The organism is Acidobacteriota bacterium (assembly GCA_016195325.1).
Taxonomy (GTDB): domain Bacteria; phylum Acidobacteriota; class Polarisedimenticolia; order JACPZX01; family JACPZX01; genus JACPZX01.
In genome coordinates, this window is sequence record JACPZX010000046.1 from 1 (window position 1) to 57,404 (window position 57,404).

At 69.7% G+C, this 57,404-nt stretch carries 51 protein-coding genes (1 of these 51 running past the window's edge); 33 read left to right on the forward strand and 18 right to left on the reverse strand.

Going from position 1 to position 57,404, the window contains the following annotated elements:
• Positions 1–1,407, reverse strand: a 1,407-nt coding sequence (locus tag HY049_09165) for a glycosyltransferase family 39 protein (GenBank protein MBI3449070.1), incomplete at its 3' end; no start/stop codon positions are given.
• A gap of 43 nt (positions 1,408–1,450) precedes the next feature.
• On the opposite strand from HY049_09165, the gene HY049_09170 reads away from it, so the two are divergent.
• The 13 genes from HY049_09170 (at position 1,451) to HY049_09230 (ending at position 20,308) form a co-directional block, all read left to right on the forward strand.
• The gene (locus HY049_09170; protein MBI3449071.1) at positions 1,451–3,214 is read left to right on the forward strand and encodes a GAF domain-containing protein; all 1,764 of its coding nucleotides are present in this window, start codon (positions 1,451–1,453) and stop codon (positions 3,212–3,214) included.
• Positions 3,211–5,175, forward strand: a complete 1,965-nt coding sequence (locus HY049_09175; GenBank protein MBI3449072.1) for a glycosyltransferase family 39 protein — start codon at positions 3,211–3,213, stop codon at positions 5,173–5,175. The genes HY049_09170 and HY049_09175 overlap by 4 nt, the downstream gene beginning before the upstream one ends.
• Before the next feature lie 111 nt (positions 5,176–5,286).
• Positions 5,287–5,697, forward strand: a complete 411-nt coding sequence (locus HY049_09180) for a CBS domain-containing protein (protein MBI3449073.1) — start codon at positions 5,287–5,289, stop codon at positions 5,695–5,697.
• Positions 5,698–5,758: 61 nt separating this feature from the next.
• Complete coding sequence (gene rlmD, locus HY049_09185; protein MBI3449074.1) at positions 5,759–7,201, forward strand: 23S rRNA (uracil(1939)-C(5))-methyltransferase RlmD; 1,443 nt, start codon at positions 5,759–5,761, stop codon at positions 7,199–7,201.
• The gene (locus tag HY049_09190; protein ID MBI3449075.1) at positions 7,191–7,394 is read left to right on the forward strand and encodes a hypothetical protein; all 204 of its coding nucleotides are present in this window, start codon (positions 7,191–7,193) and stop codon (positions 7,392–7,394) included. The genes rlmD and HY049_09190 overlap by 11 nt, the downstream gene beginning before the upstream one ends.
• Complete coding sequence (locus tag HY049_09195; GenBank protein ID MBI3449076.1) at positions 7,391–9,052, forward strand: tetratricopeptide repeat protein; 1,662 nt, start codon at positions 7,391–7,393, stop codon at positions 9,050–9,052. The genes HY049_09190 and HY049_09195 overlap by 4 nt, the downstream gene beginning before the upstream one ends.
• A gap of 60 nt (positions 9,053–9,112) precedes the next feature.
• On the forward strand, positions 9,113–11,434 hold the full coding sequence (locus tag HY049_09200) for a sulfatase-like hydrolase/transferase (GenBank protein ID MBI3449077.1): 2,322 nt from the start codon (positions 9,113–9,115) through the stop codon (positions 11,432–11,434).
• 227 nt (positions 11,435–11,661) lie between these two features.
• A complete protein-coding gene (locus HY049_09205; protein MBI3449078.1) occupies positions 11,662–12,756 on the forward strand; it encodes a DUF2088 domain-containing protein in 1,095 nt (364 codons plus the stop codon).
• A gap of 121 nt (positions 12,757–12,877) precedes the next feature.
• Entirely contained in the window at positions 12,878–14,797 is a 1,920-nt protein-coding gene (locus HY049_09210) for a response regulator (GenBank protein MBI3449079.1), read from the forward strand.
• Complete coding sequence (locus tag HY049_09215; GenBank protein ID MBI3449080.1) at positions 14,794–15,177, forward strand: response regulator; 384 nt, start codon at positions 14,794–14,796, stop codon at positions 15,175–15,177. Before HY049_09210 ends, HY049_09215 begins: the two co-directional genes overlap by 4 nt.
• Positions 15,174–17,156, forward strand: a complete 1,983-nt coding sequence (locus HY049_09220; GenBank protein MBI3449081.1) for a GAF domain-containing protein — start codon at positions 15,174–15,176, stop codon at positions 17,154–17,156. Before HY049_09215 ends, HY049_09220 begins: the two co-directional genes overlap by 4 nt.
• Positions 17,150–18,211, forward strand: a complete 1,062-nt coding sequence (locus tag HY049_09225; protein ID MBI3449082.1) for an efflux RND transporter periplasmic adaptor subunit — start codon at positions 17,150–17,152, stop codon at positions 18,209–18,211. The genes HY049_09220 and HY049_09225 overlap by 7 nt, the downstream gene beginning before the upstream one ends.
• Positions 18,212–18,229: 18 nt before the next feature.
• Positions 18,230–20,308 (forward strand): efflux RND transporter periplasmic adaptor subunit, encoded by a 2,079-nt coding sequence (locus tag HY049_09230; protein MBI3449083.1) that lies wholly within the window; start codon positions 18,230–18,232, stop codon positions 20,306–20,308.
• 597 nt (positions 20,309–20,905) lie between these two features.
• On the opposite strand, the gene HY049_09235 is transcribed toward HY049_09230, so the two are convergent.
• The 3 genes from HY049_09235 to HY049_09245 all read right to left on the reverse strand — a co-directional run bounded on the left by HY049_09235 (position 20,906) and on the right by HY049_09245 (position 23,768).
• A complete protein-coding gene (locus tag HY049_09235) occupies positions 20,906–22,294 on the reverse strand; it encodes a sigma-54-dependent Fis family transcriptional regulator (GenBank protein ID MBI3449084.1) in 1,389 nt (462 codons plus the stop codon).
• Positions 22,295–22,301: 7 nt separating this feature from the next.
• Complete coding sequence (locus tag HY049_09240) at positions 22,302–22,541, reverse strand: hypothetical protein (GenBank protein MBI3449085.1); 240 nt, start codon at positions 22,539–22,541, stop codon at positions 22,302–22,304.
• A gap of 411 nt (positions 22,542–22,952) precedes the next feature.
• Positions 22,953–23,768 (reverse strand): helix-turn-helix domain-containing protein, encoded by an 816-nt coding sequence (locus HY049_09245; protein ID MBI3449086.1) that lies wholly within the window; start codon positions 23,766–23,768, stop codon positions 22,953–22,955.
• A 323-nt stretch (positions 23,769–24,091) separates the two neighbouring features.
• On the opposite strand from HY049_09245, the gene HY049_09250 reads away from it, so the two are divergent.
• A complete protein-coding gene (locus HY049_09250; GenBank protein ID MBI3449087.1) occupies positions 24,092–24,313 on the forward strand; it encodes a hypothetical protein in 222 nt (73 codons plus the stop codon).
• Here HY049_09250 and HY049_09255 read toward each other — a convergent pair.
• Positions 24,306–25,067, reverse strand: coding sequence for a menaquinone biosynthesis protein (locus tag HY049_09255; protein MBI3449088.1), 762 nt, complete (start codon positions 25,065–25,067; stop codon positions 24,306–24,308). The two genes, HY049_09250 and HY049_09255, sit on opposite strands and share 8 nt — an antisense overlap.
• A gap of 97 nt (positions 25,068–25,164) precedes the next feature.
• On the opposite strand from HY049_09255, the gene HY049_09260 reads away from it, so the two are divergent.
• Genes HY049_09260 through HY049_09270 form a run of 3 tightly spaced genes read left to right on the forward strand, consistent with a single transcriptional unit; the run spans position 25,165 to position 27,574 of the window.
• Entirely contained in the window at positions 25,165–25,797 is a 633-nt protein-coding gene (locus HY049_09260; protein MBI3449089.1) for a thiamine phosphate synthase, read from the forward strand.
• Positions 25,794–26,579, forward strand: coding sequence for a bifunctional hydroxymethylpyrimidine kinase/phosphomethylpyrimidine kinase (gene thiD / locus HY049_09265; protein ID MBI3449090.1), 786 nt, complete (start codon positions 25,794–25,796; stop codon positions 26,577–26,579). The genes HY049_09260 and thiD overlap by 4 nt, the downstream gene beginning before the upstream one ends.
• A 17-nt stretch (positions 26,580–26,596) precedes the next feature.
• Positions 26,597–27,574: a proline dehydrogenase family protein gene (locus HY049_09270; protein ID MBI3449091.1), complete on the forward strand. Its 978-nt coding sequence runs from the start codon at positions 26,597–26,599 to the stop codon at positions 27,572–27,574.
• Positions 27,575–27,598: 24 nt separating this feature from the next.
• On the opposite strand, the gene HY049_09275 is transcribed toward HY049_09270, so the two are convergent.
• The 5 genes from HY049_09275 to HY049_09295 form a co-directional block, all read right to left on the reverse strand.
• Positions 27,599–29,086, reverse strand: coding sequence for a PDZ domain-containing protein (locus tag HY049_09275; GenBank protein ID MBI3449092.1), 1,488 nt, complete (start codon positions 29,084–29,086; stop codon positions 27,599–27,601).
• Positions 29,083–30,519 carry a trypsin-like peptidase domain-containing protein gene (locus HY049_09280; protein ID MBI3449093.1) on the reverse strand — a complete coding sequence of 479 codons (1,437 nt, stop codon included), beginning with the start codon at positions 30,517–30,519 and terminating at the stop codon, positions 29,083–29,085. Before HY049_09280 ends, HY049_09275 begins: the two co-directional genes overlap by 4 nt.
• Before the next feature lie 70 nt (positions 30,520–30,589).
• On the reverse strand, positions 30,590–31,363 hold the full coding sequence (locus HY049_09285; GenBank protein MBI3449094.1) for a 3-oxoacyl-ACP reductase FabG: 774 nt from the start codon (positions 31,361–31,363) through the stop codon (positions 30,590–30,592).
• Entirely contained in the window at positions 31,360–32,460 is a 1,101-nt protein-coding gene (rlmN, locus tag HY049_09290) for a 23S rRNA (adenine(2503)-C(2))-methyltransferase RlmN (protein ID MBI3449095.1), read from the reverse strand. The genes HY049_09285 and rlmN overlap by 4 nt, the downstream gene beginning before the upstream one ends.
• A 15-nt stretch (positions 32,461–32,475) precedes the next feature.
• Complete coding sequence (locus HY049_09295) at positions 32,476–33,792, reverse strand: amino acid permease (protein ID MBI3449096.1); 1,317 nt, start codon at positions 33,790–33,792, stop codon at positions 32,476–32,478.
• 30 nt (positions 33,793–33,822) lie between these two features.
• Here HY049_09295 and HY049_09300 point away from each other — a divergent pair, with 30 nt between their 5' ends.
• The 3 genes from HY049_09300 to HY049_09310 all read left to right on the forward strand — a co-directional run bounded on the left by HY049_09300 (position 33,823) and on the right by HY049_09310 (position 35,820).
• Positions 33,823–34,914, forward strand: a complete 1,092-nt coding sequence (locus HY049_09300) for a Rieske 2Fe-2S domain-containing protein (GenBank protein MBI3449097.1) — start codon at positions 33,823–33,825, stop codon at positions 34,912–34,914.
• An 86-nt stretch (positions 34,915–35,000) separates the two neighbouring features.
• A complete protein-coding gene (locus HY049_09305; GenBank protein ID MBI3449098.1) occupies positions 35,001–35,198 on the forward strand; it encodes a hypothetical protein in 198 nt (65 codons plus the stop codon).
• Between the two features lie 49 nt (positions 35,199–35,247).
• Positions 35,248–35,820, forward strand: coding sequence for a hypothetical protein (locus HY049_09310; GenBank protein MBI3449099.1), 573 nt, complete (start codon positions 35,248–35,250; stop codon positions 35,818–35,820).
• A 25-nt stretch (positions 35,821–35,845) separates the two neighbouring features.
• Here HY049_09310 and HY049_09315 read toward each other — a convergent pair whose 3' ends face one another.
• Genes HY049_09315 through HY049_09325 form a run of 3 tightly spaced genes read right to left on the reverse strand, consistent with a single transcriptional unit; the run spans position 35,846 to position 39,688 of the window.
• Complete coding sequence (locus HY049_09315) at positions 35,846–36,790, reverse strand: ABC transporter permease (protein MBI3449100.1); 945 nt, start codon at positions 36,788–36,790, stop codon at positions 35,846–35,848.
• Entirely contained in the window at positions 36,790–38,403 is a 1,614-nt protein-coding gene (locus tag HY049_09320) for an ABC transporter substrate-binding protein (GenBank protein MBI3449101.1), read from the reverse strand. The genes HY049_09315 and HY049_09320 overlap by 1 nt, the downstream gene beginning before the upstream one ends.
• Positions 38,404–38,452: 49 nt before the next feature.
• Entirely contained in the window at positions 38,453–39,688 is a 1,236-nt protein-coding gene (locus tag HY049_09325) for an ABC transporter permease (protein MBI3449102.1), read from the reverse strand.
• Positions 39,689–39,722: 34 nt separating this feature from the next.
• On the opposite strand from HY049_09325, the gene HY049_09330 reads away from it, so the two are divergent.
• The gene (locus tag HY049_09330) at positions 39,723–40,109 is read left to right on the forward strand and encodes a hypothetical protein (protein ID MBI3449103.1); all 387 of its coding nucleotides are present in this window, start codon (positions 39,723–39,725) and stop codon (positions 40,107–40,109) included.
• Here the strand turns inward: HY049_09330 and HY049_09335 are convergent.
• Together HY049_09335 and HY049_09340 are read right to left on the reverse strand one after the other, a co-directional pair.
• Positions 40,099–40,392 carry a hypothetical protein gene (locus tag HY049_09335; GenBank protein MBI3449104.1) on the reverse strand — a complete coding sequence of 98 codons (294 nt, stop codon included), beginning with the start codon at positions 40,390–40,392 and terminating at the stop codon, positions 40,099–40,101. The two genes, HY049_09330 and HY049_09335, sit on opposite strands and share 11 nt — an antisense overlap.
• A 37-nt stretch (positions 40,393–40,429) precedes the next feature.
• Complete coding sequence (locus HY049_09340) at positions 40,430–40,810, reverse strand: DUF167 domain-containing protein (protein ID MBI3449105.1); 381 nt, start codon at positions 40,808–40,810, stop codon at positions 40,430–40,432.
• Positions 40,811–40,972: 162 nt separating this feature from the next.
• Here HY049_09340 and HY049_09345 point away from each other — a divergent pair, with 162 nt between their 5' ends.
• The 4 genes from HY049_09345 to HY049_09360 are packed head-to-tail and all read left to right on the forward strand — an operon-like array spanning position 40,973 to position 44,172.
• Positions 40,973–41,416, forward strand: coding sequence for a PspC domain-containing protein (locus HY049_09345; GenBank protein ID MBI3449106.1), 444 nt, complete (start codon positions 40,973–40,975; stop codon positions 41,414–41,416).
• Between the two features lies 1 nt (position 41,417).
• Positions 41,418–42,446, forward strand: a complete 1,029-nt coding sequence (locus tag HY049_09350) for a hypothetical protein (protein MBI3449107.1) — start codon at positions 41,418–41,420, stop codon at positions 42,444–42,446.
• Positions 42,447–42,496: 50 nt separating this feature from the next.
• Positions 42,497–43,564, forward strand: a complete 1,068-nt coding sequence (locus HY049_09355; GenBank protein ID MBI3449108.1) for an SGNH/GDSL hydrolase family protein — start codon at positions 42,497–42,499, stop codon at positions 43,562–43,564.
• Positions 43,561–44,172 carry a hypothetical protein gene (locus HY049_09360; GenBank protein ID MBI3449109.1) on the forward strand — a complete coding sequence of 204 codons (612 nt, stop codon included), beginning with the start codon at positions 43,561–43,563 and terminating at the stop codon, positions 44,170–44,172. Before HY049_09355 ends, HY049_09360 begins: the two co-directional genes overlap by 4 nt.
• On the opposite strand, the gene HY049_09365 is transcribed toward HY049_09360, so the two are convergent.
• The 3 genes from HY049_09365 to HY049_09375 all read right to left on the reverse strand — a co-directional run bounded on the left by HY049_09365 (position 44,169) and on the right by HY049_09375 (position 48,122).
• On the reverse strand, positions 44,169–45,152 hold the full coding sequence (locus HY049_09365) for a sulfurtransferase (GenBank protein ID MBI3449110.1): 984 nt from the start codon (positions 45,150–45,152) through the stop codon (positions 44,169–44,171). The two genes, HY049_09360 and HY049_09365, sit on opposite strands and share 4 nt — an antisense overlap.
• An 18-nt stretch (positions 45,153–45,170) precedes the next feature.
• Complete coding sequence (locus HY049_09370) at positions 45,171–47,324, reverse strand: S8 family serine peptidase (protein MBI3449111.1); 2,154 nt, start codon at positions 47,322–47,324, stop codon at positions 45,171–45,173.
• 72 nt (positions 47,325–47,396) lie between these two features.
• Positions 47,397–48,122, reverse strand: coding sequence for an iron-containing redox enzyme family protein (locus tag HY049_09375; GenBank protein ID MBI3449112.1), 726 nt, complete (start codon positions 48,120–48,122; stop codon positions 47,397–47,399).
• A 177-nt stretch (positions 48,123–48,299) separates the two neighbouring features.
• Here HY049_09375 and HY049_09380 point away from each other — a divergent pair, with 177 nt between their 5' ends.
• From HY049_09380 to thiL, 8 genes are all read left to right on the forward strand, one after another.
• Entirely contained in the window at positions 48,300–48,806 is a 507-nt protein-coding gene (locus HY049_09380) for a CarD family transcriptional regulator (protein MBI3449113.1), read from the forward strand.
• A gap of 95 nt (positions 48,807–48,901) precedes the next feature.
• Positions 48,902–50,197, forward strand: a complete 1,296-nt coding sequence (locus tag HY049_09385) for an HlyC/CorC family transporter (protein ID MBI3449114.1) — start codon at positions 48,902–48,904, stop codon at positions 50,195–50,197.
• A gap of 172 nt (positions 50,198–50,369) precedes the next feature.
• The gene (locus HY049_09390) at positions 50,370–52,028 is read left to right on the forward strand and encodes a DUF814 domain-containing protein (protein ID MBI3449115.1); all 1,659 of its coding nucleotides are present in this window, start codon (positions 50,370–50,372) and stop codon (positions 52,026–52,028) included.
• 121 nt (positions 52,029–52,149) lie between these two features.
• A complete protein-coding gene (locus HY049_09395) occupies positions 52,150–53,286 on the forward strand; it encodes a flippase-like domain-containing protein (GenBank protein MBI3449116.1) in 1,137 nt (378 codons plus the stop codon).
• Positions 53,283–53,795 (forward strand): transcriptional repressor NrdR, encoded by a 513-nt coding sequence (nrdR, locus tag HY049_09400; protein MBI3449117.1) that lies wholly within the window; start codon positions 53,283–53,285, stop codon positions 53,793–53,795. The genes HY049_09395 and nrdR overlap by 4 nt, the downstream gene beginning before the upstream one ends.
• Positions 53,796–53,876: 81 nt before the next feature.
• Positions 53,877–54,338 (forward strand): Hsp20/alpha crystallin family protein, encoded by a 462-nt coding sequence (locus HY049_09405; GenBank protein MBI3449118.1) that lies wholly within the window; start codon positions 53,877–53,879, stop codon positions 54,336–54,338.
• A 4-nt stretch (positions 54,339–54,342) separates the two neighbouring features.
• Positions 54,343–56,814 (forward strand): endopeptidase La, encoded by a 2,472-nt coding sequence (gene lon, locus HY049_09410; protein MBI3449119.1) that lies wholly within the window; start codon positions 54,343–54,345, stop codon positions 56,812–56,814.
• Positions 56,815–56,893: 79 nt separating this feature from the next.
• Positions 56,894–57,404, forward strand: partial view of a thiamine-phosphate kinase gene (thiL, locus tag HY049_09415; GenBank protein ID MBI3449120.1) — the start only. It continues 545 nt past the right edge of the window; only the first 511 of its 1,056 coding nucleotides appear in the window; its start codon is at positions 56,894–56,896; the stop codon falls past the right edge of the window.

Here is a 57,404-nt window from a genome sequence, read left to right on the forward strand (position 1 = left end):
CGCGTCGTCCAGCCGTCCGGCGTTGGCGTACATCTCGCCGAGGATGGCGTCGTTCTGCGCCCAGAAGGCCGCGTTGTTCCCGGGGTCGCGGTTCACGAACAGGAAGGCGCCGGCGAGCGCCACCCCCGACACCGCCGCCGCGCGCCCCTCGCGCCGCCGCGCGAGATCGACGAGGGTGACGATCGCCTGGGCGGCGAAGACGGTGAGAAGCGGCACCGCCGGCATCCGGTACCGCGACTGGGTGAAAAAGATGACGGCGGAGAGGAGGAATGCCGCCACCACGGCGTAGAGTGGAAACATCTCTCGGAAGCGCCGGGCGGCGAGCGCCATCCCGACCAGCGCGAGCGGCGCCATGAGGCCGAACCCGGCGAGCGGAAGCGACAGCGTCGGCGAGAAGCGGCGGAAGTTCTCGTAGAAGAAGTTGTCCGGGCGCTCGAAGGCGTTCCAGAAGACCGAGAGCTTGTCCCACAGGAGGGGGATCGCCGCTCCAGGGTGCGAGGAGAGGTAGCGCGCTCCCTCGTCCCACCAGAACCGCGACGAATCGCTGCGCGTGACCGGGCGGCCGAGGCGCCGCGCCGCCTCGGCGCGGAAGTCCTCGTGCTCGAAGAAAGGGTCGGGGCGGACGAACGGCGGAGGGGAGTAGCGCCCGGAGGCCCCCTCGTGGTTCCCGGTGTAGAAGTTCTCGCCGCCGCCCGTCGTGATCAGGACCACCTCGCCGGTGGCGGCCAGGTTGTGAGCCGTCGCGGGGGCCACGGCGACCGCCCAGCCGGCCGCGAAGATCAGGGCGCGCGCCCCTCGTTCGTTCCACGGGACGATCCCCACGGGGAAGATCAGCCACGCCACGACGAGCGGCGCCGCGAGGTTCACGTTTTCGTGCACGAGCGCCGCGAGGCCCAGGACGAGCCCCGCGAACGCGATCCATCCCTTCCGCCGGCCTTCGGAGACGACGAGGGCCGAGGCGAGGAGGGCCGAGAGGAACATCGCGAGGGTGGTCTTGTTGATCTGCCCGTCGTAGAAGAGGGCCGGACCGTACGTCGCGAGGAGGAGCCCGGCGACGAGGCCCGCCGCGCGGCCGGAGAGGCGGCGCGCGAGGACGGTCACGAGCGCGCACGTGAGCGCGCCGAGGAAGGCCTGGGCGATCTTCGGGGCGAGAAGTCCCTCCCCGAATATCCGGTAGACGGCGCCGAGGAGGTACGGGTAGAGCGGGGACATCTCGAAGGGCTGCGCGCCGACCCACTCACCTCTCGCGATGCGGGCGCCCCACTCGTGGTAGTAGAGCGGGTCCAGTCTCAGAAAGGATCCGAGCCCGGCGATCTCGATGTCGCGCACGTAGGCGAGCCGGAGCCCGATCGCGAGGACGAAGACGGCGCCTGGGTCGATCCACGGGTGAGACCTGCGTTCGGACATGCGCGCGCGATCGTACCACGGGGCCCGGCGATATAATCTTCCCATGGCCTGCCTCGTCTTCTCCGACAACAACGGCCGACAGATCGTGCACGCGCTCGAGCGGGATGTCGTCTCCCTCGGACGCGCCTCGGACAACGACATCGTCTCGCACGATCTCCGCGTCTCGCGACACCACGCGAGCGTCGTCAGGATGGGGAGCGTCTTCTCGATCCGCGACGCCGGGTCGAGCCTCGGCGTCTTCGTCAACAACCGCCGCGTCGACGAGTGCGAGCTGCGGGACGGCGACCTGATCCGGCTCGGCGACTCCCTCTACTCATTCGTGGACGCCGCCCCCACTGCGATGCAGACGACGGTGGGCGACCATCCCGGACCGGCCGCTCTCCTGGGCAGCGCCCTGGTCGCCGAGGCGTGGGAGGCGGTCGAACGCCTCCGGAAGATCGGCGCGGGAGGCGCCGGGTTCGAGCAGGGGCTTCACGGCCTCGAGGCGGCTCTCGGCGACCTGCGCCTCGGCATCGCGCGCATCGAGCGGGCGCGGCGGATGATGCAGACGCTGTACGAGATCGGGCGGGTGGTGAACTCGTCGGTCGATCGCGGCAACCTGATCGATCTCATCCTCGATCTGGCTCTGAAGGTCATCGGCGCCGATCGCGGCTTCGTCATGCTCGCGGGGGCGCCGAGCGAGGGGTTGACGCTGCGCGCGCACCGCAACATGGGCGAGGAGATCTCGTCGGCCGGAGCGCGCACGATCTCCACCGGGATTGCCCGGCAGGTCGCGGCGTCGGGCGCCCCCGTCCTCACCTCGGACGCCCAGAGCGACGAGCGCTTTCGCGATCACAAGAGCGTCGTGAACTTCCGGATCCGGTCGGTGATCTGCGTGCCGCTCGTGGAGCGGGACGGCCGCGTGCTCGGCGTGATCTACGTCGACAGCCGCACGGCCGGCGCCGGGTTCGACGAGGAGGATCGGGATTTTCTCCTGGCGTTCGCCAACTACGCGGCGATCGCCCTCGAGAACGCCCGGCTCGTGAGCGAGGCGGGCGCCCGGGCGCGCATGGAGGAGGAGCTGCGCGCGATGCGCCGGCTCGACGAGATGAAGTCCGAGCTGATGTCCATCGTCGCGCACGACGTGCGGACGCCCCTCACCTCCATCCGGTCGTACGCGGAGATCCTCGCCGACGACTTCGACGAGATGCCGCCCGAGCAGCGGCGGACCTTTCTCGAGAGGATCGTGCGCGAGGCCGATCGCCTCGATCGCCTCACGAGCAACTACCTCGACCTCGCGAAGATCGAGGCGGGGAAGATGGACCTTCACGTGGCGGCGCTGGCCCCCGCCTCCCTCGTGCGGGAGACGTGCGAGGCCTTCGAGGGGCTGGCGGCCGAGCGGGGGCTGGCGCTCGTCGCCGAGACCTCCGGCGCCCCCCCGGACCTTGCCGGAGATCGCGATCGACTCCTGCAGGTGCTCAGCAACCTCGTGAGCAACGCGCTGAAGTTCACCGAGGCCGGAGGGCGGGTGACGGTGACCGCGGGCGCCGGCGAGCTTCCCGGATCCCGCGCCGCGGCCGTCTTCGAGGTGAGAGACACCGGTCGCGGGATCGCCCCCGCGGATCTCGAGCGCCTCTTCCGCAAGTTCTCGCAGATCGCGGAGGGGCCCGGCCGGCCCCGCGGAACGGGGCTCGGCCTCGTCATCGCGCGCGAGATCGTCGAGATGCACGGCGGGAGGATCGGCGTCGAGTCGTCGCCGGACGGCGGAAGCCTCTTCACGTTCGCTCTGCCGATCGCCGGCCCTGAAGGGGGCGGGGAGGCGCGTTGACCCGCGCGCGCCGCGCCGCCCTCCTCGCCGCCCTCGTCGTCGCCGCGCTCGTCCCCAGGCTCTACCACGTCCGCTCTCCGTTCATGACCTTCGCGGATCACAACACGGCGAACTTCTCGATCTTCGCGCGCAACTACCTCGAGCACGGCTATCTCGCGACGCGGTTCGGCCAGGTGCGGACCATCGGCCCGGCGGGACCTCACGATCTGACGTTCTTCGCCCATCATCCGCCGACGATCGCCCTTCTGACGTCACTGGCCTTCCGGGCGTTGGGCGTGACGGAGTGGGCGGCGCGGCTCATGCCGCTCGTGCTCTCGGCCCTCACGTGCCCCGTCCTCTTCGTTCTTTCGAGCCGGATGGCCGGCGCGGGCGCCGGGACCGTGGCCGCGCTCCTCTTCGCCTTCGCCCCGGGGGCGGTCTACTACGGGCAGATGCTCGATCACGAGGCCTTCGTCACCTTCTTCGGTCTCCTCGCGATCGCCGCGTGGCTCCGCCACGAGGGGACGGGCTCCATCGCCGCCTGGCGCGCCTGCCTCGGTCTCGTCGTCGTGACGACGCTCATCGACTGGCCCGGCGCCTACCTCGCGCCCGCCCTCGCGATCGCGTCGTGGATCGCCCCCGCGACGCGCGCGCGATCCCTCGGGATGGCCGCGGCTCTCGTCGCGTCCGCGGGGGGAGCGCTCGCGGCGGTCGGCCTGCACATCCTGGCGATCTCCGGCTCGTTCCAGGATCTCCTGGCGTCGCTCTCGCTCAGGGTCCTTTCGAGCCCGCAGCTCCCGTTCACGTGGGGCGAGTACCTCTACCGGATTCGCATCAATCTCGAGTACGCCCTCACGCCGCCGATCGCGTGGATGGCGGCGGCGGGGGTCGCGCTCCTTGCGGCGAGGCTCGTGTGGCGGCGGACGGTCGGGGAGGCCGGGGCGCTCGCAGCAGCCGTCGCGGTCTTCTGCGGCGCGCACCACGTCGTCTTCACCAACGCCTGTCACTACAACGAGCACCTCGTCTACTACCTGCTCCCCCTCGCGACGCTCGGCGCCGTGATGCTCCCCGCGTCGCTCGGCGAGATCGCCGCGGCGGTGTCTCCGGTCGCCGGAGCGGCGGTATCGGTTCTTGCGGCGGCGGCGCCGATGGCGCTCTTCCTCTCCCAGGCCCCCGCCCAGACGCGCTCGTACTTCAATGACGTCAGCGTCCCCGGCTGGCCGCTTCTCGGGCAGGCGCTCCACGACGCGGTGCCGGAGGGGGGCGTCCTCCTGACGCACGGCGAGATCGCCTCGCCGCAGATGCTCCACTACCTCGGGCGCGAGAGATACAACGGCGTCGCCGCCGGCGATCTTCCCGAGTCGGGTCGGCGAGGAGCTTGGTTCCTCGCGGACCGGAACGACGACCTCGGGGAGGGGCTGCGGGCGCGCCTCGCGCCGTTCCCCGCGGGGCCCATTCTGAACTTCGAGCTGCGCGACCTGACGTCCGGTGCGAAAGCACCCGACACCGGACCCCTGCGCCCGCCGGATGCCGAGTGGAGGCCGGTCGAGGTGCGCTTCGGCGACGCGATCGAGCTCACGATGATCGCGTTCGCCGCGCCCCCGCGGCCCGCGGCGCGCGTTCCCGCGCTCGCGGAGTACCTCGGCGTTCCCTGGACTCCGGCTCTGGCCGCCGGCCGCGTCGTGCATGCGTCGTTCGTCTGGGAGCGCCTCGACGCCCGCGCGGCGGCGCTCGCCCCGGAGTACGCCCTCGTCGAGCGCGTCTCAGGGGCGCGCGCGCCGCTCATGTGGCCGCTCGCCGCGCCCGCGTCGGACCTCGCGCCGCTCCCGACAGGTGCAATCGCGCGTCACGAGATCGACTGGTTCCTCGGGGAGTGGCTCCCGGCCGGCACCTACGATCTGGAGGTCGGTGTGCGCGACGGCAAGAAGAGCTTGGCGGCGAGCGGCACCACCGCCTTTGGCTCGGTCACGATCCACGATTGAGCCCTTCGGCCGCGGTCCGGTTGCCGCTCCGACGGGGCGTGCGATATCCTGCGCGGCGCGGCCGCCCGGGAGCGGTGCAGGGCGCGATCCGTCGCTGCCGGAGGAAGGTGAATGAAGGTCGCCGATCGGATGATCAAGCAGGTCGTCACACTCGGAGAGAACGCGACGCTCCGGGACGCCCTGCTCGCCTTCCAGAAGCACCACATCCGGCACGTGCCGATCGTCGAGGGGGGGAAGCTCGTCGGCATCATCACCGATCGCGACCTGAAGCGCGCGACCCCGTCGCCTTTTTCGGGCGCCGATCGCGAGACCTTCGAGCGGGTCGTCGACTCCACGCGCGTCGGGCAGATCATGACCCGCAATCCCTACACCGTCACCCCCTCGACCCCCCTTCGCGACGCCGTGAAGGTCCTCCACGATCGCAAGTTCGGTGCGCTGCCCGTCGTGGACGGCGAGACGCTCGTCGGGATCGTGACGGCGACCGACATGCTCAAAGACCTCTACGATCTCCTCCAGGACTGACCGTCACACATCCTCCGGCGCCGCGCCGCGCGATGCCGCCGCCCCGTGGAGTCCCGACCGCATGAAGACCGCCGGCGCCGCGCCCGTGAAGAAGGGGGACGAGCTGGTCCTCCGCATCGAGGATCTCGCCTACGGGGGGCCCGGCGTCGCGCGCCACGACGGGTACGTCGTGATGGTGAGGCGGGCCCTTCCCGGGGATCTCGTCCGGGCCGAGGTGACGAGGCTCCAGCGCTCGCACGCCGAGGCGAAGAGGATCGAGATCCTCGAGCCGTCGCCGCAGCGCGTCGAGGCGCGGTGCGATCACTTCGGCGTCTGCGGTGGGTGCCGCTGGCAGGATCTCGACTACGCCGCGCAGCTCGAGTGGAAGAAGAGGCAGGTCGTGGAGGCGGTGAAACGGATCGGAAAGCTCGAGGATCCGATCGTCGACGACACGCTTCCCTCGCCCGACGTCTTCTTCTATCGGAACAAGATGGAGTTCTCGTTCGGGCGCGACGCCTCGGGGAAGATGATCCTGGGGCTCCACCCGGCGGAATCGTACGAGGAGGTGTTCGACCTCTCCCGATGCCACCTCGAATCGCCCCTCTCCAACGAGCTGGTCGCCTTCGTCCGGGAGGCCTGCGGCGCCGCGGGGCTCGCCCCGTACGACGTGAAGACGCACCAGGGATTCCTGCGGTATCTCGCGATCCGCGAGGGGAAGTTCACGGGCGAGACGATGGTGAACCTCGTCACGTCCGAAGGTGAGGCGGACGCCGTGCGGGAGATCGCGCGGGCGACCGCGGCGAGGTTTCCCGCGGTCGTCTCGTTCATCCGGAGCGTCAACGCGCGCCGCGCGACGGTGGCGGTCGGGGATCGAGAGGAGGTCCTGCACGGGCGCGGTTACATCACGGAGCGGATCGCGGGGGCGACGTTCGAGATCACCGCATCGTCGTTCTTCCAGACCAACCCGAGGCAGGCGGAGCGCCTGTACGCCGCCGCGCTCGACGCCGCCGGGATCCTCCCCGAGGACCGCGTGCTCGATCTCTACTCGGGGACGGGCACGATCTCGATCCTCGCCTCGCGCGTCGCCGCGGAGGTGCGCGGCGTCGAGTCGCAGCCCGATTCCGTGCGCAACGCCGAGCGCAACGCCCTCCTCAACGGAGTGCGGAACTGCTTCTTCATCAAGGCGGAGGCGCGGAAGGCGCTGGCGGCGATGGGGTCCGACAAGCACCCCCCGACGATCGTCATCGTGAACCCGCCGAGGGCCGGGCTGAACCAGTCGGTGATTCACCACATGCTGCGCCTGAGGCCCCGGCGCCTCGTGTACGTCTCGTGCAACCCCGCCACGCTCGCGCGGGACCTCAACCAGATCTGCGATCGGGACTACTCGCTCATCCGCGTGAGACCCGTGGACATGTTCCCGCACACCTTCCACGTGGAGTGCGTCGTCCAGGTGGATCGCACGCCCGGGACGCGGCTCGGGCGGGCGGCGGCGAAAGACGAGGAAGGAGCCCAGGATGCCGAATAGCTCCGACACGTTCAAGACCGGCGAGATGGTCCTCAGGGCCGGCGAGTTCGAGTGCCTGATCTGCCGATCGATGGGGAAGAGGACGTCCGTGCCGCTCGAGAAGGACGCCATCGTCCCGTTCTGCCCGGGTTGCGAGACCAAGGACGCGACGTACGAGTTCACGGGAGCCCCGAAGGGATCGCGAAGGAAGTGATCCCGCGGCCGGGCGCGCTGAGATTCGCCCCGGTCGCGCTCCTGGCGGTGGCGATTCCCCTGGCCGCCTACGCCCCCGCCCTCGGCGGGGGGTTCATCTCCGACGACGTCGCCCTCGTCGCCGGGAACGCCGCCGTGCGATCGGTCGGCGCCGCCCTCGCGGCTTTCGGGCGCTCGTACTGGTTCGGCCTGAAGTCGGTGGAGCCCTACTACCGCCCACTCCCGATCGTCTCGTACGCGATCGAGCGCGCGATCTGGGGCGGCGGGGCGCCGGCGCACCACGCCACGAACGTCGCCCTCCACGCCGCGTGCGCTCTCCTCGTCGGGCTGCTCGTCGCGGGGCTCGCCCGCGCGCGGGGTCTCGGGGAGGGAGCGACGGCCGCCGCCGCGGCGATCGCCGCGGCTCTCGCGGCGGCCCATCCGATCCACTCGGAGCCGGCGGCGGCGATCTTCGGGCGCCCGGACCTTCTCGCGTCGCTCCTGGCGCTCGCGTTCCTCAATCTCGCGATCCGCGGTCACCTGGCGATGGCTCTCCCGTGCCTCGCCCTCGCGCTCTTCTCGAAGGAGTCGGCGGTCGGGCTGGCGCTTATCGCGCCGTTCGCGCTTCGGGAGGGCGAGCGCGCCTCAGGCAAGCCGGCGAGTTCCGGGAGGACCTTGCTCGCATTCCTGCTCCCGATGACGATTCTCTCCGGCTACCTCGTGATGCGTTACCGCGCGATCGGCCTCGGCCTCGATGCCGCGGCGGTCAGCCGGCTCGACAACCCACTGCTCGGCGCCCCGGGCGCCGCGCGGTGGCTCACTCCGATTGCGGTCGTCGCGCGGTACGCCAGCTTGTGGCTCTGGCCCGCTCGCCTGTGCGGCGATCACGGTTTCGATACCGTCCCTCTCGCCGCGTCGGTTCTCGACGGCCACGTCGTCGCGGGGGCGGCGATTCTGCTGGCGGGGGGCGCGGCGCTCGTCGCCTTCATCCGGACGCGCTCGCCTCTGTGGATTCCCCTCTCGGCCGCCGCGCTCGCCTTCGCGCCCGCGTCGAACCTCGTGGTGCTCGCCCCCGTGCTGATGGCCGAACGGGTCGTGTACCTCCCGTCGCTCCTCCTGATCGCGATTCTTGGCGCCCTCCTCGCCGAGGCGCTCTCGCGGATTCCCTCGCGCGCCGCGGCGGCCGGGGTCTGCGGCGCCGCGGCCCTCGTCATCGGCGCCGCCGGCGTGCGGACGCACGCGAGGGCGGCGGAGTTCGCGAGCGACCTCTCGTTCTACGGGAGCGATGTCGCGACGTGCCCGGCGTCGGCCAAGGCGCAGTTCAACTTCGGGAACGCCCTGGCCCGAAGCGGGCGTGAGGGAGAGGCCCTCGTCGCGTACGCGGAGGCGGCGAGGATCGCCCCATGGCTCGCCATCGCGCACAACAACCTCGGGATGTCGTATCTGCGGCTCGGGAGATTCAAGGAGGCCGAGCCGGCGTTCCGCGACGCGGTCGCGCAGGACCCGGGCCTCCTGAGCCCGCACGAGAGCCTCGCCGGGCTCCTCTACCAGGACGGCCGGCTCGAGGAATCGCGGGTCGAGGCGACGCGGGCTCTCGAGCTCGCGCCGAACCCGGCGGACGCCGGGCAGCTCCGGGACCTGATCCGGACGATCGAGGGGCGGTTGCGGGACGGGAGGTGATCGGTGGGCCGCCGGGTTCCTCTCGTCATCGCGGCGCTCCCAAGCTAGACTGGGCCGCCCATGGCGAAGAAGAAACCCGTGAAGAGCGCCGCACGCAGCGCACCGAAGATCCCTTCCGTCCTCAAGAGCCGGGCGGCCGTGCTCGGGCTCGGCTTCCTGGGGCTGGTCGCCGTCCTCGTCGCCTACCTCCTCTGGGGCGGGGGAGTGCGACCCTTCCGCGGGAACACCTCGGACTACAACGTTCTGCTCGTCACGCTCGACACGACGCGCGCCGATCATCTCGGCGCCTACGGCTACAAGCACATCCGGACGCCGATCCTCGACGGCCTCGCCGACGACGGGGCGCTCTTCGAGCACGCCTACACGGCGGCGGTCATGACCTTCCCGTCCCACTCGTCGATCCTGACGGGGCTCCTCCCCCCCGCCCACGGCGGGCGCAACAACGGCACCGCGCGGATCCGGGCCTCGGTCGAGACGCTCGCCGAAGTGGTGAAGGCCGGCGGATGGCACACCGGCGCGGTGGTCGGGGCGTTCATCCTCCACTCGATGTTCGGGCTCGACCAGGGGTTCGAGTCGTACGACGATTACCTCCCCGACGCGGGAGCGCACGACGCCCTCATTTCCCAGCGCGGCGCCCGCGAGGTCACGGACGCGGCGCTCAAGTACCTGGCGCAGGCGAAGTCCTCGAAGTGGTTCCTCTGGGTCCACTACTACGACGCGCACTCCCCGTACCATCCCCCTTCGCCCTACCGCGAGGAGTACGGGCGGAACGGGTACGACGGCGAGATCGCCTACGTGGACGCGCAGCTCGGACGCCTCCTCGCCGCCATCAAGGAGATGGGGGCGCGCGAGAGGACGATCGTCGTCGCGGTCGGAGATCACGGCGAGGGGCTGCGCGATCACGGGGAGCAGACGCACGGGGTCTTCGTCTACGACGAGACGGCGCGCGTCCCGCTCATCATCCAGGTTCCCGGGTTCCTTTCGGGCCCGAAGCGCGTCAGCTCGGTGGTGAGAACCGTCGACATCATGCCCACGATCCTGGACCTCCTGAGGCTGCCGCCACGGCCCGCCGCTGCGGGGACCTCGCTCTGGCCGCTGATGGACGGGCAGACCCCCGACCTGAAGCTCGCCGCCTTCACCGAGGCGGCGATCCCGTTTCTCATGTACGGGTGGAGCCCGGTCGCTTCCCTCCGCGAGGGGAAGTGGAAGTTCATCGAGGCTCCACGGCGGGAGCTGTACGACCTTCCGGCGGATTCCGCTGAGAAGAGCAACGTCGCGGGGTCGCACGCGGCGGAGGCGGCGGATCTCCGCGGGAAGCTCGAGCGGATCGTGGGTGACGCGGCGGCCCAGGCGAAGGAGGCGGAATCGGTGGGCCTCTCGCCCGAGGAGGAGGCGAAGCTCCGGAGCCTGGGGTACACCGGCGGGAGCGAGGGGTCGAAGGACGCCCTCTCGCAGGACCCGATGCTCCTCCTGTCGGGGGGCGCCCGGGGTCTGGCCGATCCCAAGGATCGCCTCCAGTTGCTCGACCGGATCAACCGCGCCTACACGGCGTACGGCACCGGCGACTTCCAGGTGGCCGTCGAGGTGGCGCGCTCGATCCTCGCGGAGGACCCGGCCAACGACTCGGTTCGGCGGACGATGGGCGACTCGTACCGCTCCCTCCGCATGTTCGACGAGGCGCTCGGCGAGTACCGAACGCTTCTCGCGAAGAATCCGGCCGACGTCGACGTCCTCCTGAGCGTCGGCTACATCCGGATGATGGCCGGGCAATACGACGAGGCGAAAAAAGCGCTCGACCGCGCCATCGCCGCGCACCCCGGCCACGCCTATGCCCTCGCCTCGCTCGGCAACCTCGCCTTCGTGCAGGGGAATTTCGACGAGGCGGCGAGCTACTACAAGAAGGTGCTCCTGCAGCGCCCGGATCACCTCCAGGCAATCCTGGCGATGGCCAAGATCTTCCAGCGCCGCGGCCAGGCGCACGAGGCCGAGGTCTTCTACGAGCACGCCCTCGACGTCGATCCCAACAGCATCGACTCGCTGCTCTCACTGGGCTGGCTCCAGTTCAGCGCGCAGCGCCCCGACGACGCGCTGAAGACGCTGGGCCGCGCGGCCGAGATCGACCCTTCGCTTCCCGAGGTCCATCTCGCGCGGGGGGACGTCTACTTCTCGCAGCGGAAGATCGCCGAAGCCGAGGCGGAGTACCGGGCGGGGATCGCGGCGGCGCCGCAGGCGCCGCAGGGATACCACGGGCTCGGCCTCGTGGCGGAGAGCCGCGGCGATCTCCGCGCGGCGCGCGGCTACTTCGAGCAGGCCCTGCGCGCGAACCCGTCCTTCGGCGCGGCGCGCGAGGGGCTCAAGCGCGTCTCCGGACGCGCGCCCTGACGCCCGCCGCGGACGATCGCACCCTCGTCGAGTGGCCCCTCAGGTACGGCCGGGGGGAGATCCGGCTTCTCGTTCCCGCCGAGAACGTCGCCGGGATCCACCGCCCCCGCCGGCCCCGATCGCACGCGGATCGCCCTGCGGAGGCGGACGCGTCGATCCTCTCTCTCGCGCTCGCGTGCGGCGGAAGGCCTGCCGAGGCTCTCGCCGGCCTCACCGTCGCGCTCCTCGTGAGCGACGCGACCCGCGAGGAGCCCAGGGCTCCGCTTGTGCGCGCGATCGCCCCCGCGCTGCGAGCCGCGCGGGAGTCGTGGCTCGTCGTCGCGACCGGCTCTCACGATCCCCGATCCCCGGCGACGGTCGCGCTCGCCTCCGAGCTCGAAGGGCTCCTCCGGGCGGAGGGGGTGCCGGTCGGGCGCGTCATTCTCCACGACGCGATCGCGGGCCCCTTCACCGACTTCGGCGTGACGTCGCGCGGCACGCCGGTGCGGCTCGACGCGCGGGCGATGGAGGCTGAAGGTTTCTTCGTCCTCAGCGACATGAAGCCGCACTACTTCGCGGGCTACTCGTGCCCCCCGAAGTTCGTCTTCCCCGGGCTCGCCGCGATGGAGGCGATCGAGGCGAATCACTCCTTCACTCTCGATCCCCGCTCGCGCGCCGGCCACCACCCGTGGCATCCGGAAGCGGCGCGCCGGACGAACCCGCTCGCCGAGGACTACGTCGAGGCGTTCGACGCCGCGCTCTCGGGCCGGCCGGCCTTCGCCCTCACGTTCGGCTCATCGGGGGACGAGATCTTCTGGGCCGAGGCGGGGGAGCTCGAGGACGCCGCGTCCCGCGGCATGGTCCGCGCCGACGCGATCTCCCACGTCGTCACCGAGCCCGCGCGGTTCGCCGTCATCTCGCCCGGCGGGTACCCGAACGACATCGACCTGTACATCGCGCAGCGCGCCCTCGAGCTGTGCGGCGATGCCGTCGAGGACGGTGGGGACATCCTCTTCCTGTGCGAGTGCTCGGGGGGCGTGGGTCCGGCGCACACGCTCCCGGCCTTCTGGGAGCCGCTCAGGGGAAACCTCACCGCCGCCGCCGCGCCTCCGCAGGGACCGTACCGTCTCTACTCGCACAAGGCCGTGAACTTCGCCCGACTCATCCTGCGTCTCTCGGCGCTGCACCTGCACGCGGCCCTCGCGCCCGAGGAGATCGGCGCGGCGCACATGGTGGCGGTCACCGATCCTCAGGCCGTCATCGGCGAGTGGCTGGCCATGGACCCGGACGCCAGGATCCTGCTCTTCGACGGCGCCAGCAAGCTCAGCGTCAGCCGCCCATGACATTCAGGAAGGATTAAGTCTTGCGGCCCGTTTCACGTCGGGGCTAACATGCCCTTTCCATCCCCACACGGGCGGGTCCATCGATCGCCGGTGCCCGCCGCCCGGTTCGTCGGAGAGACCGGTGAGAGAGACCACGCGACGATGGCTGTCACGGCTCGGCCTCGCGGGCAAGCTCGTCGCGCACGTGGGGTGGATCCTCGGCCTCGCCCTCGCGGTGACGATCGGGTCGACCTACTACCTCGCCCGGGGGACGGTGCGCGACCAGCTCCGGCTGACCGAGATCGCGCGGGTCGAGAGGTGGGCCGCGCGGAACGGCGCCGCAATCCAGGCCGGCGACCCGTGGAAGATCGGAGACTCGCTCGCCGACGTCGGGCGCGATCCGTACGTCGTCTACGCCGGCTTCTTCGATCGCTCGGGGAAGGCGATCGCGCACGTCGGCGACGAGCAGGCCAACACCCGGAGCCACCGGCTCGACATCCTGGTGCCGGTGCGCCGCGCGGCGGCGAGCCCCGGGGGCTCCCCCAAAGGTGACGAGCGGGCGCCGCTTCCGGGCACGCTGAGCGATCCGCGGGAGGCCGAGCGCGCGGTCCCGCTGTCCGAGCGATTCCGCCGTGCGCTCGAAGGGAGCGGGGAGGATCCGGCCGCGCTCCGGGGCTGGATCGAGATCACCCTTGCGACAGAGCCCCTCGACTCCCTGCTGTCGAAGATCGTCTGGCGTGTGTCGTTCGCGGCGGCCGCCTGCCTCGCCTTCGGCCTCTTCGCGACGTGGCTTCTCGTCCGGCAGGTGGTCGCCCCGATCCACGTCCTCAAGGAGCACGTGGAGTGGATCTCGGAGGGAAGGCTCGACGAGCCGTTTCATCTCGGGCCGAGGCCCCCGGACGAGTTGGGGGAGCTGTCGACCAGCTTCTCGATCATGGCCGGCATCCTGAGATCGCGCCGGGAGGAGCTGGACGCGCAGATCGTCGAGCGGAGCCGGGCCCTTCACCTCGCGCGCTCGGAGGCCGAGGCGGCGTTTCGCCCCGCGGCGATCGCGCACGATCTGAAGACGCCTCTCACCGGCATCAAGGCCCTCGCCGAGATCGTCGGCGAGGACGAGCTCGACCCGGCGGAGCGCCGGCGGTATCTCGAGTCGATCCGGACGGAGGTCGATCGCATGGCGCAGCGCATCGACGATCTCACGCGGCCCGCCGCCGACCCGATCCTCGAGCGCTCGGCGCCGGCCCAGGCGGGCGATCCGCTGATCGAGGAGGCGATGGCGGCGGCCGCGGCCGCCGAGGAAGCGGCCTTTTCCGGCGCCATGGCGCCTCAGGCTCCACGGCGTTTCATCATCGCCTCGGCCGACGAGCCTCTCCGGGAGATCCTGAGGGAGATCCTCGCCGGCGACGGGGCCGAGGTCCTCGAGGCCGCCGATGCGGTCTCGGCGCTGCGGCTCGCCCGCCAGGCGTCCCCCGACGGGCTCGTCCTCGATCTCCTGATGGAGGGCGGGGAGGCGCTCACGATGCTCGGGGACCTTCGAGAGGACAGCCGCACCGAGCGGATCCGCGTCCTCGCGCTCAGCGTCGTCCGCGACGGCGATCGATTTCAGACGGGGGCCTTCTCGTTCCAGCCCAAGCCCATCGATCGCGAGCGATTCCTCGGCGCGGTGAGGGCGGCGATCCCGGCCCGCGCGGGCGCCACGTCGCCGCGGGGAAAGGTCCTCGTCGTCGACGACGATCGCTACGTGGCCGAGGCGGTCGCGGGGCTCCTGAGCCGCGAGGGGCTGGACGTCTCCATTGCCGGCGGCGGCGAGGAGGCTCTTCTCGCGGCGCGGGAGGATCGGCCCGATCTCATCGTGCTCGACCTGAAGATGCCCGGTGTGGACGGCGTCCAGGTGATCCGGCGTCTCCGGGCGCATCCCGAGACGCGCGAGCGCCCGGTGATCCTGATGACGGCCCACGACATCCCGCGCCAGGATCAGACGGGCTGGCCGGGGATCCCGCTGACGCGCGAGTCGTTCGTCAGGGGCGTGCGGGCCGCGCTCCAGGAGGCGGGGGCGCGATGAAGAAGCGGGTCCTCGTCTGCGACGACGAGCCGGCGCCGATGCAGGCGCTCGTCTACGTCGTGAGGAAGGCCGGGTTCGAGCCCATCACGGCGCAGGACGGCGAGGAGGCCGCCCGCCTCGCGAAGTCGGAGATGCCGAGCCTCATCCTCCTCGACATCGACATGCCGCGCAAGGACGGCTACCAGGTGTGCGAGGAGATCAAGTCCGATCCCGCGACCCGCGGGATCCACGTCCTCATCCTCACCGCCTTCGCGCAGGAGTTCCAGAAGGAGAAGGCGCGGGCGAGCGGCGCCGACGAGATCATGACCAAGCCGTTCAGCCCGCGGAAGCTGCGCGAGAGAATCCTCGAGATCCTCGGCCCGCCGGAGGCCGCGAGTTGAGCCCGGGGGAGGACACCCAGAGACGGCTCGAGATGGTGACGGAGGAGCTTCTCAACCTGTACGAGGAGATCAACGTCCTCTACTCCGTCTCGGAGATCGCCGCCCGCTCCGCCGACATCGCGGGGGCGGGTGCCCGTATCCTCGAGGAGGCCGTCACGCTCCTCAAGGCGGACGTCGGCTTCATCGCCTACGCGAGCCCGGAGATGCGCGCCGAGGAGCCGGAGCCGACCGGCCTCCCGCGCGACGCCTGCCGCCAGCTGGCGGCGATCGTGGGGCTCCGGATCGACGCGGCGGCCGGCTCGATCGTGATCGCGCCCTTCGTGGAAGGGGCCTCGGTGCCGCGCGCGCCGGAGGCGATCGTCGCCGCATCCCTCGCCGTCGACAAGGAGTCGCTCGGCCTCCTCTGTCTCGGCCGTCGCGGGCGGGGTGCGTCGTTCACCTCGGGGGACGAGAAGATCCTGTCGGTGCTCGCAACGCAGACCGCCCTCGTCATCGCGCAGCGGAGAAACCTCGATCTCGCGAGGGCGGCGAAGAATCTGGCGGAGCGGGCGGACGCATTGCGCGGCATCGCCGAAGTGGGCCGCGAGATCGCCTCGACGCTCGACGCGTCGAGGATCCTCCGGGCGCTCGCGGATCTGCCGGCGCGCCTCCTGGGGTTCGATCGCTGCGGCGTGCTCGTGGACGAGCGCGGCGCGCTGCGCCTTCACGCGATCTCGGGGGCCACGCGCGTCGATCGCGAGGAACCCTCCGTCGCCTCCCTCGAGGCGCTCCTCGTGTGGGCCGCCGGCCGCCGCCGATCCCTCACGGCCATCGACCGGGGGGCGGAGGAGAGCCCGGAGCGCGGGGTCGTGGCCGAGGATCTCTCCTCGCCCGGAGATGCGTCGGTCGCAGGCCCGTTCGGCGAGCGCGCCGCCCGTCATTTCGAGCGCTCATCCTGCCGCGGGATCCTCGTCATCCCGCTGGCCGACGAGCAGGGGAGCCTCGGCGCCATCGGGTTCGAGACGGCCACACCGGAGATCCTGACCGAGGCCTCACGGGAGGCGGCGACGATCGTCGCGCTTCAGGCGACCGTGGCCCTGCGCAACGCGCGGCTCTACCGGGATCTCCCCTTCGTCTCGGTTCTCGAGCCGATGCGCCGGAGCCGCGCGCGGCTCAAGGCGCTCTCGGGACGGCGGCTCGCGGCGTGGGGCGCGGGCGTCGCCGCGGTGGTCCTCGTGGCGACACTCGTCTCGTGGGATCTGCGCATCCCCGGCAGCTTCGTCCTTCAGCCCGCCCGCAGGGTGGACGTCGTCGCGCACGTGCGCGGGGTCGTTCGCGACGTCTCCGATATCCCCGACGGCGCGCTCGTCCGGGCCGGCGAGAGTCTCGCCCGGCTCGACGACACCGACTGGACGTTGCGGCTCGGCGAGGCCGAGGGGAAGCTGCGGGCCGCGGAGTTCGCCCTCGTGCGAAGCGAGGCCGAGGGGCGCGCGGCGGACCTTGTCGTCTCCCGGCTCGAGCGGGCGAGGTGGGAGCGGGAGAGGGACCTCCTGCGATCGAAGATCGACCAGGCGGTGCTGCGGGCGCCGTTGGACGGCGTCCTGATGACGCCGCACCTGAGGGAGAGGGCGGGAGAGCTTCTGGACATCGGCTCGGTGCTCTGCACGCTCGCCCCCGTCGAGCCGATGCGCGCCGAGATCGCCGTGCCGGAGCGGGATGCGGACGTCCTCCTCGCCGAACCGCTCCCCCTCCCCGCGATCCTGAAGTTCGAGTCGTTCCCCGAGCGTGATGTGCCCGCCTCCGTGCGCGCGGTGCGCCACGCCGCCGAGGTCGTGGAGGGGCGGACCTCCATCATCGCGGAGGCCCAGGTGGACGGGGCGATGCCCGACCTGCGACCCGGAATGACGGGCCAGGTCCGGATCGCCGCCGGAAGGCGGAGCCTGGCCGCCCTCGCGCTGCGCGCTCCCTACCGTTATGTGAGGAGCCTTCTGTGGTGGTGACGCGCGCGGGGGCCCTGGCCGCCGCCGTCACCTGCGCGGCGGCCTGCGCGGCGTGCACGACCGGCGAGGCGTCGCGCGATGCCGCCGTTCAAGCGCCTCCGCCGGCGCGGCGGGCGGCGACGCGAGACGCGGATCCAGCCGCCGCGTCGGCCCCGGTCCGCAGGGATCTGCCGGCCGATGCGAAGCTGCGACAGGCGAGCCACCTCTTCGTCGAGAAAGACGTCGCGGTCCTCACGCGCCGGCCGGGCATCATCAGCGCGGTGCGGGCGCAGCGGGGCGAACGGGTGCGCGAGGGCCAGGTCCTCTGCGAGCTCGAGAGCCGTGAGCTGTCGCTCGCGAGGGACGTCGCGGCGCTCGACGCGGAGCAGGCGCGCGCCGAGTACGATCGCGCCGAGCGGTTGAAGCGGGAGAGCGCGCTCTCGACCGAGGCGTACGACAGCGCTCGGTTCAAGCTCGAAGTCGCCGAGAAGTCGGCGGCAATGGCCGCCCAGGCCCTCGACAAGTCCTTCGTGCGGGCGCCGTTCGACGGCATCGTCTCCGCGCGAACCGCCGTCGTGGGCCAGGTCTTGATCGCGGACGACGTGCGGGAGCTCTTCCGCGTCACGGCGCTCGCGCCGCTCCTGGCCCGCGTGTACGTGCCCCAGTGGGCCTACCCGTACCTCCGCCGCGGCGCGCGCGCGTGGGTGCGCTCCGAGATGGTCGAGGGGGCGGCCGTCGAGGCCCGCTTCCGGTGGATCAACGACGTCCTCGACCCCGCCTCGGGGTCGGCGGAGGTTCTCCTGGAAATCCCGCCGGGAGGAAGGCCCGACCTGCGCCCCGGCATGAGCGTCGTCGTCGACGTGGATCTCTCGCTCCCTCCCGGCCGCCTCACGATTCCCAGGGGCGCGCTCCGGGACGCGGCCGCGGACTCCGGCGACGCCGAGATCACGTGCCTTTCGGGCGCGGGGGAGTCGACCCGGCGCGTCCGACTGGGGTTCCGGGGGGACGATCGCGTGGAAGTCGTCCAGGGGCTCGAGGAGGGCGACGTCGTGACGCTCGCTCCCGGAAAGCGTTGATGGCGGCAGGAGGCCTCCGTGAACGCACCCGGTGAACGGCCTCGAAAGCGGCGCAATCTCCTCATCGTGCGGCGGCAGGTCGAGGACGAGATTTTCTACGTCGTCGCGGATCCCGACGCCGGCTCCTACCTGCGGCTGGGCGAGGACGAGCAGGTCATCCTCGAGCTTCTCGACGGCACGCGGGACAGTGAGCGGATCGCCGCCGAGTTCGAGCGGCGGACGGGGCTGGCCCTCGAGACCTCCGACCTCGAGGAGTTCGTCGATTCGCTGCGCCGGGAGGGGTTCGTCGAGGCGTCGAGCTTCTCGCCGGAGCAGCTCCTCGAAGAGTTCCGGCAGCGCGAGCGCGCGGCCGCCTCCAGTCGTCGGATGGTGAGCGGCAGCCTCGCCCTGCTGAAGCTCATGCCGTTCGATCCCGATCGTCTCCTCGGCGTGATGGCCCGGAGGCTTCGCTGGTTCTGGTCGAGGAGCTTCTGCGTCGTCTCGATCGCGCTGATCCTGGCCGCGGGGATCGGATCGATCGCGACGGGAGCCCACCTGGGCCCGGCGTTTTCCGGGATGCTGGCGAGCGCCGTCGCCGGGGGCGCCTCCGGGTTCTTCGGCCGGATGCTCGTCTTCGACCTGGTGAGCGGCGTCATGATCGCCATCCACGAGGCGGCGCACGGTCTCACGCTGAAGTACTTCGGCGGCCGGGTTCCCGAAATGGGGTTTGCGCTCGCCTACTTCCAGTTCCCCGGGGCCTACACCGACACGACCGCCTCGTATCTCCTGCCGTCGCGGTTTCAGCGCGTGATGGTCTCGCTCAGCGGCGGCTACACAGGGCTCATCCTCGCCGCTCTCGGATTCTTCGCCTGGTGGGGCGCCGTTCCCGGCTCGGTGACGAGCGAGCTCTCCCTGATCGTGATGATCGTGGGCGGGCCGATGACGCTCTTCTTCAACTGGAACCCCCTCGTGCCGTTCGACGGCTACTACATGGCCGTCGACATCCTGGAAGCGCCCAACCTCCTGCCGAGATCCTTCGCCTACCTCGGCGACCTGCTCCGGGAGAAGGTGTTCCGGATCGCCCCCGTGCACCCGCGCCCGGCGGTGCGGTTGCGTCGCGTGTACTTCATCTTCGGCTCGCTCGCGTGGCTCTATCAGGGCGCCTGGACGGTTGCGGTCCCCTGGGTCGTCTATCTCCTCACGTCTCGTCTCGCCGGGCCGGCCGTCGGCGCGGTCGTCGCCGGGGCGCTGACCCTGGGTGTTGCGCGCGCCCTGTCCGGCTCGGCGCGGAGGTTCATCCGCGGCGTCCGCGAGGAGAGCGGGGCGGGCGGGCGCACGGGGTGGCGGGCGCCGCTCGCCGTGGCGGCCTCGGCGGCACTGGTCGTCGCGGCGCTCCCGATCTTCCGCGTGCATGTCCACGGCACCGCCCGCCTGCAGCCCGTCGCGCGCCTCGGAGTCCGTGCGGAGGTGGCGGGCTTCGTCTCCGCCGTGCTCGTTCGCGAGGGTGAGCGCGTCGAGGCGGGCGAACCGCTGGCGCGACTCCAGAATTCCGATCTGCGCGCCCGGGTCGAGGGTCTGAGGCTCGACAGGGATCTCCTCCGCGTGGCGTGGGGGCGAGCGGAGGCCGAAGGGCGCACGGCGGAGGCGCTGGCCCGCCGCGATGCCTGGGCGCGAAGCGGCGCGGCGATCGAGACACTGGCCCGCCGCGAGAACGATCTTGTTCTCCGCGCCCCGGTGGCGGGGATCGTGCTCGCGGCCCGCCTCGGCGATCGCGAAGGGAGATTCCTGAGGGAAGGGGAGGAGTGGTGCGAGATCGCCGAGGGGGTCGCGCTCCGGGGAGTCGTCACGCTGCCGGAGGCCGAGCTCTCGGAGTTCGAGGAAGGCGCTTCCGTCGAGCTCTCGCACGAGGCGTTTCCGGGCAGCGTCTTCGCGGGATCGGTGGCCCGGATTCCCGGCGACGGGGCGGCCCGCGACGTCGAAATCCGTGTGCCGAACCTCGGCGGCGATCTCATCCCGGGGATGTCGGCGCGCGCCAGGATTCTCGGGGAGCGGACCAGCGTGCTTGGAAGCGGTCTGAGATTCGCAAGCCGTCTCTTGCGGGGGAAAATCTGGTGGTGAGGTGTGGGGCCGGCGCCTGTTCGGCGCCGGCCCCTACGGCGGGGTCGAGATCAGCCGGGGAGCTTGCCGGGCCCCTGGAGGGTCTTCGCGACGTACGGGGAGTTCTTCTTCTCGAGCTTCTGAGCCTTCGGCTTGGCGGTCTTCTTGTCGGCCATGACTGTTTCTCCTCTTTCCCTGGGACGGTTGACGTTCACTTTCTCACCGACGATCGGTCAGTCGAGTCGAGAATTGGTCTTGTTCATTTCATTCCGAGCCTGATTCGCGATTCGTGATGATACTACGCCCGAACTGTTGACCCTGGCAAGATGTTTCTTTGTCCAGCCTCTCTCATCCGTCTGCTTCGTCCTTCCCTTTCCACTTCGACTTGCACTTCTCTCGTAGAGCAACGCGTGTGCCAGGCTCTGTCGAATCGAGGTCCATCCGTGCGCGCGGGCGGAGCGAGCGCTGGAATCGCCCGCCGGACGGGAGGATGAAGCCGCTGGCGGGTCGCGGGGCGCGGCGGTGGCGGCCACGTTCCGCCGGCCGCCCGGCCTCGGCGGGGGAATTCGTCCACGTCGGGGGCAAGAAGATTTTCCTCGAGCGGGGGGAGGAGTCAGCTCAGAGGCTGTACTTCCGGCAGAGGTACTTCATCTGGTCCTTCTTGAGACCCAGCAGAGCGGCGGCCTCGGTCTTGACGCCGCCGGAGCGGCGGAGGGCCTCCTCGAGCAGCCCTCGCTCGAAGTTCTCCACCTGACTCTCCCAGAGGATTCCCTCGCCGACACTGGACGGGACGGCGGCGGAATTCGAATGGGTCCGGCGCACGATGTGCTCCGGAAGCTGCTCGGGGCCGATCTGCTCTCCATCGGCCAGCAGCGAGAGGCTTTCCATCAGGTGCTCGAGCTCGCGGACGTTTCCCGGCCAGGCGTACGCCTGGAGGGACGCGATCGCCGGCTCGGTCAGCCGGCGGGCCGGCGCGCCGTTGTCGCGGCAGAACCTGACGAGGAACTTCTCCGCGAGGAGCCCCACGTCGGATCCGCGCGCGCGGAGAGGGGGCAGATCGAGCCTCACGACGTTGATCCGGTAGTAGAGGTCCTGCCGGAACTTGCGGGCGGCCACGTCCTCCTCGAGATCCTGGTTGGTCGCCGCGACGAGACGGAAGTCGACGGTGATCGTCTCCTTTCCGCCGACGCGCTCGAACCGCCGTGACTCCAGCACACGGAGCAGCTTGGCCTGCACGGCGAGGGTGAGCGTCCCGATCTCGTCGAGGAACAGGGTGCCCCCGTGCGCCATCTCGAAGCGTCCCTCGCGACGGCGATCGGCGCCCGTGAACGCCCCCTTCTCGTGTCCGAACAGCTCGTCCTCGACGAGGTTTTCGGGCAGGGCGGAGCAGTTCAGGGCGATGAAGGCGCTCTTGCGCCGGGGGGAGTTGAAATGGACGGCGCGGGCGACGAGCTCCTTGCCCGTTCCACTCTCCCCCCGGATGATCACGGTCGCCGTGCTGTCGGCGACCTTCCGGATGGATGCCTTGAGGCACTCCATCGGCGGGCTCAGGCCGACGAGCGCCGAGAAATCGTAACGTCGTTCGAGCTCGGTCTGGAGGCGGGTGAGGTCGCGATCCATCCGGCGGCGATCGAGCGCGCGCCGCACGATGACCTGGAGCTCGCGGGAGTCGATCGGCTTGGTGAAGAAGTCGTAGGCCCCACGTTCGGCCGCGCGAAGGCACGTGTCGCGGTCCCCGTCCCCGCTCATGGCGAGCACGAGAGTCTCCGGGGCCTGGGCCCGGACCGCGTCGAGCGCGCGCAGGCCCTCGTCAATCGTCTCGGTGTCCGGCGGCAGGTGCATGTCGACGAGGACGACATCCACCTCGCGCGCTCCGAGGATCTCGAGGGCCGGGTCGCGGCCATCGGCCTCGAGCACCTCGTAGGTCGAGTCGAAGACGCGGATCAACTCCCGGCGAATGAAGGGGTCGTCCTCGATGATGAGGATGCAGTTCCGGCGTGGGGTCATTCCCGGTTCAGGCCCCGCTCCGGCCGGCTCGACGCAGCCGATCGATGATGTCGCCGAGAAGCCGCGTCGTGTCCAGGAGCATCTCCCGGGCGTCGTCCCGGGCCTTCGGGTCCTGGAGACGGTCGTGGAAGGAGTCGGTCAGGAGTGTCAGCCGGTATCGCACGTTGTTGAGATCGTGCGCCGCGGCGCGCAGCGCCCGATGAACGCCTTCCGGCGCGGGACCGGAATCCGGCTCGACGACAGCCATGCTCCTACCCCCGGAGAATGAGTCGGCGGGAATATCCCCGGAGATGCGGAGCATGTCAAGAAGGAGTTGACCTGAAGTCGGGAATACCGAATCAGGAGCGGGGCAGGGGCTGTTTGGCGACGAAGCGCGTGACGAGCCCGAGGAATCCCGCGATGAGCAGGGCGCCGAGGCCGACGCTCAGAACGAGTGAGGAAAGGATCAGCGTCACCATGAGAATCGTTTCCATCCGCCCGGCCTCCGCCAGATGTGTCCGTACTTGTTCGTCGGTTCCGTCGTAACAATCGTCAGCGCGGTCGGCAAGATGGACGTGTTTTCGTGCCATGTCAAGGGGTTAGACAGAAATAAGCCGCGACGGGCTCGAGGGAGCCCGTCGCGGCATGCCGTGGTGAATACCGGGGTGACGACCGAGGGTCAGCGGGCGGCGACTTTTCGTCCGCGCGCGCGCGCCGACTTCTTGTGCTTGCCTTCGAGCTTGGCGTACAGCTTCGTGAGGCTCTCCTCGAATTCCTTCCGGAGTTCCTTGTCGCGCAGGATGTCGTTGATGGCGAGGAGCGACGCATCGAGCTTGAAGATGTGACCGCGGATGGCCTCGAGGCTGTTCGCGCGCATGAAGACGGGGCGCCGTCCCTTGCCCTTCTCCGATCTTTCCGAGGCGTCCTCGACGTATTCCTTCCCCTGGTCATAGAGGGTCGACGTCTTCATCCGATCCACGCCCTGGTCGAGCAGGGCCTTGTAGACCGCGTAGTGGATCTCGAGTGCGGCGCTCAGCGCGCGGCGCGTTTCACGGGAGAAGTCCTTGATGCGCTGCGCAATTTCCTCGATGCTCAGCTTCTCGAAGTCCTCCTTCTCGGCTTTCTGGATCGCCTCGACGGTCGAGTTGATCGTCTCGAGGGCCGATCCGAGCGACTCGCGATCTTCCTCGCTGTAGTCGCGGAACTTGAACGCGAGCTCGTAGATCTCGCGCGGGACGCGCGGCATCTCGGGGGAACCGCTCTCCCAGTGACGGCCGGTGAGAATCCACTCGACCGTGGTGTTGCCGATCTTGGCGAGCTCCAGCAGCCTCTTCGGCTCGGGAAGGACGCCGCGCTCGTACATGTGGATGGCGGGTTGCGTCGCTCCGATGAGCTCCGCGAGCTGCCACTGCCGGAGCCCTGCTTCTTTTCGCAGGCGCTTGATGCGGGCGCCGATGTCGCGCTTTTCGTTGTCGTCGACGGGGGTTCTTTTCATTTGCTCCTCGGTGCGGGACGTGTGTGTCGTTCGAGAATGTCGTCGTGATGACTGACTCCGTGGACATCATAAGTTGGGGACATGCTGGATTTCAATAGAATTCTCCAAGAATCTTGCGAGCCCCCGGCCTCGCCCGGTGTGGCTTTTCGCGTTGGACGACCCGTCGCGTGGAAGTGATTCAATGCGTGAGCGTTGCAGGATTCCCGCGCGCCGCGACCGGGCGTTGATGGCCGGGAATCGGAGTGATACGATTGCGACCTTCCTTCGCGATGGTGGGACCGCCGCCATCGCGAAATCTCCACCCGCCACGGAAGGAGAGAGGCATGACGGCACCGAGGCCGATCCGCGCGCGATTTCGCCCGGATGAGATTCAGGATCTGCTCGGCTCGATGACCGATCGGAGCGATCTCGAGAGGCTCTTCGGTCGCAGCGTGGGGCTCGGCAGCCTCGTGAAACTGATGGGGCGCCACGTCAGCCGGGAGGAGGTGCACGCTCTCCTCCAGAGCCCCCGACTGGAAGACGATCTCAGGAAGCTCCTCAAATAGCCGCCCAATGGGCGCCGATCCAGCCCTCATCGCGGCACATCCCCAGGAATGCGTCGAGGCTCTTTGCCTCGTCGGGTCCGAGCCGGTAGTGGATGTTGCGCGTCAGGTAGCTGAGGATCTCAACGGCGCTGAGCGCGTGCCGGAACGCGGCCCGCGCCGCCGATTCCTCGAGCCCGGCGAGCCCGGCCGCGAGGCCCGCCTCGAGAACCGGCTCGGCGCGGCGCGCGCCGACTTCGTCGTTCGCGGCCCAGACCGCGAAGACGAACGGCATCCCCGTGAACGCATTCCACATCGCCGCCAGGTCGTGCACCTCGACGCGCGGGACCCTCGCCGCGAGCGCCGCATCCCCAATGAGCAGAGCCGCGTCGCACCGGCCGAGCATCACGTCGGGGTTCGCCTCCATCGGGTGACAGGCGGGCCGGACGCCGTGGACGCGTGCGAGGAGAAGGCGCAGAAGCGCCACGCTCGTGCGCGAGTTGGCGTCGACCGCGACGTCCGCCAGCCGATCGAGCGGCCGCTTCGACAGCAGCAGGACCGATCGCACCTCCGCTCTCGACGCGATGCCGAAATCATGCACGCGGCGGGAGCCGGGGAGTCTGGCCCACTCGATCGATGGCACGAGCGCCGCCGTCACCTCGCCCCGTGCGAGCCGCTCCGCGCAGCGGAACGGCGGATCGAGGAGGACGCGCGGCCGCTCCGCCTCGGGGAGCTTCCGGAACCCCTCGACGTACGGCAGGGCGTTGAGAAACGACACGCACGCGAGATCGACGCTCAGGCCGGGCTCCGTCGAAAAGCGTCCTCTTGGGATGGTATCCTGACGCCCGGGCGTCGCCGATCGGCCCGGAACCCAGGTGCTCAAACTCTACTACATTTCCGACAGGAGCCTGACCCCGGGGGCGTTGCCGCATGAGCCGATCCTCGCAGCCGTCCGCGCCGGGGTCGACATGGTGCAGATCCGGGAGAAGGACCTGAGCGCGAGAGCGAGGATCGAGATGGCCCGCGAGGTGATCGCGGCAGCGGCGCCTCGAGGGGTGGAGACGTACGTGAGCTCGCGGTTCGACATCGCCATGGCGGTCGGCGCGAGCGGCGCGCATCTCCCGGCCGACGGCCTCGCCGCGCGCGACGTGCGACGGAAAGGCGGGTCGCGGATCCGGATTGGAGTTTCGACGCACGGCGTGGAGGAGGCGATGGAGGCGGAGTGGCAGGGGGCCGACTTCATCACGTTCGGCCCGGTCTTCGACACTCCTTCGAAGAGACGGTACGGCGCGCCGGTGGGCCTCGCCGCGCTGGCCGGCGTGCTCGACGCGGTGCGGTTGCCCGTCTTCGCGCTGGGAGGCATCACCATCGACAACGTGGCGGAGGTCGCCGGACTGCCGGTCGCCGGCATCGGGATGATTTCCGGCATCGCGCTCGCGCCCGATCGGGCGGAGCGCATCGCCGGGATCCGGGCCGAGGTTCGGCGGGTCCGCGGAGGAGATGAATGAATCGCACCGTGATGAGCATCGCGGGCTGGGATCCTTCGGCCGGCGCGGGTGTGGCGGCCGATCTGAAGACGATCGCCGCCTTCGGGCACTACGGCGTGGGCGTGATCACGTCGGTGACCGCGCAGAACACGACCGGGATCCAGGCCATCTATGACCTGCCGATGGAGTTCATCGCGCAGCAGATCGAGTCACTTCACTCCGACATCGATATCCACGCGGTCAAGGTCGGCATGCTCGGGACCGCCCGCGCGGCCACCATCGTCGCGAGCCTGATCCACACGCTCCGGCTGGAGAACGTCGTGGTCGATCCGGTGCTTCGCTCCACGAGCGGGACGTCTCTCCTGGAGAAGAAGGCGATCTCGGTCCTCCGGGAGAAGATCTTTCCGCTCGCCGCGGTCGTGACGCCGAACATGGAGGAGGCCTCCGCGCTCACGGGCGCGCGGGCCACCGACGTGCGATCGATGAAGGAGGCGGCGCGCGCGCTCGTCAAGGCCGGGGCCCGGGCCGCGGTGGTCACGGGGGGGCATCTCGGGCCGCGCGCGATCGACATCCTTTACGACGGGCGGAAGTTCTCCCTCTACGACTCGACGATGATCCCCACGACGAACACGCACGGCGTCGGCTGCACCTTCGCGACCGCGGTCGCTTGCCTCCTCGCCCGCGGGACCGCGCTTCCCGAGGCCGTGGACGAGGCGAAGCGGTACGTCGCCAGGGCGGTCAACCATCCCTACAAGATTGGCAAGGGGGACGGCCCGCTCCACCACGTTCCCGCGATCGCCTGAGCCCGGAGAGTCGCCTCTTGACGACGCCGCCAGGCATCGAGACGGAACCCCGGGAGGCGCCGGCGCCGCCCGCTCCCCCTCGCCTCGACAAACGGTCGCTCCTGCAGCGCGCGAGGAGCCGGCTGGTCAAGCTGGCGCCGAAGCCCATCGTGCGGCGCCTCGCCGCCCCCTACATCGCGGGTGAGACGCGCGGCGAGGCCATGGCGCTCGTCCACCGGCTTCGCGCCGATCGAGGGCTCTGCAGCACGGTCGACGTCCTCGGCGAGGCGGTGACCCATGCGGGTGAGACGGCCGCCTTCCTCGACGAGTACGTCTCGGCCCTCGAGGATCTCGCGGGGTGCGAGTACGCGAACATCTCCGTCAAGCTCTCGGCGCTGGGACAGGGAATCGACGACGCCTTGTGCGCGAGGAATCTCGAAGTGCTCCTCCGGAAGGCGGCGTCGGTGAACCAGTTCGTCCGGTTCGACATGGAGGATCACACGACCGTCGATTCGACGCTGGGGTTCTACCGGAAGTTCGCGGGGCGCCACCCGCGGATCGGCATCGTCCTCCAGTCACGCCTGTTCCGCACGCCGGCCGACGTCGCCGCGCTGTCGCCCCTGAGGCCGAACGTGAGGCTGTGCATCGGCATTTACCGCGAGAGCGAGGCGATCGCGTTCCCGGACAAGGACTCGATGAAGTCGCGGCTGCTCGGGCTGCTGCGGACGATGTGGGAGAACGGCCAGTACGTCGGATTGGCGACGCACGACGAGCGGGTGATCCGGCGGGCCCTGGCGCTCGCGCGCGAGCTGGGGAAAGGCCCCGAGGCGTTCGAAGTGCAGATGCTCCTCGGCGTCCCGCGCGCGGGGCTTCAGGAGGAGCTGATGAAGATGGGCTTGAAGGTCCGGCTCTACGTGCCGTACGGGAGGCACTGGTACCAGTACTGCCTGAGGCGGCTCGAGCACAATCCCGAGATGGCCAGCCTCGTCGTGAAGAACCTGCTCCGGATTCGATGACGCCCGTCGCCGCAGCCCGCCGGATCAGTCCCGTCCGGCTCTCCCGAAATCGGTCTTCACCCGGATGAAGAGGGTGTCCGGCGGGCGCATCACGAAGAAGACCGCCTGCCCGTCGCGCCGGTGCTTCACGTCCGCGAGGGCCGCGCCCATCTCCTCCACGGTCTTCACGGTCACGCCGTTGACCGACACGATGACGTCGTCGGGCGTGAGCCCCGCGACGTCGGACCATCCCGACTCCTCCAGATCCGACACGACGACCCCGTCGACGTTGGGGTCGAGATTGAGCGCCTGCTGCACGTCGATCGTGATCTCGCGGACCGTGAGCCCGAAATCCTCGTCCTTGTACTCGGCGGCGCGGGAGGCCGTCTTCGGCGCCTCGCCGAGCATCAGGCTCACGTGCATCGGACGCCCGGCGCGCCAGAGATCGATGTCGGTGGCGTGCCCGACGCCCAGGATCTCGATGCGGCGGCGGAAGTCCGCGAGCTGGGCGTCGAGATTGATCTTCAACGGCTGCCCGTCGAGCGACGTCAGGATGTCGCCGGGGTTCAGGCCGGCCGCCTGCGCCGGTGAGCCTTCCACGACGGCGCCCACGATGATGCCGCCGGTGACGGGGAGCTTCCAGTAGTCGCGAAGGTCCTCGGAGAGCGCCTGCATCACGATGCCGATCCACGCGTGCTTCACGTCGCGGGCCAGGTCGAGCGGCGGGGGCGCGGCGAGCGACTTCGCGAAGGCTCCGTAGGGCATCACCATCGCGTAACCGGGGCGGCGGCTCTGGGCCTGGCCCATGTTCGCGATGATCGAGAGGAGGTTGCCGGGCGATCGATTCTGATCGAGATCTTCGACGAGAACGTCCTTGGCAATCAGGCCGATGGCGGTGCCGTCGGGCCGGACGACGAGGCCTCCGACCGAGAGGTCCTGGAGAATCGTGTCGACGCCGAAGAGCGGCGTCGTCGCCCTGGCCGCGGAGTTGACGACCGTCTGGAAGACCGAGGGGGTAAAGCCGTACTTGCGGCCGAGAACCCCCACGACGACCACCGGATCGCCGATGGACAGCGCCGCCCCCTCGCGGAAGCGCACCGGGCGCAGCTCCGGAAGCGCCGTGCTCTCGGCGCGAAGGTAGGCGAGGTTCAGCGTGCGATCGATTCCCACCGCCTCCGCCGCATACGTTCGATCGGCGTCGAGGTGGAGCTTGAACTCGCCGGGGACCAGCGTCTCCCGCGGCTCCCCGCCGGCCTCCGGGAAGATGTCCCCCGGAACGACGATGAGGCCGCGCGCGTCCACCACCAGCCCGCAGACGGCGCCGTTGGCCTTCGGCCCCTCGAGCCCCGTCTCGCTCTCCATCTGGCGGAGTGAATAGGTGATGCCGACGACGCGCCCCTTCGCATCGTTGTAGATCTCCCTGAGCGTCGCAGGCTCCGCGGCGGCTGCGAGCGTCGCGCTCGCGGCGACGGCGACGGCGACGGCGATCGCGAGGCGCGGACGCGGGGCCCCGTGCGTCCGGGCGCGCCTCATCGGCGGCCCCCACCGCCGGCGGGCTCGCCCGGCGCCGGCAGCCTGGATTCCTCTTTCTTGTAGACCGGCTTCAGGAGGTGGTAGTAGACGACGTGCCCGCGGCGGACCTCGGCGAGGATGCGCTCCGTCCGCGCGTCCCCGAGTGATCGGCACAGCGAGCGGAAGGCGTCGAGTCCGTCGACCTCCTTCGACTCGAGCGTCTTGAGGATGTCCCCGTGACGGAGCCCCGCGTCGTCCGCGAAGGAATCCTCGCGCACGCCGGAGACGAGCACGCCCTTCCGGTCGTCGAGCTTGAGCGCTCTCGCGGTCTCCTCGGTGATCTCCTGCGCCGTGAAGCCCCACTCCCGGCACTCGACCTGCTTCGCGTCGACCCTCGGGCGCTCGCGCGTCGAGACCTGGGTCCACCCGTGTTTTCCGTTCCGGAGGTAGACCACGTCGACGACCGAGCCGACGGGCGTGTCGGCGATCAGCTTCTCGACCCGGGGGATGTCCTCCTCGAACCGGGCGGAGACCCCGTGCTCTCCGAACGTGAGCACGACGTCCCCGGCCCGCAACCCTGCGTCGGAGGCGGGTGAGCCGCCGGCGACGCTCGCGACGACCGCCCCGCGCTCCGGGGGCACGTCGAGGTACCCCGCCAGGGGCTGGAGCTCCTGCCACGTGACGCCGATCCACGATCGGGAGATTCCCCCGTTCGCGATGAGCTGCCGGCTGACCTCCTTCGCGAGGTTGATCGGGATCGCGAAGCCGAGGCTCTCGCCGACGATCGTGATCGCGCGCGCGTTGATTCCGACGACCTCGCCGCGGAGGTTCACGAGCGGGCCCCCCGAGTTGCCGGGATTGATCGCCGCGTCGGTCTGAATCCAGGTGTTGTACTGGCCGGTGATCGCGCCGGAAGGGAGCTGATCCTCGGGGAAGTAGCGGTTCAGGCTCGAGACGACGCCGAGGGTCAGGGATCGCGCGAGCCCCAGCGGGCTTCCGAGCGCCATGACGATTTCGCCAACCTGAAGCCTGTCGGAATTGCCGAGCTCGGCGACCGGGAGGTCCTCCGTGACCGCGGATCGATCGAACTTGAGAATCGCGAGGTCGGAGAGCGGGTCGATTCCGATCACCGTCGCCTCGACCTCCTGCCGCGTGCTCAGGGTGCACGTGACGCGCTGCGCGTTCTCGACGACGTGGCTGTTCGTCATCACGTACCCCTCAGGGGAGATGATGACCCCCGAGCCGGTCACGGCGAGCTTCTCCTGCTTGCCGGCGCGGTAGACCTCGAGGATCGGCTGGATATGGACGAGAGAGGGGAGGACGCGATCCCGCGCGCGGTAGACGACCTTCTGGTACCCCCCGGCCGCTGCGCCGCGCGGGGCGGCGCACGCGATCAGCGCGAGGGCGGCGAGGCCGCGGAGGAGCGGCGCGACTCGGGAGAGGTTTTTTTCCATGGGATTCTCGGCGGCACACCGACCGACCCCAACCCTATCACACGGATCGGCGGGCGGCCGCGCCGCGCCGTCAACCGCACAGGACCGCGCCGCCGTTCACGTTCAGGATCTCGCCGGTGATGAAGGTCGCGTAGTCCGAGGCGAGAAAGGCGACGGCCCCGGCGATCTCGTCTGCGGTGCCGACGCGCCCGAGCGGAATTCCCGCCTCGATGCGCGCCCTCCCGCCACCCGCGAACGGGCGGTCGTTCATGTCCGTGTCGACCCATCCGGGGGCGACGCAGTTGACGAGGATTCTCCGGGGAGCCAGCTCGGGGGCGAGCGATTTCGTGAGGGCGATGAGCGCCCCCTTCGACGCCGCATAGTGCGAATGTTCCGATTCACCCCGCTGCCCGGCCGTGGAGGCTATAAAGATGATACGCCCTCCCGAGGGAGAGCGGCCGAGATGGGGGACCGCGGCCCGCGTCACGTAGAACGAGCCGAGAAGGTTGACGCCAATCGTTTCGGTCAGCACGTCATCCCGGAGCGACTCGATGGGCCCGTCGGTCCAGATGGCGGCGTTGTTGACGACGATGTCGAGCCGGCCCCACAGCCGCGCCGCATCCTCGACCATCCGGGCGGCCTCGCCGGCTTCGGCGACGTCGGCCCTCAGCGCGGAGGCGGCGCCCCCCTCCGCGGCGATCGCCCTCACGACCTCGCGCGCGGCGGCCTCGTTCGCGCGGTAGTTGACCGCAACGCGGGCGCCGGCGCGCGCGAGCATGAGGCAGCACGCGCGCCCGATCCCCCTCGAGCCCCCCGTGACGAGCGCGCAGCGTCCGGCCAGATCGATGCGAAGGTCGCGCGTCACCTTGCGGCCTCGGGCGCGACGTGCTCGACGAGCGCGAGCTGGCCGCAGGCGGCGGAGATGTCCCTTCCCCGGTTCTTGCGGATGGAGCACGGCACGCCCGCCTCGATGAGGGTGTCCCGGAACTCCTTCACGAGCCCCATGTCGGGTGCGCGGTACTCGAATCCCTCCCCCGGGTTCCACGGGATCAGGTTCACCTTCGCCCGCAGCCGGTGCTTCCTCACCAGGGCCGCGAGGCGCGCGGCGTCGTCGAGCGTCGCGTTGATCCCGTCGAGCATCACGTACTCGAAGGTCACGCGCTCGCGCGGAGCGAGCGGGAACTCGGCGGTCGCGGCGAGGAGCTCGTCGATCGGGTGCTTCCTGTTGATCGGCATGATCCGCGATCGGATCTCGTCGGTGGTGGCGTTGAGGGAGATCGCGAGCTTCGGCCGGAGCGCCTCGGCGGCCAGGCGCCGGATGGCCGGCACCATCCCGGCCGTCGACAGCGTGATTCGCTTCGCGGAGATCCCCACGCCGCCGGCGCCGGCGAGGACGCGAAAGGCCTTCATCACCTCGTCGTAGTTGTGGAGCGGCTCACCCATCCCCATGAAGACGACGTTGACCGGCCGCGGATCGTCCCCCCGCTCGTCGAGGAGCTGCAGGGCCTGGGAGACGATCTCCCCCGCCTTGAGATGGCGGACGAGGCCGAGCTTCGCCGTCAGGCAGAAGCTGCAGTCGAGGGCGCACCCTGCCTGCGAGGAAAGGCAGAACGTGATGCGCCGCGGCTCCGGGATGTAGACGGCCTCGACGCGGGCCCCCTGGACCTGGAGCAGGAACTTGCGCGTCCCGTCCGCCGACGCCTCCACCCGGGCGACGGCGGCGCGCCCGATGTCGAAGCTCCCGGCGAGCCGCGCGCGGAGGGAGGCCGGGATGTTCGTCATCTCGTCGAAGGTCAGGGCCCGGCGCGCGTAGATCCACGAGTAGATCTGGCGCCCACGGTAGGCGGGCTCGCCGAGGGAGGCGAGGGTCGCCTCGATCTCTTCGAGCGATCTGCCGATGAGCGACGGCCTGCGCGGCGCCGAGGGCTCCGCGCGGCGGGTTGACGCGGGGTTTCTCTTCATGAGCCTGCGATTCTATCACCCACCGGCGGCCTGCTTCCTCCACCAGAGAAACGCGGGCAACCCGGCGAGCGTGAGCGCCGTGCCGATCGCGGCCTCCCTCGGCGAGGCCGCGATCGTCGCGGCGAGGAGCCCGGCGGAGAAAACGATGAACGCGATCGGCGTCCAGGGATAACCGAGCGTCCGGTACGGGCGCGGCGCGCCGGGATCCCTCCGCCTGAGGACCAGGACGGCCACCGCCGCCAGCCCGTAGAAGACGAACTCCACGAACATGACGTAAGTGAAGATCTCGTCGTAGCGCCCGCTGAAGACCAGGACGCACGACCAGATTCCCTGCGCGATGAGCGAGGCGGCCGGCGTCGCCCGATCGGGGTCCACGTCGGCGATCTTCCGGAGGAAGTAACCGTCCCGGGCCATCGCGTAGTAAACGCGCGCCCCCGCCATGATGAAGCCGTTGTTGGCGCCGAGGCACGACACGATGACCAGGGCCGAGACGAAGAGGGCGCCGGCCGGGCCGATCGCCGCGCGGGCCGTCTCGGCGGCGACCAGGTCGGAGGCCGCCATGCCGTGCGCCCCCAGCGTGGCGAGGTAGGCGGCGTTGAGACCCAGGTACAGCGCCACCACGATCAGCGTCGAAGCCATCGCGGCGCGAGGGATGTTTCTGCCCGGATCGCGCACCTCGCCCGCCACGAACGTGACGTGAATCCATCCGTCGTAGCACCACATCGCCGCCATGAGCGCGACGCCGAATGGGGCGAGGAGCGACAGCGCGGAGCCGGTCGGCAGCACCGGCGAGAAATGGGCGGCGCGCCCGGAGCCCAGGGCGAGCGCGACGAGCAGCACGAGGGCCGAGACCTTGGCCACGGTGAGGACGTTCGAGACGAGGGCCCCCAGCGACACGGCGCGGGCGTTGATCCACGTGAGGCCGGCGATGCTGATCACCGCGACGAGACGCACCTCGATGTCCGTCATCGACACGAAAACGCGCAGGTACGTGGCCGCCGCGACCGCGACGGCGGCGATCGCCCCGCACTGGATCGCGAGGAAGAGGGCCCAGCCGTACAGGAAGCCCCAGATCGGTCCGAAGGTCCGGGCGAGGTAGACGTAGATGCCGCCCGCCTCGGGAAACATCGCGCCGAGCTCCGCCAGCACGAGCGCGCCGAGCACGGAGAAGAGGCCCCCGAGGACCCACACGGCGAGGTGGAGGAGCGATCCATCGAGGTCGCGGGCGATGGCCGCCGACGTCAGGAAAATCCCGGAGCCCACCATGGTGCCGACGTTCAGGAGCGTGACGTCGGTCAGGCTGAGGGACCGGCGCAGGGAGACGGCGGGCATGCGGCAGTATACGTGGTACGATCCGCCCGCATGCCCGGCGAACCGGTCGACGCGAGCCTCGCGAAGGCTTCCACGATCCCGGCGGAGTGGTACACCGATCCCGCGATCCTCCGCCGCGAGGAGGAGCGCGTCTTCGGCACGACGTGGCAGCTCACCGGGCTGACGTCGAAGGTCGCCTCGCCCGGCTCGTACTTCACCGCCACCATCGCGCGCGAGCCCACCGTCGTCGTGCGCGACGGCGAGGCGACCCTGCGGGCTTTCTCGAACGTCTGCCGCCACCGGGCCGGACCGGTCGCGCGAGGCGAGGGGTGCCGCCGATCCTTCCAGTGCGGCTACCACGGCTGGACCTGGGGTCTGGACGGGCGGCTGCTGAACACGCCGGAGTTCGAGGGGGTGGAGGAGTTCGACCGCGCCTCAATCCGCCTCCCCCGGTTCCGGGCCTCGACCTGGGGGCCGCTCGTCTTCGTGAACCTCGACGGCAGCGCGGAGCCGCTCGAGGACTGGCTCTCGGACGTCGCCGGGCGGACCGCCGGCGTCGACATGGCCTCGATGGTCCCGGTCGAGAGGCGCGAGTACACCGTCGAGTGCAACTGGAAGGTGTACGTCGACAACTACCTCGAGGGATACCACATCCCGGTCGTGCACCCGTCCCTCTACCGCGAGATCGACTATGCCGCGTATCGCACGGAAGTCTACCGGGCCTCCTCCCGGCAGATCGCGCCGCTTCGCCGCAGCGGGGATCTCGCGCGGCGCTTCGCCTCGAGCGGCGAGCCGGGGGACACGGCTCTCTACTTCTGGATCTTTCCGAATCTCATGATCAACGTATACCCGGACAACTTTTCGACGAACCTGATCCTGCCGGTCGGTCCCGATCGGACGCGGACCGTCTTCGAATGGTTCTTCCGCGAGCCGGACGCCGTCGCGACGCGGGAGGCTCTGCGCCGCACCGTCGAGTTCAGCGACGAGATCCAGCAGGAGGACATCGGCATCTGCGAGGCGGTGCAGCGCGGCCTCGCCTCGCAGCGCTACGCGCGCGGACGGTTCTCCGTGCGGCGGGAGGCGGGAGTCCACCATTTCCACCGGCTCCTGGCCGGCTGCCTTCAAGGCACGGTCGGCGGCTGAATCGATCCATCGCGTGGGGTGGTTGAGCGGGGGGCGGCCCCGCGGTACATTTCAGGCTCCACAACCGATCGGACGGAGGAGACCCGATGAGAAAAACACTGGCTGCAGCTGTCGTCCTTCTCGCCGTGGGCGCCGCGTCGATGGCGTACGCCTCGATGATCTTCGACAAGCTCCCGAAGTGCTCCGGACAGCTCTGCAGCAGCGTCAACTGTTCCGCCGACGTGCTCTGCGTTTCCGGCGCGCACGTCAAGACCTGCGCGGAGGTGTGCAACAACGGGCACTGAGATCCGGATCGCGACGCAGGGCGCGCTCCTCTTCGCGTTCATCCCGCTGGTGCTCTTCCTCTACCTCCAGCAGCCGCTCGGGCCGGGCCCATCCCTCGCCGTCGGAATCCCGATCATGCTGATGCACCGGCTGTGCGCCGCTCCGTGGGCCGAGCGCCACGCGGGTCGGCGATGCCTCTGGTGCGGCCGGCTCGCGTCTCCATCCGCGATCGAGATCGCCGTCGTCGTTTCGGCGCGCGAGAGGACGTTTCGGGCGTGCCCGGGGGATCACGAGGCCCGGCTGGGACGGTTCTTCACGTTCCTCGAACGGTTCAGGCTCCCGATCGGCGCGGGGATCTTCATCCCGCTGATCCTGCTCCTGGCGGGCACGTCGGCGGTCGCGCTCGGCCGCCCGTTCATCCCGCCACAGGCGAACGGCATCCAGTTCCGGCTCGCCGTCGCCCTCACGGTCGTGACGACCTCCCTCGGTTACCTCGCGGTGCGGAAACCCGCGCCCCCTCTGCGGTGCCCGTTTCCCATCCACAATCTCTCGCTGCTCGGCGTCGGAAACACCCTGTGGGTCTTCCGCGTCGTGGGGACGTGGTGGCTGGTTCTCGCGGCCCGCGGTCTCGCGGACGCGTGAGCGCGCGGCCGTCGCGAGAGCTTCGCTAGGATCTGGCCCTTGGGTCGAGGGACGCGTGGACGAGATCGACGGCGAAGTTCACGACCAGGAAAATGGTTGTCAGGAGGAGCACGCCCCCCTCGACGACCGGGAGATCGCGATCGCCCAGCGCGTCGAAGATGGCTCGGCCGATTCCCGGCCAGGCGAAGATCATCTCGGTGGCGACCGCGCCGCCAAGGAGGCTGGCGAGAACGAGCCCCGCGAGGGTGAGCGCGGGGCCCAGCGCGTTGGGAAACGCGTGGCGCCATAGGATCGCGGAGGGCGAGAGGCCCCGCGCCCGCGCGGCCCGCAGGTACCCGGAGCCCTTCTGCTCGAGAAGGCTCGCGCGCGTGACGCGGGCGACCATCGAGGCCGGAAAGATCGCCAGCGTCAGCGCGGGGAGCGCGAGATGGCGTGGCGAGGGGAAATCCAGCCCCATGATCGCCATGCGCTCGCCCATCCCGGAGATGGGAAACCACCCGAGGTTCGCCGCGAAGAAGATCATCAGCATCAGCCCGAGCCAGAAGGTCGGGAGCGACAGCCCGACCGTGGTGAAAGTGCCCACGATTCCGCCGATGGCGCCGCGCTTCGAGGCCGCGAGCGCGCCCAGCAGGATCCCCGCCGTGATGGCGATGGCCGTCGCCGAGATCGCGAGGACGACGGTCCGGCCGAGCGCCTCGCGCAGGATTTCCACCACCGGTCTTCTTTGAACGTACGAGCGGCCGAGATCGCCTGACGCCAGCTTGCGCAGGTACGCCAGGTACCTCTCCAGCGGCGGCCGGTCGAGACCCCACTCGGCCCGCACCTGCTTCAATACTTCGGGGTCGGCCGACTGCCCCGAGAGAAGCCGCGCCGGATCTCCGGGGATGATGAACATGAACACCCAGACGAGCGTCGCCGAGGCCCAGAGAGCGGGGACAATTTGCATGACCCGCATGGCCGCAGATCTCATCAGCGATCCAGGTGCAGCAGCTCGAGGCTCGCGGCGTAGTCCCCGAGCTGACTCGGGACGAAGCCCCGGACCTTCGGGCCCACAAGCGCGTCATCGAAGTAGAAATAGATTGGCAAGAGGCCCGCGTCGGCGAGCGCGATGTCTTCGACCTTCCGGTAGATGAGGGTGCGCTTCGCCGGATCGGTCTCGCGGCGTCCCGAATCGAGGAGCTTGTCGATCTCCGGATTGCTGTAGCGGCCGTAGTTCCCGCCCGAGCCGAACGACGACGTGTGCAGGAGGGGGCGGAAGAAGGCGTCGGGATCCAGATAGTCCGCGAACCAGATCTGGACGATGAGGTCGGCCGGCATCCCCGTCTCCTTGGTCCCCTCGACGGCCGCCTGGTACGCTGCGAACTCCATCGGCTTCAACTTCAACCGGATCCCGACGGCCGCGAGATCCGCCTGAATCGCCTCCGAGTAGCGCACGATCCCCGTATTGTTCGACGTCACCATGGTGATGTCGGGCAGCCCCTTTCCCTCGGGGTAACCGGCCTCGGCGAGAAGTTTCTTCGCCTGCACCGGATCGTACCGGTACGGTCCCGGCTCGTTCCCGGCGGTGGAGAGTCCAGGAGGCAGCAGACGGGTCGCCGGAATGTCCTTTCCCTCCTGCAGCACGCCGGCGATCCGCTCGCGATCGATCGCGAAACCGATGGCGCGGCGGAGCGCCGCGTTCGACTTGAACGCCCCCGAATCGAAATTGAACGCGAGGAACGACGTCGCGAGCCGCATCCACTTGTGGTAACTCTCCTTCATGTTCGCGCCTATCTCCTCACGCTGTCCCGGTGGGGCCTCGTTGTCGTAGTCGAGATTCCCTGCCTTGAACTCGAGAAAGGCAGTTCCGACATCGGGCAGGTACCGAAAGACGATTCCGGGGATTCCCGGCGGACCCTTCCAGTGATCGCGGAAGGCCGAGAGCGTGAGGGACACGCCCCGCTCCTTCGACTCGAACCGGAAGGGGCCGCACCCGACCGGGTGATCGAGATAGGTCTTGGCGGGGTCGCTGTAGACTTCGGCCGGAAGGATGTTGCCGGCCTGGCTCGCGAGGACCGAGAGGAACGGCGGGTAGGGGTACTCGAGTGTGATCACGACCGTGCGCGGGTCAGGCGCCCGCACGCCGCGGAGGTCGGCGGACTTCTCCGCCGCGAAGTCCGCCGATCCGTCGATCATGTCGAGGAACGACCGCAAGGGGGACGCGACGGCGGGATCGAAGATGCGCCGGAGCGAGAAGACGACGTCGGCGGCGACGACATCGCGGCCGTTGTGAAACTTCACGCCCGGACGCAGGTGAAACGTGTACGTCCGATGATCCGGCGATTCCGTCCAGGCCTGGGCGACGGCGGGCACGACCTTCGTCCCCTCGGGGTTGTACTCGACGAGCCCGTCGAACAGGTTCACCGCGTAGAGAGCCGCGTTCTCGTTGATCGCCATGGACGGGTCGAGCGTGTTCGGCTCCCTCGGCATCCGGTAGCGGAGATACCCGTTGTCCGCGGCGCTGGCGAGCGCGGGAGCCAGGAGACTCAGCGTTGCGAGGAGGGCGGGAATCGCCGCCCGCTCCCATGACGATCTTGCTCTCATGAAACCTCCCTGCGGCGCGACGCGCGCGCCGGACGAATGCTTCGCACGATCACGCCCACGTGCCGCCGCGGCTCCGCGGATCGAGCCGATCGCGAAGTCCGTCGGCCAGGAGCATCAGCCCGCCGACCGTGATGGCGAGGGCGATTCCCGGGTAGATGCAGAGCCATGGCTTGGCGGGCAGGAACAACTTCCCCTCGAGGATCATCCGTCCCCACGACAGATCCGGAGACTGGGCCCCCAGGCCGAGGAACGAGAGCCACGATTCGGTGAGGATGTTGCCCGCGACGCCCACCGTCGCGGCGACGAGGGCCGGAGCGAGCGCGTTCGGCAGAAGGTGGACGAACGCGATGCGCACTCCCCGCGCGCCGAGCGCCCGCGCCGCGTCGGCGAACTCGCGCCGGCGCAGCGATTGGATCTCGGCCCGAACAAGCCTTGCGATGCCGCCCCACCCCATCAGGCCGAGCACCATGAAGACCAGCGTCAGGCTCGGCGAGTCGAACACGGCCACGGCGCCCATCGCGAGGAGGGGTAACGGGAAGGCGAGGAGCACGTCGGCGGATCGCATCAGCAGCGCGTCGATCCTTCCGCCCGAGTAGCCGGCCGTGACGCCCACGAGCAGCCCGAGTGCGAAGGCTATCGCCTCCGCGATGAAGCCGACGGTCAGCGAGACGCGCGCTCCGTGGAGCAGACGACTGAGGACATCACGTCCCTGGTCGTCGGTCCCGAGATAATGGCGGGCGTCGGGCGCGGACGGCGGCTTCACGTCCTTGTCGACGAGCAGGGGATCCTGGGTCAGCTTCAGCCGAGTGAGAGTCGACCCGGTTTCACCCCAGGCGACGGCCGCGAGGGCGACGAGAACCGCGAGGCCCACCACGATCGCGCCAACGACGGTCGAGGGGCTGCGCCAGAACCACCGCCATCCCAAGTGGGCGACCTCCCCGCGCCGGCGGCGCGGACGATCGTGTTCAACGCCGCGCGACGGACGGCGCGCATTCCAACACAGGGGCGAGGCCCGATCAATCGGCGCGGCCCCGCCGCAGAGAGCCGTCGCCGGGGAGTCGTCGGGCGACCTCGACGAGGGTCCATACCGCGCCTTCGTCGCTTCCGGCGAAGCCGCGACGCTTCTCGCCCTGGCGCGCCGCGCGTACGCCGACGCGGCGGGAGAACCGATCGGATCGCCCGTCGATCTTCCCGGAACGGAGGATCGTCCGGCCGGGCCGCGCGACGAGCCACCGCCCCCCGAGTGGCCGGCCGAGCCCACGGGCCTCGTCGTCTGCCTGCGCATGGGCGACCGAATCCTCGCGTGCGAAGGCAGCCGGTTGCCACCGGATCCGGACCTGGCTGCCGGGATCTCGATCCTCGCCGGGCGCCTCGCGGCGAGCCGTAGCCGCGGGCGCGTGAGGACGATCCGGCCCGACGATCGCCCGCGGCTCGTTCTGGAGGCGGCGTTCGTCGCGGGGGCCACCCTTCTCGAGAGATCGGGCCGGCATGTCGTCGTTCCGGAAGGAGTCGACCTGGAGCGGGAAGGATTCGTGGTCGAGGCCGGCGGGGCCGCGATCGTGACGCTTCCAGGGGAGACGGGCTCCGCGCGCGCGGCGCTTCGCATGGCGCGCCGGGCGGGAGTCAGACCCTCCGGGGACGTCCCCCCGGCGGTGTGGCTCTACAGCCCTCTGGCGCGCGCCCGAGTCCCCGCGGTCACTCCCTGATCCTCGCGATCTTCGAGTCGCGATCCGACTCCAGCCGGCGCCGATCCGTGGCGTACCCCGCCTCGGTCGCCCGGAGCTTCTCGGCATCGTCCTCCACCTTGAGGCGCTCCCCCTTGTAGAGAATCTCCCGCTCGGCGAGCTTCGCCTCGTAGAACCTCCGGATCTCGGCGATCTGATCCTTCTGCGCCGCCGTCAGCTTGCGCGCGGTGGTGCCGGACGTCCTGTCCTGCGCGCGCAGTCGTTCCATCGCGATCTCATAGGCGCTCTTCGGCGCGTCACCCATCTCGTGGACCTCCGCATGGCGTCGTGGCAGGGGGAGTCTAGCCGATGGTTCGGGTGCGGGCCGCGTCGAGCCGCACGAGCGCGTTCGCCGAGTCGATTCCCTCGACGCGGATCGCCTTCACCGGCGAGGTGTGTCCCGACGCAATCGTCACGGCGGAGCGCGGAAGCCCGAGCGCCGAGGCGAGCAGCTCGACGACCGCCCGGTTCGCGCGCCCCCTCTCGGGGGCCGCGACGACGGAGAGCTTGAGCGCTCCGGCGTGTGGCCCCGCGATGGCGTCGGCCCGCCCTCCCGCCCTGACCGACACTCTGAGACGACATCCCCCGGGGATGTCCACGAGCGAAATCTCGGCTGCGATCACGGCGCGCCCCTCCCTTCGCGCGAACGACCCGATCTCCTCTCCATGCGCCGCTCGCTCCATCGCGAGTCTATCCGCCGGGAGACAGCTCGGGGCGGTGCGCGTGGTCCCCCGCGGCCCCGATCGGCGCCGGCTCCCCCGCGGAGGTGTAACATGAATTTCAGGCTCGATGGAGGAGGGAAGTCGCGCCCGGGAACCGATTTCCCGGTGTGCCGTAGAAGGCCCATGAACCGACGACTCCACCGATCCACCACCGAGAAGAAGATCGCAGGCGTCTGCGGCGGCCTCGCTGAATACTTCGACGTCGACCCGGTCTTCGTGCGCCTCGCCGCGATCGTTCCGCTCTTCCTCGGAGTTCCCACCCCCCTCATCTACCTCGTGTGCTGGGTGGCCCTGCCGCAGGCCCCCGCGGGGGGCGCCACCCCTCCCGGCGTCCTCGACGTGACTCCGGAGCGGCAGCGGGTCGACGGAGCGGCGCTGGCCGGCGTCGCCATCCTCTGCACCGGGGTCGTCCTCCTCCTGCTCAATACCGGCGTCCTCGATTGGGCGCTCTTCAAGTGGTGGCGGTGGCGGTACCTGATGCCAGTGATGCTGATCCTGGTGGGACTTCTGATCCTGGCGCAGGCGGTGGCCACGCACCGGGGTCGTCACGGAAACGGAGGGGCGTGACGTGGCCCAGAACCCGACGGCGCCCGCCCCGCCCGACCTGCTTCGTCAACGACGTCGCGTCTACAAGGGGATCTCCTGGGGCGTGTTCCTGGTCGTCACCGGCGCGATCCTGCTCATGAACACGACGGGAAGACTTTCCTGGGGAGTGTGGGCCGATCTGCTCAGGTTCTGGCCGGTGCTGCTGATCTCGATGGGCGTGAGACTCACATTTTCGAGTACGCGCCTCCATCCGCTCGCGCTCCTCGGCCCCATCCTGGTCATCTCGACGGCGGCGTGGATCGTGGCGGGGTACGGCCCCGCGCATCGCGCACTGGACGACGACGGGACCGCCCGGACCGAGACGATCGTGTGCGACGGACCGCGGGCGGGCGGCCCCTCCATCCTCGATCTCGACTTCGCGGCGGGGAGGTTGCGCGTGAAGGGCGCCGAGTCGTCGACGGCGCCGGATCCGAACGCGGCGCCCTCGCCCGCCGTCTCCCGGCCGGCTGCGCTCACCGGCGAGCTGCGAACGTGGGGCGAGGCGGTCCGGTGGGACTGCTCGGATGGCGAGCTCACGGTGAGCCGTCGCGGAGATTTCGGCTCGTTCCACGTCTACGGTCCGTTCGCGTACGCCGACTCCCGGTGGGAGGCCAGGCTTCGCGCGGTCGGGCGCGTGCGCCTCAGGGCCAACCTGGCGGCGACGAACGCCGATCTTGATCTGCGCGCGTTCGATCTCGAGCGCGCCGACATCCACCTGGCGGCTTCGGATCTCGCGCTGCGCCTCGCGGCGCCGAAGCAGTTGGTGACGGTTCGCATCAACGGGGCCGTCAGTCACGTGACCGTGGACGTTCCGGCCGGCGTCTGCGTGAGCGTGTCGCGGGACTGGGCCCTCGATGTCCTCGACTTCGAGGGACGGCGATCCGGCCGCGGGCGGCACCGGTCGTCGGCATCCGAGGCGTGCGACGGCTTGGCGCCGGACGCGCCGCAGTATGAGCTCAGGTACAACCTGCCCCTCTCGGCCGTGGCGGTGGAAGCCGCCGCCGGCGACTGACGCACCGCGCCGGCCCTGAAATTCCCAGCCGGGCCGGTTACGATAGGCGGATGTCCACGCGCCGCAGGGCTCTCGCTCTCAATCTGATCCTCGCGCTCGGCTCCCTCCTCTTCACCGCCGTCGTCGCCGAAATCGCACTGAGGGTGTTCCCGCCTCCGTCCCTCGACAAGCGTGCCATCCTGAGCGAGGTAGGACGCATGGTCCCGCCCTACCTGATGCTTCCCGATCCGGAGATCGGCTGGGTGCTCGCGCCGAATTTCCGGGGCGAAGGCCACGGGCCGGGCTGGAAGGTCACGCTCGCCACGAATTCTCTCGGCCTGCGGGACCGCGAGTACGCCGCCGAGGACACGGCGGATCACGTCGTGGTGGTCGGCGACTCCTACACCTTCGGCTTCGGCGTCGAGGCCGAGGAGACGTTTCCGAAAGTCGCGGAGGAGGAGCTGAGGGCGACCCCGCTCGCCGGAATGGAAGTCGTCAACGCGGGCGTCAGCGGCTATGGCCCGTTCGAAGAGGCCGCGTTCCTCCGCCGCGTGGTTCCGAAGTTTCGCCCGCGCGCCGTCGTGCAGGCTTTCTTCGAAGGAAACGACGTGAGGAACGCCATCGAGTACCCGCTGAGGTTCAAGATGGGCCCCGAGGGGTACCTGCACCGCGAGGGGTGGGATCCCTTCGCCACGCCTCTGTCGTACCTCGCGACGTACGCCGCGATGAAGGGACGCAACGTCGGTGAGAAGCTCGCGACGCGGCGAGGCATCGAGCTGTCGCACCAGGCGATTCTCGACGCGAGACGGTACGCGGAGCAGTCCGGGGCCCGCTACCTCCTGCTTCTCCTCCCCGACGTCCGCTCGGAGCGGGCGGGTCGCTCCTGGGCGCTGCGCGCCTACGACGCGGCGCTCGGGAGCGGCGGCGACATCAACGCCGGCATGGAGTCGTTCGCGCGGGACCACGGCGTCGACGTCCTGAACCTCTCCGCTCTCTTCGACTCAGCTCCGGACGCACCGCCGCTCCGGTTCAGCTGGGACGGGCACTTCACGCGGGACGGCCACCGGCTCGCCGGCAGGGAGCTCGCCAGGCGGCTGCAATCCCTTCTCGCCGCGTCCGCAGCCGGAGCTCCAGGGTGAGCCGGGACGATCTCCTCGCCGCGCTCGGCCGCCTCGTCGTCAAGTACCGGACGCTGGCCGAGCTTCGCGAGGCGCGCGAGCGGGCGGAGGCGGACGGGCACAGGGAGTTCGGCGGCCCGGAGATCGACCGCCGGACGCTCGAGTTCCGCCGCATCGCGAAGGAGTTTCCCGGCTCGCTGCGCGAGCTCGACGGAAGCGGCGCCCGGCGACTGCGAGCGAAGGAGTCGGCGGTTCGGGAGGTCGTCGAACGGTCGCGTTCCACGTCGGGGTCGCCAGCTCCTGCCGCGTGGATGTCGGTCGTGCTCGACTACCACCGGCTCCTGCGGGAGTCGCTCGCGATCAAGGCATGGCTCGCCTCCCGCGTTCCGCGGGGCGAGAGCGTCGGAGCGGCCACGGTCGAGGAGTACCTGGAGGATCGGCGCGCGCGCCGGCTCGAGCCCATGTCGCTCCTGGACGCCGCGGCGTGGCTCGAGAGTCACCGGCGCCCGCCCGGCGGACGTCTGCACAACCTCGTGTTCCGCGCTCTCGAGGAGGCGCACGGGCTCACGCGCCATGCCATCGAGCGCGCGATCTTCGGGCCGATCGCCGGCAACGCGGAGGAACGCTAGGGTTTCTTGGGGTGAGCCGGCGGCGGTTCCTGCGGGGCCGTCGGACCGGGAACGGGCCTCACGGGGGCGACGCTCTGAGACTTCGCCGCTTCGACGGGCAGATCGGATCGCCCGCTCCATTCGAGCCACGATCCGAGGTAGACCGCTCCCGTCCCGAGGCCCGCCACCTCCATCGAGAAGAGCAGATGCGTGGCACGACGCCCGTCGAGACAATAGACGACCGCCTGAGAGTCCTTCGTGATCCCGGACTTCGTCAGCCACGATTGCAGCGCCGGCGCGCTCCTGAACACGCGGAAGTCATCCTTCACGTCGAAAGCGCCGTCCCAGTTCACGTTGATCGCGCCGGGAACGTGCCCGCCGCGCCGGAATTTCAGGACCGTGCCGTCGTACTCGCCGGCCGATCGTGCGTCGACTACGAGTCCCGCCGGGTGAGTCTTCTTCCAATCCCGCACGGCTTCGGCGGTCGCCACGCGCTCGGGACGGGGTTTGGGAGTGAAGACGGCGTCCCGGTGGAATGGATAGTCGGATGTCATGGCCCGCCCCTCCGTCCGCCACTTGTCGTATCCGCCGTCCAGCAGGCTGACATCGTCGAATCCGTAGTAGCCGAGCGCCCACCACAGGCGGGTCGCCAACTTCCCCCCGATGTCGTCGACGGCAATGACGTGCACTCCGGCGCCGATCCCGACGGACTCCATGAGCGTCTTGAACTCGGCGGCCGGGAGAGGGGCCGCCGCCGCGCCGTCCCTCCGAACCATCTGACCCTCGTCGAGCCAGTAGGCGCCCGGGATATGGCCCTGGTCGAAGATCTCGCGCGGCCGGACATCGACGATGAGGATCTCGGGCCGGATGATGTTGTCGTCGAGCCACTTCGTCGAGACGATCCGATCCCCGGTGGAGCCGGGCGCCGGGGGCGCCTCCGCGGCGCCGGGCGAGGAGGCCCCCAGCACCGCCAGCAAGGCCGCGATCACCGTGTATCTCATCGAACTCTCCCTGTCGCGCTACGGGCGGCGCGGCGAAGCTGCCGCCGCCGTCCGGCGCGCCGTCGATGGTCCGCTGACACGGACGTCCCCTGCCGCGGCGGCAACGTTCAGCTTGCCGAATCCCCAAGCGCCGTTCGGGGTGGCCCCCGTGAATGTGTCGACCGAGGCGTTGTCCGTCAGCACATCGTGAATCGTCGCGTTGTCCATGGCGGGATTGATCCCGAGCAGCAGCGCGACGGCCCCCGCGACGTGCGGGGCCGACATGCTCGTCCCCTCGAGAATCATGTGCTTGCCGTCCTCGACGGTGCGAAGGCGTCCTTCGGATCCGGCCCCCGTCGTGATGGTCCGTGACTTGGTGGACGCGATTCCCATTCCCGGGGCCGCGATGTCGGGCTTGAAGCGCCCGTCACGGGTCGGGCCCGTGCTGCTGAACGGCGCGATGTCGAACTGCACGAAACTCGGGTCCTGGTAGCCGATCGGTTTCCCGACGATGTTGGTCCACGAGAGCTTCGTGAGGTAGGCGCCGACGGTGATCCCGCGCTTCGACGTGCCGGGGATGGAGACGGTGCTGCCCGGGGAAGGGGAGTCCCAGCCCCAGGTGCAGATTCCCTTCGTCGCGTCGGCGATCCATGAGTCGTAGCGCCCGCCGCCCGGGATGCTCGTTCCCGTGATCGAGACGGTCCACTTGCCGCCCGCCGGCAGGACGCCCCCTGAATCGTCGACCCCGAAGATGCATTCGTGGTCCCCGTTGACCGAGTAGGGCGTCCCCGGGCAGTCGACGAATATCGTGCCGAACGGCGTGTCGGTCTCGGCGCTGTTCGGGTCGTTGCCGGTGCTGTTCTGGAAAAAGGTCTGGCCGTTCGGGGCGGCGACTCTCACCGTGACGGAGTCCGATCCCTTGTACCAGAAATCGGCGAAGAACTCGTCATTCCCCCGGCCCGACAGCGCGCCGCACTGGCGTCCGCCGCTGACGACCGGAATCGTGAAGCTGTGCTGCGTGGGAGTGTTCAGCATCGCGTTGCCGGTGACGTAGATGCCGTCCTGCTCCGAGTTCCCGGCGGACTTCACGAAGACGCGGACGATTCCGTTGGCGTCGCCGTCGTCGGTCAGCGTGTCCATCGCGATCTCGTCGGGGTCGGACCCGTCGTGCGCCCCGAACTGATGCCCGAAGCTCATGTTGACGACCAGCGGGGGATTCCCGAGCCGCTGCTGCTCCTCGATGAGGAACTGGAGCGCCTCGGTCACGTCGCCAACCTGGCTTCCGGATCGGTCGAAGAGCTTGACGCCGATCAGATCGGCCCCGGGAGCCATCCCGACATAGCGCCCTCCCGGAAACCCCTTGCCCGTTCCCAGCCCGTTCCCCGCGGCGGTCCCGAGCGTGTGCGTCCCGTGTCCCGAGGTGCCGGGTGGATCGACGTAGCTGAGCGGCGCCTGGCCCCGCAGGAATCTGTCGATCTGTGTGTCCGGGAAGTAGCAGCCATTCGTGTGACCCGGCGGCGGGGTACCGCGGCAGGTCGAATCGAGATTGAAGAGCGACTTGAACCTCGTGGCGCCGGTGACGCTCCGGAAGTCCGCGTGCTTCACGTCGTGACCGGTGTCGATGCTGGCGACGAGCACCCCGGCTCCGGTGGATCCGAACGGACCGTTCGGATCCCTGACCATCACGGCCCCCGTCTCTGGGACGCTGACGTCGAGCTCGAGCTTCATGCGCCGCGCGACATCGAGCGAGACGACACCCGGGAGGGCGGCGAGCGACGCGGCGGAAGCCAGGGGCGCCGTGAACGACACGACGCGGCCGACGTGCCCGCGAACCTCCGCACCCGCGGCCACGAGAGCCGCGACCTCGTCGGCGCCGCCCGTCCGCAGAATCGCCTTGAGAGTGGCGACCGGGCCGTCGGCGGTCGGGGAGACCATCAACCTCGGGGACGCCGCAACCGACTCGCCCGCGCCACCGGACGTCGCCGAGGCACGGGCTCTCTCTCTCGATGCGCGCGCCATCGCGAGCCTCAGGGCCCCCGCGATCCTCGGATGAGCCGCGTCGCCCGCGGCGAGAGCCTCCGGAGACGGCGCTGCCGTCACCCGCGCGAGCGCTACGCCGAAAATGAGGGGCGCTGCGATGAGGGAGAGCGCGATCGAGGCTTGCGCGCCGCGACCGCCTCGTTCATGCGTCATGAAAACCTCCAGATCGTGTCGCCGGCGGGCGCCTCCCCCGTCGACGCGGGAACTCTCAAGGATGGGATCAGACTACCTGCGCGTGCCTCCGGGCACAAGGCCGGCGGCGCGCGCGACTCCGTCGCGGTAGGCGAGCCACAGATCGAGGGAGCGGTCCATCGCGCCGATCACCTCCGCGCGGGCCTCCTTTCCCCGAGCCTGGCTTTCGACGATGCGCCAGGCGGCCTCCCGATGGCCGTTCTCGACGCGGGCGTGGGCTCGCTTGAGGGTGAGAGCCCGCGCCGAGAGTCCATGGTGCCTTGCGAGAGGATCGTGGCGGGCGTCGAACCGTTCTGCGGCGCGGCGTCCCGACAGGGCCTCGCGATCCTTGACGCTTCCCTCCACGAAAATCGTGATGACCGCCGCGGCGACGACCCAGTTTCCTCGCGTCGTCACCCGATCGAGCATGCGGCGATAGCGTGCGGCGGCCGGGAGCAGCGTGGCGGTCCGGAATCGAGCGGCCCGGAACCCCAAACCCTGCATCATCTGGATGAAGAGCTCGGGATGTGGCGCTGTTCCGCTCAACCTCCCGGTCTCCTCCTCGAAGAGGTTTTCGGCGAGGAGCCGTCGTGCGATCGCGTCGGGGCAGGCACCGTGCACGCGACCGAGGAAACGTGGGAAATCCCGGACATAGGTCAGGAATTCCTGCTGGTAGTGCACGAAAAGTTGGGGTCGAGTGGCATCGGGTCCGGAGAAGTGCGGCCACGCCCAATGGTTCTTCCGGTCCATGATGCTGAGGAGAATCTCACGGAAACTCATAGGACAGAGTAAGTTACCTCTCGAGCCGCGCGTCTGCAAGTTGGTTCGGAAAGATCGCTTTACGCTTTTCCCGCGGCGACGAATCGTTGACATAGAGGTCGCCATGGGATAGAGTAAGTCCTTAGTTTTGAAGCCTATCGGATTCGGGTCGCTGACTCATCCGCCGTAGGAGGTTGCGTGGATTTCAAAGTTGGTGACAAGGTCGTCTACCCGAACCACGGGGTAGGGGTCATCGAGGAAGTTCTCAGGACCCAGGCCGGTGGGATCGACCAGGCGTTTTTCAGGCTCAAGATCGTGGCCAACGGGAGCACGGTGCTGATCCCGACGGCCAACACGAGTCAGGTCGGTCTTCGGAAGGTGCTGACGCGCAAGGACGTCGACAAGGTTTTCAAGGTCTTGCGCAACGGCAACATCGACATCACGTCCGACTGGAAGGGCCGTTTCCAGGAACACTCCGACAAGATGCGATCGGGGGATATCTACGAGGTCGCAGCGGTCCTCAAGAGCCTGACCCTCCTCAGCAAGAGCAAGAACCTCTCGTACCGCGAGCGGAAGATGCTCGACAAGTCGAAGTATCTTGTCGTGAGCGAGATCGCCTCGGTATCGAACATGCAGGAGAACGAGGTCGAGCAGCGCGTCGACCGCGCCGTCGCCGTCTCGATCAAGAAGCCACGGGATCACTGACTCCCGGGAGTCTCTCCGGCAGGCCCAGCCGGGCCCGCAGGACCAGCAGGCATTGAAGAGCCGGGGATCGCCCCGGCTTCTTCGTTTCAGGCGCCATGACCACCATCATCGATCTCGCGGTCCTCCCGTTTCTCGTCGTCCTGGCGGGTTTCTTCGCTGTCGCCGAGACATCGCTGTTTAGCCTGCGGCCGTGGCGTCTCGATCGAATCGTGCGGGAGCATCCGCAGGCCGGCGAGACCATCGTCAGGCTTCTGGCCGAGCCGATGAGGCTTCTGGTGACGCTCGTCGTCGGCGCGGAGCTCTCCTCCATCGCGTTCGGTAACCTGATCGCGATGATACGACGCGACTCCTTCGGCGACATGGGAGAAATCGGCGTCATCCTCGCCGTGGCGCTCACGAGCTCGATTCTGCTCCTCGGCGGGGAGATCATCCCCAAGGCCCTTGCCGCGAGCTACCCCGAGCGGACCGCGCTGACGATCGCCGCGCCCCTCGCTGCCGTCGCCCGCGCCCTCTCCCCGCTCTCGATGCCCCTCGCGGTGCTCGCTTCGAGGATGCCGGCGGCTTCCCGGTCGATGGAGGACGAGCCGCTCTCCGAGGGCGACTTCAGGGTGATGATCGAGATGGGGATGAAGGAAGGCGTACTCGACGCGCGTGAAATCGAGATGATAGGCGCCGTCTTCCGCCTGGGGGACACCCCCGTGCGCGCGGTGATGGTGCCGCGCACCGACATCTCGGCTCTCCCCGCGTCGGCGTCGATCGCCGAGGCGCTCTCCCACGTCCGCAAGGCGCGCCACTCGCGTGTGCCGATCTACGAACGCGATCTCGATCACATCGTGGGCGTCCTCTACGCGAAGGATCTGCTCGCGGCGATGGACCCGGCGGCGTCGGCTGATTCCATCCGCGCTCTGCTCCGCCCGCCGTTCTTCGTTCCGGAGTCGATGCGGGGTCGCCATCTGGTGCGCGAGTTCCAGGCGCGGAGACTGCATCTCGCGGTCGTCGTCGACGAGTACGGCGGCACCCAGGGAATCGTGAGCCTGGAGGATCTCCTCGAGGAAATCGTCGGCGATTTCGCCGACGATTTCGATCGGCCGTTGATCGAGCACCGGCGGATGAGGCGGGGCGTCGACTGGGCGCGCGGCTCGATGCCGTTCACCGAGTTCAAGAGGAAGCTGCGCGCGCGCGCGCGCGGCGGACCGTATGACACGCTGGGAGGCTACGTCCTGAAGCTGCTGGGCCGAGTTCCGGTGGACGGCGATCGCGTGTCGGACGGGCAGTTCGTGTTCACCGTCCTCCGAATGCGGTCGCGCCGGATCCTGGAGCTGGCGATCGAGCGATCGGAACCGGGCGAAAAAAAAGGCCCGGAGTCTCCTCCGGGCCCTGATACTGCATGAAACCGGACAGACTTCGGAAGGTCCTTCCCTCTTGAACGCCCATCCCCATTAATGAAGCGCCCAAGAACCTTCCGGGTCTGTCGAGGCCCTATATACGCCGACCTTCACGCATGGTCAAGAAAAAAGCCTTGTCTGGCTTGGTTCTTCGATTACGTTAGCGCTGGAACCCTTTGTGGATAACGCTTTCCTGATTCCGATGGTCGAGGAGCTGCGGGCGTCGCTGATCGGCGCGACCCTCGGTGACGTCGTCCAGATCGATTCGCGGCGTTTCGCCCTCAGGTTTTCCGTTCCTCCGTTTCATCGGCTCTGCATCGCAGCGCACGCCGATCTCGCCGCGATCTACCTCGCCCCGCGCGTCGCCGCGCCGAAGGAGCCGACCGAGCTCGCCGCGGTCCTTTCGGATCGCCTCGACGGCGCGGCGGTGACGGCGATTCGCAAGATCCACGAGGAGCGCATCGTGGAGGTCGACCTCGCGGACGCAGGGGGCGTCGCCTATACGCTCCTCGTCGAGCTCCTGGGAAAGACGGCCGGGATGCTCCTGCTCGATGCCGATCGGCGCATCGTGAGGAGCACGCACACCGCGGCCTCCCAGCTGCGGCGCAACGCGGAGGGGTCGATCTACCGGCCCCCGGAGGCGAGGGGCCAGGATCCGGCGCGCCCGGTCGGAAGCCGCCTTCTAGGGCGCGAGCTGGACGCCAGGGTGGGATCCGGCGAGTCCCCGGAGGCCGCGGCCGCCTCGCTCGCCGCGCGGATGGCCGGCGCCGCGTGGGCCCCCTGCCTTTACTCCCGGAGGCCGCTCGAGGAGCTCGCCGAGGCGGACGAGCTGCCGGGCGAGAGCTTCTTCCTCGCGCCGTTTCCGCTCTCCCTGGGCGCCGGGCTCGCCCGTGCCGATTTCGCCCGCGCCTCCGACGCGGCGCGCGCCTGGGTCGATCGCCTCGCGGCCCATCTGGCGTTCCGCGATCTCAGGACCGCGCTGTCGCTTCTCATCCGGGGCGAGCTCGAAAAGGCGACGCGGCTCGCGTCCACGCTTGCGCGGGAGGGGGCCGCAGCCGCCGACGCGGACAGCGTGGGGAAGCGCGGTGAGCTGCTGCTCGCGTCGCTCGCCACCGCGAGGCGCGACGGGGCCGAGGTCGAGCTGGTCGATTACTTCGATCCCGGCATGCCGCGGGTCCGGATCGCCATCGATCCGAGCCTCGACCTCCGCGAGAACGCGGACGCGCTCTTTCGCCGCGCGAAGAAGCTCAAGCGCGCCTCCGCCACGATCGCGGCGCGCCTCGCCGACACGCGCCGTCGCGCCGAGGCGCTCAGGGCGGCGTCCACGCGCCTCATGGGCGCGGTGTCGACCGGGGAGCTGTCCGAGCTCGAGGTCGCTCTGAGCACGTCCGGGCTCGTGAAGGTCGTCCGCGCTCGCGAGCGCCGCGAGTCGGGCCGGCGACCGTCGTTCGTCCGCGTCCGTGAGTTCCGCACGGGCGACGGCCGCGTGATACTCGTCGGCCGCACCGCCGCGGAGAACGACATGCTCACGTTCAAGATCGCGTCGCCGCACGACTACTGGTTCCACGCGGCGGGGCGCGCGGGCGCGCACGTCATCCTCAGGAACCCGGGACGCTCGAAGCAGGTCCCCGAATCGGCTCTGATCCAGGCGGCGGCGATCGCCGCGTGGTTCAGCAAGGGGGCGCGGGACGGCGACATCGACGTTCACTACTGCCAGCGCAAGGAGGTGCGGAAGGGGAAGGGAATGCCCGCGGGCATGGTGACGCTCCGGAACCACCGCACGATGCGCGTCCTCCCGGCGTTGCCAGCGGGGATGGATCCGGAGGAGACCGGGTAGCCTGCGGTTCGTTGACCCTCGGAAAACGGCTGTAGTACAGTGCCCGCGGTCGTGAATTCACCAGCGGACGGGGAGGAGAGGCGCTGCTTCCCGCCGCCCACCGCACGGCGACGAGGCATGGATGTGGTCACGCACGATCAGGCTCTCCGCGTCGATCCTGCTCCCCGCCGTCTTCCTCTATCTCTTCTTCCGAAGCATTGACCTCGCCAAGCTCGGCGAGTCGCTCCGAAACGTGGGGGCGGGGTGGTGGCTCCTCATCCTTGCCGCGGGGATTCAGGTCGTCCACTGCCTCCTCCGCGCGGCCCGCTGGCGGATCCTGCTCGGCCCCCTGAAGAAAGACGTCGGCTACTACAACCTCATCTCCACCATCTCCATCGGGTACCTGGTCACGATGCTCCTGCCGGGACGGCTCGGCGAGGTGCTGCGCCCGGTCCTCCTCGCCGGCCGCGAGAACATCAGCAAGGGCGGCGCGATCGCGACGATTCTCCTGGAGCGGCTGATGGACGCGCTGACCGTCGCGTCGCTCTTCGCGATCTACCTCATCTTCTTCCTCGGCCCCGAAGGGGGGATGGGTCGCGAGGCCGCGGCGGGGATGAGCGTCGGCTGGGGAGTCGCGATGGGGCTCTTCATCGTGCTCGCGTTCCCGCTGCTCTACGCGGTGGTCCACTTCCGGGGGCGGGTCGCCTCGCTCCTCGAGCGCGTCGTGAGCCCCGCCTCGCGGGCCGGCGCGACGGTCCACAAGATCTTCCACACCGTCGTCGACGGCTTCGAGGTGATCAAGGGGGGGCGCGCGCTCATCGCGGCCTGGTCGTACTCGTACCTGATCTGGCTTGTGATCGCGTTCTCGATCTGGTTCTCGGTGAAGGCGTTCGGCATCGACATCCCGCTCTCCGGCTCGCTGCTGATGCTCGGGGCGCTCACGTTCGGCATCGCGATCCCCACGCAGGGCGGCGTCGGGACGTACGAATGGTTCGGCCAGCAGGCCCTCTCCCGGTTCTTCGGCGTCGATCCGTCCGCCGCGGCCGCCGCGATTCTCGTGATGCACGTCTTCGCGGTCGGCCCCGTCATCATCATGGGCTTCGCGTTCCTCTGGAAGGAAGGCCTGAGCTTCTCGGGGATCACGGCCGGCGTGCGCTCGGGGAGCGGCTCTCTCGCCGGCGCCCCCGCGCCGCGCCCTGAGGTCCCGTCCATCCCCTCGCCGCAGCCGGTGGAGGCGGGAGCGTCGCGCGGCCGATCCGCCGCGCGGAGCGACACATGAAATGCCCCTTCTGCGGCCACCTGCAGGACAAGGTGGTCGATTCCCGCGAGGGGAAGGAGGGGTTGACGATCCGGAGGCGCCGCCAGTGCCTCAAGTGCAATCGGCGGTTCACGTCGTACGAGCGCATCGACGAGCCCAACCTGAGGCTGGTGAAGAAGGACGGGCGCCGCGAGGCGTTCGACCGCGAGAAGCTGATGGCGGGCCTGCACACGTCCTGCAAGAAGCGCCCGGTGGCGGTCAAGGATCTCGAGGACATCTGCAACGAGGTCGAGGCACGGCTGCAGGAGAGCCCCGACAAGGAGCTGCCGACGACCAAGGTCGGCGCGTTCGTCATGCAGAGGCTGAAGGAGCTGGACAAGGTGGCGTATGTCCGGTTCGCGTCGGTCTACCGCCAGTTCGAGGACGTCACGGATTTCCTCGACGAGCTCAAGACGCTCATGGAGCTCAAGAAGGTCGACGACGCCGCCGAGAAAGAGAAAGAGAAGGAAGGGGCGCGCGGCGACGGCTGACGCGCGGCGCCTTGCGCGCCCGCCGGGTGGCCACCATACTTCGCCGCACGCAGGCCCCGTCTCGATTCCGGGAGGCTCCACATGGATGGGAACTTCGGCCACTTCCTCGAGCTCGCGCGCATCCAGAGCGAGGTCAACAAGCTCTTCGACGTCCTGCTCGAGACGCGCGGGGCCGAGGGCGACGGCGCGCAGCGATGGCTTCCCAACGTCGACATCTGCGAGACCGAGGATCGCCTGGTCGTGAAGTGCGAGGTGCCGGGGGTCTGCCTCGACAACTTGCGCCTCGTGGCGCAGGGGGACGCGCTCGTGATCTCCGGCGACAAGGCGCCCACGCGCCCCGAGGCGCGCGCGAAGTTTCACTGCATGGAGCGCGCGTACGGCGCGTTCCGCCGCGTGGTGCATCTCCCGCAGCAGGTCAACACGCGCGGCGCCGAGGCTTCGCTGAACCACGGGGTGCTGGTCGTGCTCTTCCCCAAGGTGTCGAACCGCCGGGGCGAGGAAGTCGTGATCAAGATCCAGGAGGAGACTGCCGGTGCCGCCTGAGACCATGAAGCCCGAGGAAAACGTCAAGATTCCGGATCGCCTGCCGGTCCTCCCCCTCCGGGGACTCGTCGTCTACCCGTTCATCATCATGCCGTTGTCGGTCAGCCGGCAGCGCTCGATCGCGGCGGTCGACCACGCCCTCGCGGGGAACCGCATGGTCCTGCTGCTCGCCCAGCGCGACAAGGACGAGGACGATCCGAAGTCGAAGGATCACTACAAGACGGGCACCGTCGGCGTCATCATGCGGATGCTCAAGCTTCCCGACAACCGCGTCCGCGTCCTCGTCCAGGGGGTGGCGCGCGCGAAGGTCCAGGAGTTCGTCGACGGCAAGACCTTCGCCGAGGCCGTGATCACGCGCGTCGACGAGTCCCACGCGGGATCGGCGGGGCTCGAGCAGGAAGCGCTGATGCGGGCCGTGAAGCGCTCGCTCGAGAAGAGCGTCAACCTCGGGAAGGCGATCTCCTCCGAGGTGATGGTCGTCGCGACCAACCTCGAGTCGCCGGGCCGCCTCGCCGACCTCGTCGCGTCGAACCTCGATCTCAAGATCGAGGACGCGCAGGACGTGCTCGAGACGGTCGATCCCGCCAAGCGACTCCGCAAGGTCCACGATCTCCTCAACAAGGAGGCGGAGCTGCTGCAGATGCAGCAGGAGATCAACACGCACACCCGCGAGGAGATCGACAAGTCGCAGAAGGAGTACTTCCTCAGGCAGCAGATGAAGGCGATCCAGCAGGAGCTCGGCGAGGGAAACGAGCTCGCCGAGGAGATCGAGGCGCTCCGGACGAAGGCGCGCAAGGCGAAGATGCCGGAGAAGGTCGCCGAGGAGTTCGACCGGCAGCTCGGCAAGCTCGAGAGGATGCATCCCGACGCGGCCGAGACGGCGACGCTCCGCAACTACCTCGACTGGATGGTCGAGGTCCCGTGGAGCAAGGAGACCAAGGACAACCTCGACATCCGGAAGGCGCATTCCATACTCGACGACGACCACTTCGGCCTCGACAAGGTCAAGGACCGCATCCTCGAGTACCTGAGCGTGCGGAAGCTCAAGAAGAAGATGAAGGGGCCCATCCTCTGCTTCGTCGGGCCACCGGGGGTCGGCAAGACGTCGCTCGGCCGATCGATCGCCAGGGCGCTCGGGCGAACCTTCGTGCGCATCTCGCTCGGCGGCGTCCGGGACGAGGCGGAGGTCCGCGGTCACCGGCGCACGTACGTCGGCGCGATGCCCGGCCGGATCATCCAGGGGATGCACCAGGCCGGCGTCACGAACCCCGTGTTCATGCTCGACGAGGTCGACAAGCTCGGAGCGGACTACCGCGGCGATCCGTCCTCGGCCCTCCTCGAGGTGCTCGACCCCGAGCAGAACTTCTCGTTCCGCGATCACTACCTCGGAGTGCCGTACGATCTGAGCAACGTGATGTTCATCGCGACGGCGAACCTGCTCGACCCGATCCACCCCGCCTTCCGCGATCGGATGGAGATCATCCAGCTCTCGGGGTACACCGAGGAGGAGAAGCTCGAGATCTGCCGCCGGCACCTCGTGCCGAAGCAGGTGAAGGAGAACGGCCTGAGGCCGGCGCTCGTCGAGTTCGCGGACGAAGGGGTGCGCCGGATCATCGGCGGATACACGCGCGAGGCCGGGCTCCGCAACCTGGAGCGCGAGATCGCCTCCGTCTGCCGGAAGGTGGCGCGCGGCGTCGCGGAAGGGGACTCGAAGAAGGTTCGCATCAACCCGGCGCTGGTCGAGAAGTACCTGGGCGCGCCGCAGGTCCTCCCCGAGGAGAGCCTCAAGGAGGATCGCGTCGGCGTCGCCACCGGCCTCGCCTGGACGCCGAGCGGCGGAGACATCCTCTTCATCGAGGCGGGGATCATGCCCGGGCGCGGGTCGCTGACTCTCACGGGCCAGCTCGGAGACGTCATGAAGGAGTCGGCCCAGGCGGCGCTCACGTACGCGAGGGCGCGCGCCGAATCGCTCGGTATCTCGGCGAAATTCTTCGCGACCCACGACATCCACGTGCACGTTCCGGAGGGGGCCATTCCCAAGGACGGCCCGTCGGCGGGGATCACGATGGCCACGTCGATGATCTCGGCGTTCACCGGCCGGCCGGTGCGGCGCAACGTCGCGATGACCGGAGAGATCACGCTGCGCGGGAACGTCCTGCCGATCGGCGGCGTGAAGGAGAAGATCCTCGCGGCGCGCCGCGCGGGGATCACGACGGTGATCATGCCCGAGCTGAACCGGAGAAACCTCGAAGATCTGCCCGAGTACGTCGTGAAGGGGATGAAGTTCGTCTTCGTCGGCGACGTCGTCGAGGTCTTCCGCGTCGCGCTCACCGACGCGAAGCCGGGCGGCCGCTCCTCGCGGGGGGGCGTGGGGCGCCCCGTGCGGGGCTCGGGACGCGCCCGCCGCCCCGCGCGGCCGGCGGCGGCCCTCGGCAGCCGGAGCACCAGAACGGATCCGCGCGCCGCCCGATCCTGACCCGCGGGTATACTCCGCCCCGCCGCCGAGGCACGGCGCGATCCCCGCGCCGTCGACACGAGGCGGCGCGGGAGGTGGAGTGGATCTATCGAGGCTCGGCGAGGCCGGCTTCGTCGACGCGCTCGTCCGCAGGCACCGCCGCGCGTTCCTCCCGCCGCCCCACGGCCCCGGCGACGATGCCGCGGTGCTCGGGCGCTCCCTCGTCACGACCGACGCCCTCATAGAGGACGTCCACTTCCGCGCGACCGAGCCGCCCTTCCTCATCGGGCGCAAGTCCCTCGCCGTGAATCTGAGCGACATCGCGGCCATGGGCGGCAGGCCCGAGGCCTTCGTCGTCGCGCTCGGCCTTCCCTCCGGCCTGCCCGCGCGCTTCCTCCGCGCTCTCGTCGATGGGCTCGCCGACGGTGCGGCCGAGGCCGGCGTCCGTTGGATCGGAGGCGACACGGTGCGCTCCCCCCGCGGCGTCGTGATCGCGATCACGGCGATCGGAAGGCGCGGGAGGAGGATCCTGACGCGCCAGGGAGCGAGGCCCGGCGATGGCGTCTACGTGTCCGGGCCGCTCGGCGCCTCGGCCGCCGGGCGGCTGCTGC

Excerpts from the sequence above, each read along its gene's own strand:
- HY049_09170 (MBI3449071.1), top strand. The coding sequence starts at position 1,451 with ATGGCCTGCCTCGTCTTCTCCGACAACAACGGCCGACAGATCGTGCAC.
- HY049_09180 (MBI3449073.1), top strand. The coding sequence starts at position 5,287 with ATGAAGGTCGCCGATCGGATGATCAAGCAGGTCGTCACACTCGGAGAG.
- rlmD (MBI3449074.1), top strand. The coding sequence starts at position 5,759 with ATGAAGACCGCCGGCGCCGCGCCCGTGAAGAAGGGGGACGAGCTGGTC.
- HY049_09190 (MBI3449075.1), top strand. The coding sequence starts at position 7,191 with ATGCCGAATAGCTCCGACACGTTCAAGACCGGCGAGATGGTCCTCAGG.
- HY049_09200 (MBI3449077.1), top strand. The coding sequence starts at position 9,113 with ATGGCGAAGAAGAAACCCGTGAAGAGCGCCGCACGCAGCGCACCGAAG.
- HY049_09215 (MBI3449080.1), top strand. The coding sequence starts at position 14,794 with ATGAAGAAGCGGGTCCTCGTCTGCGACGACGAGCCGGCGCCGATGCAG.
- HY049_09235 (MBI3449084.1), bottom strand. The coding sequence starts at position 22,294 with ATGACCCCACGCCGGAACTGCATCCTCATCATCGAGGACGACCCCTTC.
- HY049_09240 (MBI3449085.1), bottom strand. The coding sequence starts at position 22,541 with ATGGCTGTCGTCGAGCCGGATTCCGGTCCCGCGCCGGAAGGCGTTCAT.
- HY049_09245 (MBI3449086.1), bottom strand. The coding sequence starts at position 23,768 with ATGAAAAGAACCCCCGTCGACGACAACGAAAAGCGCGACATCGGCGCC.
- HY049_09250 (MBI3449087.1), top strand. The coding sequence starts at position 24,092 with ATGACGGCACCGAGGCCGATCCGCGCGCGATTTCGCCCGGATGAGATT.
- thiD (MBI3449090.1), top strand. The coding sequence starts at position 25,794 with ATGAATCGCACCGTGATGAGCATCGCGGGCTGGGATCCTTCGGCCGGC.
- HY049_09275 (MBI3449092.1), bottom strand. The coding sequence starts at position 29,086 with ATGAGGCGCGCCCGGACGCACGGGGCCCCGCGTCCGCGCCTCGCGATC.
- HY049_09280 (MBI3449093.1), bottom strand. The coding sequence starts at position 30,519 with ATGGAAAAAAACCTCTCCCGAGTCGCGCCGCTCCTCCGCGGCCTCGCC.
- rlmN (MBI3449095.1), bottom strand. The coding sequence starts at position 32,460 with ATGAAGAGAAACCCCGCGTCAACCCGCCGCGCGGAGCCCTCGGCGCCG.
- HY049_09295 (MBI3449096.1), bottom strand. The coding sequence starts at position 33,792 with ATGCCCGCCGTCTCCCTGCGCCGGTCCCTCAGCCTGACCGACGTCACG.
- HY049_09300 (MBI3449097.1), top strand. The coding sequence starts at position 33,823 with ATGCCCGGCGAACCGGTCGACGCGAGCCTCGCGAAGGCTTCCACGATC.
- HY049_09305 (MBI3449098.1), top strand. The coding sequence starts at position 35,001 with ATGAGAAAAACACTGGCTGCAGCTGTCGTCCTTCTCGCCGTGGGCGCC.
- HY049_09315 (MBI3449100.1), bottom strand. The coding sequence starts at position 36,790 with ATGAGATCTGCGGCCATGCGGGTCATGCAAATTGTCCCCGCTCTCTGG.
- HY049_09320 (MBI3449101.1), bottom strand. The coding sequence starts at position 38,403 with ATGAGAGCAAGATCGTCATGGGAGCGGGCGGCGATTCCCGCCCTCCTC.
- HY049_09325 (MBI3449102.1), bottom strand. The coding sequence starts at position 39,688 with ATGCGCAGGCAGACGACGAGGCCCGTGGGCTCGGCCGGCCACTCGGGG.
- HY049_09335 (MBI3449104.1), bottom strand. The coding sequence starts at position 40,392 with ATGGGTGACGCGCCGAAGAGCGCCTATGAGATCGCGATGGAACGACTG.
- HY049_09340 (MBI3449105.1), bottom strand. The coding sequence starts at position 40,810 with ATGGAGCGAGCGGCGCATGGAGAGGAGATCGGGTCGTTCGCGCGAAGG.
- HY049_09345 (MBI3449106.1), top strand. The coding sequence starts at position 40,973 with ATGAACCGACGACTCCACCGATCCACCACCGAGAAGAAGATCGCAGGC.
- HY049_09355 (MBI3449108.1), top strand. The coding sequence starts at position 42,497 with ATGTCCACGCGCCGCAGGGCTCTCGCTCTCAATCTGATCCTCGCGCTC.
- HY049_09365 (MBI3449110.1), bottom strand. The coding sequence starts at position 45,152 with ATGAGATACACGGTGATCGCGGCCTTGCTGGCGGTGCTGGGGGCCTCC.
- HY049_09370 (MBI3449111.1), bottom strand. The coding sequence starts at position 47,324 with ATGACGCATGAACGAGGCGGTCGCGGCGCGCAAGCCTCGATCGCGCTC.
- HY049_09375 (MBI3449112.1), bottom strand. The coding sequence starts at position 48,122 with ATGAGTTTCCGTGAGATTCTCCTCAGCATCATGGACCGGAAGAACCAT.
- HY049_09385 (MBI3449114.1), top strand. The coding sequence starts at position 48,902 with ATGACCACCATCATCGATCTCGCGGTCCTCCCGTTTCTCGTCGTCCTG.
- HY049_09395 (MBI3449116.1), top strand. The coding sequence starts at position 52,150 with ATGTGGTCACGCACGATCAGGCTCTCCGCGTCGATCCTGCTCCCCGCC.
- nrdR (MBI3449117.1), top strand. The coding sequence starts at position 53,283 with ATGAAATGCCCCTTCTGCGGCCACCTGCAGGACAAGGTGGTCGATTCC.
- HY049_09405 (MBI3449118.1), top strand. The coding sequence starts at position 53,877 with ATGGATGGGAACTTCGGCCACTTCCTCGAGCTCGCGCGCATCCAGAGC.
- lon (MBI3449119.1), top strand. The coding sequence starts at position 54,343 with ATGAAGCCCGAGGAAAACGTCAAGATTCCGGATCGCCTGCCGGTCCTC.